Source organism: Tissierella pigra (assembly GCF_009695605.1).
Taxonomy (GTDB): domain Bacteria; phylum Bacillota; class Clostridia; order Tissierellales; family Tissierellaceae; genus Tissierella; species Tissierella pigra.
In genome coordinates this window covers 1-51,951 of record NZ_VUNQ01000025.1, presented here as the reverse complement: position 1 = coordinate 51,951, position 51,951 = coordinate 1, and the positions used below count along the sequence as shown (strand labels likewise).

At 27.9% G+C, this 51,951-nt stretch carries 60 protein-coding genes; 41 read left to right on the top strand and 19 right to left on the bottom strand.

Going from position 1 to position 51,951, the window contains the following annotated elements; translation table 11 throughout:
- A partial coding sequence (locus FYJ83_RS19690; protein ID WP_229768575.1) for a hypothetical protein occupies positions 1 to 630 on the top strand: 630 nt, incomplete at its 5' end.
- A gap of 108 nt (positions 631 to 738) precedes the next feature.
- Here FYJ83_RS19690 and FYJ83_RS11980 read toward each other — a convergent pair.
- The 16 genes from FYJ83_RS11980 to FYJ83_RS11905 form a co-directional block, all read right to left on the bottom strand.
- Positions 739 to 957, bottom strand: coding sequence for a transposon-transfer assisting family protein (locus tag FYJ83_RS11980; protein ID WP_154440816.1), 219 nt, complete (start codon positions 955 to 957; stop codon positions 739 to 741).
- Between the two features lie 78 nt (positions 958 to 1,035).
- Positions 1,036 to 1,608: a hypothetical protein gene (locus FYJ83_RS11975; RefSeq protein ID WP_154440815.1), complete on the bottom strand. Its 573-nt coding sequence runs from the start codon at positions 1,606 to 1,608 to the stop codon at positions 1,036 to 1,038.
- Positions 1,609 to 1,731: 123 nt separating this feature from the next.
- Complete coding sequence (locus FYJ83_RS11970) at positions 1,732 to 2,304, bottom strand: hypothetical protein (protein ID WP_154440814.1); 573 nt, start codon at positions 2,302 to 2,304, stop codon at positions 1,732 to 1,734.
- A 105-nt stretch (positions 2,305 to 2,409) separates the two neighbouring features.
- Entirely contained in the window at positions 2,410 to 3,831 is a 1,422-nt protein-coding gene (locus FYJ83_RS11965) for a hypothetical protein (protein WP_154440813.1), read from the bottom strand.
- A gap of 94 nt (positions 3,832 to 3,925) precedes the next feature.
- Positions 3,926 to 4,261: an SdpI family protein gene (locus FYJ83_RS20310; RefSeq protein ID WP_154440812.1), complete on the bottom strand. Its 336-nt coding sequence runs from the start codon at positions 4,259 to 4,261 to the stop codon at positions 3,926 to 3,928.
- A gap of 102 nt (positions 4,262 to 4,363) precedes the next feature.
- On the bottom strand, positions 4,364 to 5,416 hold the full coding sequence (locus tag FYJ83_RS11955) for an ArdC-like ssDNA-binding domain-containing protein (protein ID WP_154440811.1): 1,053 nt from the start codon (positions 5,414 to 5,416) through the stop codon (positions 4,364 to 4,366).
- Between the two features lie 25 nt (positions 5,417 to 5,441).
- Positions 5,442 to 6,002, bottom strand: coding sequence for a recombinase family protein (locus FYJ83_RS11950; RefSeq protein ID WP_154440810.1), 561 nt, complete (start codon positions 6,000 to 6,002; stop codon positions 5,442 to 5,444).
- A 19-nt stretch (positions 6,003 to 6,021) separates the two neighbouring features.
- Positions 6,022 to 6,366 carry a hypothetical protein gene (locus tag FYJ83_RS11945; RefSeq protein ID WP_154440809.1) on the bottom strand — a complete coding sequence of 115 codons (345 nt, stop codon included), beginning with the start codon at positions 6,364 to 6,366 and terminating at the stop codon, positions 6,022 to 6,024.
- A gap of 15 nt (positions 6,367 to 6,381) precedes the next feature.
- On the bottom strand, positions 6,382 to 6,576 hold the full coding sequence (locus FYJ83_RS11940; RefSeq protein WP_154440808.1) for a hypothetical protein: 195 nt from the start codon (positions 6,574 to 6,576) through the stop codon (positions 6,382 to 6,384).
- A 10-nt stretch (positions 6,577 to 6,586) separates the two neighbouring features.
- Positions 6,587 to 9,088, bottom strand: coding sequence for a M23 family metallopeptidase (locus FYJ83_RS11935; RefSeq protein WP_195837992.1), 2,502 nt, complete (start codon positions 9,086 to 9,088; stop codon positions 6,587 to 6,589).
- Positions 9,072 to 11,435, bottom strand: coding sequence for a VirB4-like conjugal transfer ATPase, CD1110 family (locus tag FYJ83_RS11930; protein ID WP_229768578.1), 2,364 nt, complete (start codon positions 11,433 to 11,435; stop codon positions 9,072 to 9,074). The genes FYJ83_RS11935 and FYJ83_RS11930 overlap by 17 nt, the downstream gene beginning before the upstream one ends.
- A complete protein-coding gene (locus FYJ83_RS11925; RefSeq protein WP_154440806.1) occupies positions 11,386 to 11,925 on the bottom strand; it encodes a PrgI family protein in 540 nt (179 codons plus the stop codon). The genes FYJ83_RS11930 and FYJ83_RS11925 overlap by 50 nt, the downstream gene beginning before the upstream one ends.
- Positions 11,926 to 11,928: 3 nt before the next feature.
- Positions 11,929 to 12,762, bottom strand: a complete 834-nt coding sequence (locus tag FYJ83_RS11920; RefSeq protein WP_154440805.1) for a VirB6/TrbL-like conjugal transfer protein, CD1112 family — start codon at positions 12,760 to 12,762, stop codon at positions 11,929 to 11,931.
- Positions 12,763 to 12,788: 26 nt separating this feature from the next.
- Positions 12,789 to 12,995, bottom strand: coding sequence for a hypothetical protein (locus FYJ83_RS11915; protein ID WP_154440804.1), 207 nt, complete (start codon positions 12,993 to 12,995; stop codon positions 12,789 to 12,791).
- A 24-nt stretch (positions 12,996 to 13,019) separates the two neighbouring features.
- Entirely contained in the window at positions 13,020 to 14,777 is a 1,758-nt protein-coding gene (locus FYJ83_RS11910) for a VirD4-like conjugal transfer protein, CD1115 family (protein ID WP_154440803.1), read from the bottom strand.
- A gap of 3 nt (positions 14,778 to 14,780) precedes the next feature.
- On the bottom strand, positions 14,781 to 15,245 hold the full coding sequence (locus FYJ83_RS11905) for a PcfB family protein (protein ID WP_154440802.1): 465 nt from the start codon (positions 15,243 to 15,245) through the stop codon (positions 14,781 to 14,783).
- 721 nt (positions 15,246 to 15,966) lie between these two features.
- Between FYJ83_RS11905 and FYJ83_RS11900 the strand changes: the two genes are divergently transcribed.
- Positions 15,967 to 17,436 carry a helix-turn-helix domain-containing protein gene (locus tag FYJ83_RS11900; protein ID WP_154440801.1) on the top strand — a complete coding sequence of 490 codons (1,470 nt, stop codon included), beginning with the start codon at positions 15,967 to 15,969 and terminating at the stop codon, positions 17,434 to 17,436.
- A 28-nt stretch (positions 17,437 to 17,464) separates the two neighbouring features.
- On the top strand, positions 17,465 to 17,845 hold the full coding sequence (locus FYJ83_RS11895; protein WP_154440800.1) for a hypothetical protein: 381 nt from the start codon (positions 17,465 to 17,467) through the stop codon (positions 17,843 to 17,845).
- Positions 17,846 to 18,232: 387 nt separating this feature from the next.
- Here FYJ83_RS11895 and FYJ83_RS11890 read toward each other — a convergent pair whose 3' ends face one another.
- Positions 18,233 to 18,712 (bottom strand): hypothetical protein, encoded by a 480-nt coding sequence (locus FYJ83_RS11890; RefSeq protein WP_154440799.1) that lies wholly within the window; start codon positions 18,710 to 18,712, stop codon positions 18,233 to 18,235.
- Positions 18,713 to 18,731: 19 nt separating this feature from the next.
- Positions 18,732 to 19,607 (bottom strand): helix-turn-helix domain-containing protein, encoded by an 876-nt coding sequence (locus FYJ83_RS11885; protein ID WP_154440798.1) that lies wholly within the window; start codon positions 19,605 to 19,607, stop codon positions 18,732 to 18,734.
- A 613-nt stretch (positions 19,608 to 20,220) separates the two neighbouring features.
- On the opposite strand from FYJ83_RS11885, the gene FYJ83_RS11880 reads away from it, so the two are divergent.
- The 26 genes from FYJ83_RS11880 to FYJ83_RS11760 all read left to right on the top strand — a co-directional run bounded on the left by FYJ83_RS11880 (position 20,221) and on the right by FYJ83_RS11760 (position 42,084).
- Positions 20,221 to 21,003, top strand: a complete 783-nt coding sequence (locus FYJ83_RS11880; protein ID WP_154440797.1) for a ParA family protein — start codon at positions 20,221 to 20,223, stop codon at positions 21,001 to 21,003.
- 15 nt (positions 21,004 to 21,018) lie between these two features.
- Positions 21,019 to 21,258, top strand: a complete 240-nt coding sequence (locus FYJ83_RS11875) for a hypothetical protein (RefSeq protein WP_154440796.1) — start codon at positions 21,019 to 21,021, stop codon at positions 21,256 to 21,258.
- Positions 21,259 to 21,314: 56 nt separating this feature from the next.
- A complete protein-coding gene (locus FYJ83_RS11870) occupies positions 21,315 to 21,557 on the top strand; it encodes a hypothetical protein (protein ID WP_154440795.1) in 243 nt (80 codons plus the stop codon).
- Positions 21,550 to 22,290, top strand: coding sequence for a JAB domain-containing protein (locus FYJ83_RS11865; protein WP_154440794.1), 741 nt, complete (start codon positions 21,550 to 21,552; stop codon positions 22,288 to 22,290). The genes FYJ83_RS11870 and FYJ83_RS11865 overlap by 8 nt, the downstream gene beginning before the upstream one ends.
- A gap of 86 nt (positions 22,291 to 22,376) precedes the next feature.
- Positions 22,377 to 23,168 (top strand): Shedu anti-phage system protein SduA domain-containing protein, encoded by a 792-nt coding sequence (locus FYJ83_RS11860; RefSeq protein WP_154440793.1) that lies wholly within the window; start codon positions 22,377 to 22,379, stop codon positions 23,166 to 23,168.
- Between the two features lie 507 nt (positions 23,169 to 23,675).
- Positions 23,676 to 24,677, top strand: coding sequence for an endonuclease/exonuclease/phosphatase family protein (locus FYJ83_RS11855; protein ID WP_154440792.1), 1,002 nt, complete (start codon positions 23,676 to 23,678; stop codon positions 24,675 to 24,677).
- On the top strand, positions 24,678 to 25,151 hold the full coding sequence (locus tag FYJ83_RS11850; RefSeq protein ID WP_154440791.1) for a hypothetical protein: 474 nt from the start codon (positions 24,678 to 24,680) through the stop codon (positions 25,149 to 25,151).
- Positions 25,152 to 25,576: 425 nt separating this feature from the next.
- The gene (locus FYJ83_RS11845) at positions 25,577 to 25,915 is read left to right on the top strand and encodes a plasmid mobilization protein (protein WP_154440790.1); all 339 of its coding nucleotides are present in this window, start codon (positions 25,577 to 25,579) and stop codon (positions 25,913 to 25,915) included.
- 20 nt (positions 25,916 to 25,935) lie between these two features.
- Positions 25,936 to 27,357, top strand: coding sequence for a relaxase/mobilization nuclease domain-containing protein (locus tag FYJ83_RS11840; RefSeq protein WP_154440789.1), 1,422 nt, complete (start codon positions 25,936 to 25,938; stop codon positions 27,355 to 27,357).
- A gap of 14 nt (positions 27,358 to 27,371) precedes the next feature.
- On the top strand, positions 27,372 to 27,767 hold the full coding sequence (locus FYJ83_RS11835; protein ID WP_154440788.1) for a DUF3267 domain-containing protein: 396 nt from the start codon (positions 27,372 to 27,374) through the stop codon (positions 27,765 to 27,767).
- Positions 27,767 to 27,892, top strand: a complete 126-nt coding sequence (locus FYJ83_RS20305) for a hypothetical protein (protein WP_268233522.1) — start codon at positions 27,767 to 27,769, stop codon at positions 27,890 to 27,892. The genes FYJ83_RS11835 and FYJ83_RS20305 overlap by 1 nt, the downstream gene beginning before the upstream one ends.
- Before the next feature lie 162 nt (positions 27,893 to 28,054).
- Positions 28,055 to 28,669: a winged helix-turn-helix transcriptional regulator gene (locus FYJ83_RS11830; protein WP_154440787.1), complete on the top strand. Its 615-nt coding sequence runs from the start codon at positions 28,055 to 28,057 to the stop codon at positions 28,667 to 28,669.
- Between the two features lie 43 nt (positions 28,670 to 28,712).
- Positions 28,713 to 28,901, top strand: a complete 189-nt coding sequence (locus tag FYJ83_RS11825; protein WP_154440786.1) for a hypothetical protein — start codon at positions 28,713 to 28,715, stop codon at positions 28,899 to 28,901.
- A gap of 5 nt (positions 28,902 to 28,906) precedes the next feature.
- Positions 28,907 to 29,521, top strand: coding sequence for a sugar transferase (locus FYJ83_RS11820; RefSeq protein WP_154440785.1), 615 nt, complete (start codon positions 28,907 to 28,909; stop codon positions 29,519 to 29,521).
- A gap of 35 nt (positions 29,522 to 29,556) precedes the next feature.
- Positions 29,557 to 30,576 (top strand): SH3 domain-containing protein, encoded by a 1,020-nt coding sequence (locus FYJ83_RS11815; RefSeq protein WP_154440784.1) that lies wholly within the window; start codon positions 29,557 to 29,559, stop codon positions 30,574 to 30,576.
- 37 nt (positions 30,577 to 30,613) lie between these two features.
- Positions 30,614 to 31,468: an NAD-dependent epimerase/dehydratase family protein gene (locus FYJ83_RS11810; protein ID WP_154440783.1), complete on the top strand. Its 855-nt coding sequence runs from the start codon at positions 30,614 to 30,616 to the stop codon at positions 31,466 to 31,468.
- Positions 31,465 to 32,592 carry a glycosyltransferase family 4 protein gene (locus tag FYJ83_RS11805; protein WP_154440782.1) on the top strand — a complete coding sequence of 376 codons (1,128 nt, stop codon included), beginning with the start codon at positions 31,465 to 31,467 and terminating at the stop codon, positions 32,590 to 32,592. Before FYJ83_RS11810 ends, FYJ83_RS11805 begins: the two co-directional genes overlap by 4 nt.
- A gap of 16 nt (positions 32,593 to 32,608) precedes the next feature.
- Complete coding sequence (locus FYJ83_RS11800; protein WP_154440781.1) at positions 32,609 to 33,970, top strand: nucleotide sugar dehydrogenase; 1,362 nt, start codon at positions 32,609 to 32,611, stop codon at positions 33,968 to 33,970.
- A gap of 2 nt (positions 33,971 to 33,972) precedes the next feature.
- Complete coding sequence (locus tag FYJ83_RS11795) at positions 33,973 to 34,947, top strand: SDR family oxidoreductase (protein WP_154440780.1); 975 nt, start codon at positions 33,973 to 33,975, stop codon at positions 34,945 to 34,947.
- An 18-nt stretch (positions 34,948 to 34,965) separates the two neighbouring features.
- Positions 34,966 to 36,075: a glycosyltransferase gene (locus FYJ83_RS11790; RefSeq protein ID WP_154440779.1), complete on the top strand. Its 1,110-nt coding sequence runs from the start codon at positions 34,966 to 34,968 to the stop codon at positions 36,073 to 36,075.
- Positions 36,076 to 36,092: 17 nt separating this feature from the next.
- Positions 36,093 to 37,058, top strand: a complete 966-nt coding sequence (locus tag FYJ83_RS11785) for an ATP-grasp fold amidoligase family protein (protein ID WP_154440778.1) — start codon at positions 36,093 to 36,095, stop codon at positions 37,056 to 37,058.
- Entirely contained in the window at positions 37,058 to 38,242 is a 1,185-nt protein-coding gene (locus FYJ83_RS11780; protein ID WP_154440777.1) for a glycosyltransferase, read from the top strand. Before FYJ83_RS11785 ends, FYJ83_RS11780 begins: the two co-directional genes overlap by 1 nt.
- A gap of 24 nt (positions 38,243 to 38,266) precedes the next feature.
- Entirely contained in the window at positions 38,267 to 38,779 is a 513-nt protein-coding gene (locus FYJ83_RS11775) for an acyltransferase (protein ID WP_154440776.1), read from the top strand.
- A gap of 263 nt (positions 38,780 to 39,042) precedes the next feature.
- Positions 39,043 to 40,029 (top strand): glycosyltransferase family 39 protein, encoded by a 987-nt coding sequence (locus tag FYJ83_RS11770; RefSeq protein ID WP_195837990.1) that lies wholly within the window; start codon positions 39,043 to 39,045, stop codon positions 40,027 to 40,029.
- Between the two features lie 38 nt (positions 40,030 to 40,067).
- Positions 40,068 to 41,618: a murein biosynthesis integral membrane protein MurJ gene (gene murJ / locus FYJ83_RS11765; RefSeq protein ID WP_154440774.1), complete on the top strand. Its 1,551-nt coding sequence runs from the start codon at positions 40,068 to 40,070 to the stop codon at positions 41,616 to 41,618.
- A 19-nt stretch (positions 41,619 to 41,637) separates the two neighbouring features.
- The gene (locus FYJ83_RS11760; protein WP_154440773.1) at positions 41,638 to 42,084 is read left to right on the top strand and encodes a VanZ family protein; all 447 of its coding nucleotides are present in this window, start codon (positions 41,638 to 41,640) and stop codon (positions 42,082 to 42,084) included.
- Here the strand turns inward: FYJ83_RS11760 and FYJ83_RS11755 are convergent.
- A complete protein-coding gene (locus FYJ83_RS11755; RefSeq protein ID WP_154440772.1) occupies positions 42,081 to 42,695 on the bottom strand; it encodes a recombinase family protein in 615 nt (204 codons plus the stop codon). The two genes, FYJ83_RS11760 and FYJ83_RS11755, sit on opposite strands and share 4 nt — an antisense overlap.
- A gap of 370 nt (positions 42,696 to 43,065) precedes the next feature.
- Here FYJ83_RS11755 and FYJ83_RS11750 point away from each other — a divergent pair, with 370 nt between their 5' ends.
- From FYJ83_RS11750 to FYJ83_RS11695, 12 genes are all read left to right on the top strand, one after another.
- Positions 43,066 to 43,539, top strand: a complete 474-nt coding sequence (locus FYJ83_RS11750; protein ID WP_154440771.1) for a helix-turn-helix domain-containing protein — start codon at positions 43,066 to 43,068, stop codon at positions 43,537 to 43,539.
- A gap of 245 nt (positions 43,540 to 43,784) precedes the next feature.
- On the top strand, positions 43,785 to 45,026 hold the full coding sequence (locus FYJ83_RS11745; protein WP_154440770.1) for a hypothetical protein: 1,242 nt from the start codon (positions 43,785 to 43,787) through the stop codon (positions 45,024 to 45,026).
- A 47-nt stretch (positions 45,027 to 45,073) separates the two neighbouring features.
- The gene (locus FYJ83_RS11740; RefSeq protein WP_154440769.1) at positions 45,074 to 45,262 is read left to right on the top strand and encodes a hypothetical protein; all 189 of its coding nucleotides are present in this window, start codon (positions 45,074 to 45,076) and stop codon (positions 45,260 to 45,262) included.
- On the top strand, positions 45,189 to 45,494 hold the full coding sequence (locus tag FYJ83_RS11735; protein WP_195837989.1) for a hypothetical protein: 306 nt from the start codon (positions 45,189 to 45,191) through the stop codon (positions 45,492 to 45,494). Before FYJ83_RS11740 ends, FYJ83_RS11735 begins: the two co-directional genes overlap by 74 nt.
- A 51-nt stretch (positions 45,495 to 45,545) precedes the next feature.
- A complete protein-coding gene (locus tag FYJ83_RS11730) occupies positions 45,546 to 45,806 on the top strand; it encodes a helix-turn-helix domain-containing protein (protein ID WP_154440767.1) in 261 nt (86 codons plus the stop codon).
- A gap of 28 nt (positions 45,807 to 45,834) precedes the next feature.
- Entirely contained in the window at positions 45,835 to 47,358 is a 1,524-nt protein-coding gene (locus tag FYJ83_RS11725; protein ID WP_154440766.1) for a Y-family DNA polymerase, read from the top strand.
- Complete coding sequence (locus tag FYJ83_RS11720; RefSeq protein WP_154440765.1) at positions 47,358 to 47,756, top strand: hypothetical protein; 399 nt, start codon at positions 47,358 to 47,360, stop codon at positions 47,754 to 47,756. The genes FYJ83_RS11725 and FYJ83_RS11720 overlap by 1 nt, the downstream gene beginning before the upstream one ends.
- Positions 47,757 to 47,884: 128 nt before the next feature.
- The gene (locus FYJ83_RS11715) at positions 47,885 to 48,478 is read left to right on the top strand and encodes a type IV toxin-antitoxin system AbiEi family antitoxin domain-containing protein (protein ID WP_154440764.1); all 594 of its coding nucleotides are present in this window, start codon (positions 47,885 to 47,887) and stop codon (positions 48,476 to 48,478) included.
- Between the two features lie 148 nt (positions 48,479 to 48,626).
- On the top strand, positions 48,627 to 49,382 hold the full coding sequence (locus FYJ83_RS11710) for a YecA family protein (RefSeq protein WP_154440763.1): 756 nt from the start codon (positions 48,627 to 48,629) through the stop codon (positions 49,380 to 49,382).
- Between the two features lie 245 nt (positions 49,383 to 49,627).
- Positions 49,628 to 50,236 carry a type IV toxin-antitoxin system AbiEi family antitoxin domain-containing protein gene (locus FYJ83_RS11705; RefSeq protein ID WP_154440762.1) on the top strand — a complete coding sequence of 203 codons (609 nt, stop codon included), beginning with the start codon at positions 49,628 to 49,630 and terminating at the stop codon, positions 50,234 to 50,236.
- Positions 50,236 to 51,129, top strand: a complete 894-nt coding sequence (locus FYJ83_RS11700; protein ID WP_154440761.1) for a nucleotidyl transferase AbiEii/AbiGii toxin family protein — start codon at positions 50,236 to 50,238, stop codon at positions 51,127 to 51,129. The genes FYJ83_RS11705 and FYJ83_RS11700 overlap by 1 nt, the downstream gene beginning before the upstream one ends.
- A gap of 404 nt (positions 51,130 to 51,533) precedes the next feature.
- On the top strand, positions 51,534 to 51,951 hold a 418-nt coding region (locus FYJ83_RS11695; protein ID WP_154440760.1), incomplete at its 3' end, for a hypothetical protein.

The following is a 51,951-nucleotide window of genomic DNA, read 5'->3' as shown; positions in this document are numbered from 1 at the left end:
ATAAAGGATCTAGAAGCTAATATCTTAGAATTAAAAACTACCCTTAAGGTAGAAACAGAAAGCTTTAAAACAGAAATAGATATTATTAATATTGAAAAAGAGAACTTGATAAAAGAGAATGAAGAAATATCCGAAAGAGCCAGAATGATAGAAAATAGCTTTTTAGATAAGGAAAGAACTATTAAAAGCCTGGAAGATAAAATAAAAGAACTGGAAGAAATAAGAATAGAGAATAGAGAACTTGCTAGAGAAAATAAGGAACTAATAGCCAAGAACAACGAAGTTATTAATGAGAAGATAAATATAGAAAACGAATTAAAGCATAGAGAAATCATTAATGATAGATTGGAAAAGGAAAGTTCAGAAAAGTCACTTGAAATAAAAGAATTAAATTCTAAGATTCAAGATATAATCAATGAAAAAGAGAAGGAAAAAGCACTTGAAATAAAGGCTATTAATAATGAGTATAAAAAGGAATTAGATTCTCTTAATAATGAACATAGAAAAGAAATAGATATAATAAAAGATGAATACAATACCAAAATTCAAGAATTAAATGAAAAACTTACTACATTACAAGTTGAATTACAAATAGTAAGAAGCAACACTGCAAAAAAAGAAGATGAGTAAATTCATCTTCTTTTTCTTTAAATAATGCCGATACAATAGCATTACCATACCTTCAAAAGTCTGTTAAAAGGCAAAATAGAGCCTCATTTTTTCCGTAAAAACTGAGAATTATTCAAAGTCAACCTCATCAAGTAAGGAAAGTGAAAAGTCAATATTCTCATAGTCATTTTCAGATATTCTTTTAAGTTTTAAAAGTAGACCGTCAATTAAATTTATAATTTCCTTATCATCCTGGTACTTATAATTAGACTTAATTTCTTCAATAGTTTCTTTTAGGCTTGTTTTTCTATAAGAATCTAATAAAGTTATTTCTTCAACGGTAAACATAATCACACTTCCTTTCAATTTTCAAGGGGGTATCAATTATGATATTATCATAATTGATATTAATGTAATTTAATCAATTTATTTTAATTTAAGTAAATATTTTTCACCATTAAATTTAAAATTGACTTCTTCTGCATCTCCAAATATTTTAAATACAAGAACACCTATAGGGTTTTCTACCTGAATATATTTATTATCCATGGAGTTATGTAATAGAATTACATTATCATCTTCATTATCTACTGCCTTAATATTCATTTTAGGAATAACTGAATCACGCTGTAATATTTCATTCTTATCAGGATTATAATCAAGTGTTAATAATAGATAACTATCTCTTTTACTAACCTCAGCTTTTGATCCCTGAAATCCAATATCGAATCCCAATTGGGTACTGTCAACTGTAGTATTATTGATTTTTTCATATATATTTACAGAATCTTTTATAGCATCATTTTCCGATTTGATTAAATAATATTCTAATACTTTAAAAGAGAAATCACCTGCTTCTACGACTGTATCTTTTAATAAAGGAATACTCTGATCTTCTTCTTTTTCATTACTAATATTATCATTGCCACCAGAACAAGCAGTTAATAAGAATAATAAAATTATCAATAATAAAGTAGATGCTTTAAATTTCTTAAACATTGAATTTATCACCCTCCTATTATAATAAGTTTTAATTTTATAATTACAAAACATTAAGATTATAAAATTATTGTATTATTTAGTTGCATAGTTTATTAAGAATATGCAGTATTCTATTTCCATCTATTTAGATGACACATCTAATATTATCCCTTCTACCGCATTTACGTTTTTAATATCACCCCTATTAATTCCAAATAGACATATTCGAGTTGCCATATCGTCAGTACCCTCTTCAGGAACTGTGCGTTCCATGAAGAGTTTTAATATATCTTCTTTAAGTTCGGCTCTATTCACAATAAGCTTAACTGAGCCACTCCCTTCGCTTTTAACATAACCATATACAACACTTTCCTTAAAAAAATCATCATCGTAATTCTGTTGTAATATATCTTGATCTGCTGATTGTGCAGGATGATTACTAAGGAACTCTTCTAAATCATTTAAGTTATTTAGCAATATTGGAGTGTCATATTTATAACCTTCCTTCCAAATTGCACGGTATTCTCCACTAACTAAGTCCAATTCAATAGGAAATTGTTCAGTAGGTACATTCTCAATATTTAGGCCGTTATTTGTTACTTCATTGTCATTTGGATTAATATGGTCTTCTAATTCAACATGAAAAATTGATTTACACCCTGAAATAGAAAATAGGATTAACATAATAATTAAAATTAAAGTTGCCTGTTTCATGTATTCCCTCCATAAAATTTGAAGTGATTTGCTATTTCGCATTAATATACTGATGTACATTAAATAACAAACTATAATTATAATATTATTCAATTATAATATTTATTAATTTCTTTCCATATCCTTACTTGTTCTTAAATCCTTACCTTGATTACTTTTATCAGCCTTACTCTTAGCAGCTTCAATTTTTCCTCTTAGAGATTTCTCTGTATTCCTTCCTTCCATTACCTTTTCTTTTAATGTTTCTTTAATAATATCTTCTATTTTTTCTGCTATCTTTATATCCTTATCATATTCTTTAATAAGCTTTTCAGCAATAGCTTCAATATTTTTAGCTAGATACTCTCCGTCACTTTCTTCAATTTTATCAAAATAAGTAGCCTCTTTAATCTGCATATTTATTATTGTCCTTATTTCCTTATCATCCAATATATCAATATAATTGGATTGATTATTTTTATATAATAATTCCCCTATTTTTTCTTTATCATTAATATCTACTGCGATAATATTTTTCTGCTTTAGTTGATCTGAAACTTCCTTCATATTTTTTAATACTATTTTATTTAAATCCTTATCTACTCCATATATCCTTATATCTTGAATAAATGCATTTTTTATTTCCTGATGGCTATCTAATAAATAAAGATCATTTCCCCTATATCCAAAATCTATTAATTTTTCTTTTTTCCTATTTCCATTTATTTTTTCTCTGATTATTTTATTTAATTCATTTCTATCAAAATTATCAAATCTTTTCTTATCCTCAATCCAGATACCATAAGTAATTTTTTCATAAGTATTTGCTAAAGTATCTATTTTTACTTTTTCATTTCCCTTTATCATATAGACATTAATATTAGTCTGATTAAGCATCTTATCTGCATCATCTTTACTTATATAAAAAATATCATTTTTCTTATAACCAATATCATTTAACCTTTCTTTATTTAATCCATATAGATAATCATCAAGTTTTATTATGCTTTTTACTTTTAATCTTTCAGCATTTAATTTATTTTGGTGAATTGTAAAATCAAAATAATCCTTTATAAGATCCTTTGTGTCCTTTATTTCTCCATAATCTCTAATAATATCATTTTTATTATTTTTAAAACTTTCTACATCAAAAATAATCTTATTATCATTAACAAAAGTTACTTCTATTTTTTCTATTTCCTTTTCGTTAACCTTAATATCTTCCAGGGTTTTTTGATAATCTATTTCATAAATATTTCCTAATATCTTTCCTTCTTCTTTATGAGTTATTTCTACTGCATAGGTGGATACATCACTATTTTCATAGGACTTCCATGTAATATTAGCCTGGGTATCTTTAATATAGACTTGTTTCTGTTCAAATAACCAGGTACCCGCTTCTCTGGCCATAAAACAAAAATAATCATTTTCTTTGGAACTAGCCAAATCTAAAATATCATAAGTAATATCTGATTGATAATGGTCTACCTTTAGTTTAACAATAGACCTTAATGCTTCCAATAAATCTACATTTATTAGGGCCTTCAAATAGTTCACCACCTTTGTAAAATTATAATTTATTAATTATAAGTAATCTTAATTATTTAGTTTTAAAATTATTTAATTCTTATTGTTCGATTAACTACATTTTCTTTAATTCCTTTTCGACTATTATAATTGGTGCCAGCATAAATATTAACCCTATATACATATTAATCTGAACAAAAGTTTCACTCTCTATAGGCAATAATAGCCTAGTTAATAATACTAAGATTAATAATACCCAGCCCCATTTAAACCAAAGTTGACCCATTCTTTTATTTGCAAAATTCCATTTTTCTTGTGATGACATTGATCTTCTAGTTCTATATCCTAATATATAATTAATAGTCTTTGGTGGATGTCTATAAAACAAATATCCTAAAATTATCATCATTAATGGTATTATAATATCAAATAACCAATATAAATCATTCATCTTGTTTCTCCCCTTTTATAAACCTAGGTTTATATTTTATATCTATTTGTATAGCTATTAGGTTAAATTCTTGATTCGTTGCCTTTTTAATTATATAATTACTTAATTTCTCTCAATCTCTACATTTATTTCAGGCTTAATATCTTTATTCACCTTATCAGCCTTTTCTTTGGCCTCTTTAATTTTTTTACTTAATGGAAGTTTTTCTATATTTTCTTCCTTAATTCTATCTAAATCAACTTCTCCATCATAAAGACTTATCTTTAAGTTGTTTTCCCTATTTCTTTGTAGTAGTAATAATTCCTTCTCTACATTTGATATTAAATCATGGGCTGTCTTTTGTATAGTATCTAAGGATGATTTAAGCTGAGTTAATTCTTTATCCTTGCTCCAACCTCCAACATATCCAAAGCTATAGCTTGATGTATCTATTCCTAAAACATTAGATACAACATAGGCTATACTTTCAGCTTCTACTTCCCTAGTAGAACTATCCTTTTCTTTGTTTTTAATATCAGAATGAAGAATTGAATGGGCTATTTCATGTATTGTAGTTTTAATTATTTGTGCTTCCCCTAAACCTTCTTTAATAGCTATTCTTTTATTGACTGGATCACAATATCCATTGGCACTAGATTTTATATCCTCATATTCAATAGGAAATTCAGATACATTTTTGAGAACTAAAAATAAATCATCAAAACCTTTAACTTCCTCAGTAAGTTTTGTTGCTAATTCTGGTAAAGGCTCTCCATTGGTTTGAGATATATCAAATACATAAACTACTCTGAAATAATTTTGAGTTATTTCCTTTTGTTCTTTTTCCTTTGTACCATCATTATTTAATATAGGTTTTTTAGTTATAGAATCTATTTTATCAACTTCTACTATTTTTTTATAAGGAGCAGGAGCTAAAATAGCAATTCCTTTTTCCCCCTTACTTACAAATCTCTTAAAGTTATTTTTCCAAGAATTAAATCCAGCCACCTTTGTAGCATCTGGTTTTTGTAACAAAATCAGCCCTATATTATTAGAACTATAATTATGAAATTTACTCATAACATTTAAATAGTCTTTATATTTATCACTATTATATAAGTCTTTAATTCCTTCTTCTAATTGTTTAGTGAGTTCTTGAACCTTATCTTCTTTCATCCTAATCACCTCTATTAATTAGAAATCATGGCTTCTTCTTATCTTCTCTTATGTATTTATAAATAGTTGAAGTAGCCCATCCAGTTTTTTCACTTATTTCCCCAATAGAATATCTTCCTTTTTTATATAGTTTTAAGACTTCTTTAACTTCATTATCAGGCTTTCCAGGCCTTCCCCCTGCTCTACCTTCTGATTTAGCAGTTTCTATTCCTATCTTAGTTATTTCCTGTAATACACTTCTTTCCATATCACCTAAAATACACATAAGATAAAGAAAATATCTGCCTATATTTGTGGTAGTGTCTATATTATCTTTTATAACTATCAGATTTATTTTTTTAAGAGAAAAATATTCTGCCAGTTCTTGTAGTCCCTTTATTGTTTTTCCAAGCCTGTCTAACTCATAAACTACTAATGTATCCCCTGTTCTTAGTTTTTCAATTAGTTCATCTAATTTTGTATTTTTAGGATTCTTATTATATGAGTATTCTATATAGATTTCATCAACACCATAGCTTTCAAGTGCATCTATTTGAAAATCCATGTCATTTTCATCCATACTTTCCCTTACATATCCAAATTTCAAAATAGCACCACCTTTAATTTCACTTTATTTCCTTTACAAATTTTGTTTCCTTATCCCCACCAAAGATTAAGTCCTTCTCAATAAATATTAAATATATCTTTTTTTCTTTTTCTTCTATTTTATATTTTATTTCCTTCTCTTTATCAAATAAGGTTTTAAATATTAAAACATCTTCTTCAACTTTCCATGTACCTTCCTTATCATAATAGTGAGTAGACTCATATTCTCCATTTTCTTTTAAGGTAAGAGTATCTCTATCTTTATCAATCCAAGTTCCTACAAGTATATTATCTTCTTTTTTACTACAAGCCATTACAGTAAATAGCTGAAGTATTATGAGTAAAAAAATTAATAGCTTTTTCATGGTTTTCCCCCCAATTTAACTTTTCATTTCTCTTAATAAAGCCAATACCTCTGATATAGGCATATCTATTTCCTTTATTACACCTTTAATTTCTAAAACTTTGATTTCTTCAATTTCTTCCTCTAATTTTTTTATCTTCTCTTCATCTTTTTTAATTCGAGTCCTTAATTTTTCTATCTGTTCTTGTTTTGCTAATATCTTCTTCTCCATCTTTATCCTCCTATAAAAAGTTTATTGGATTTATTAACTTTCCGTTTATTCTCACTTCTAAGTGCAAATGAGGACCTGTTGATCTTCCAGTATTACCCACCCTTCCTATATAATCTCCGCCTAATATAGGTTGCCCCTTTGAAACTTCAAGGGAGCTACAATGTGCGTATAGAGTAATCATTCCACCACCATGATCTATAATGATACAATTTCCATAGCCACCATTTACACCTGCAAAAATAACTACTCCATCTTGAACAGCATATATAGGACTTCTATCATTTCCTGCTATATCTAAACCACTATGAAACTTTCTTTCATTTGTTATAGGATCTGTCCGATAACCGAAATTTGAACTAATATATCCCACTCCATTTGTAGGATGTATAAATTTACCACCATATTCTTCTATTTCTTCTTGTGTTAAGCTAGGCATACTTGGATAATAAAGTTCATTTGTTACTATTAAATCAGGATACATTTCTGTTAAGTCAGCCAAAGATAATGTTATAGCCCACTCCTTATTAGTTTCATCATAGTTTAAAGTATCAACAACATCTTCAATAGAAAAATTTATTAAATCTACTATTATTCTCTTTTTTTCTACTACAAAATCTACATACTCTTCAAGTTCTGAATCATAGTAAGATTCAACTTCTTCATAAATTTGAACTTCTGTATCTAAAGAATAAAACATTTCATATATATCTTTTGCAAGGGGCATATCCTTAAATCCAATATCCTGTTGAGTTTCCACAGCTAATATTGCTAACACATCCTTTAGCTCAACAAGTACCATATCATCATTTAAAATTAATACATCATCATAATAACTGTAATATCCTTGAATAGTATTATTTATTTCTTCACTCCAGGTATTAATATTATCTTGAAGCTCTTCAATAAATTCCACTTCTGCTATTGGATATGAGGCTATGGCTGTTGAAGTGGGGAAAATAGCAGTCACAGTAGATATAATTATTAATATTAAGGCCAAAGGAATCATTATGCTTATAATTCCCTTTAATACCATTGGGTTAGATAGAATTTTAAAAAACTTATTAAATTCATAAGCTACCTTTTGTGTAGCCTTTTTTCCTATTTGATAAGTTCTTTTAGCTGTTTTTGCAGTAGCCTTTGTAGTACCATAAACACCTTTTACAACTCTAGTTCCTAGAACTGTAGCATCCTTAGTTTGAATAGCAGCTCTTATTCCTAAATCTTGATTTCCTTGTAATTCAAAATTAGTCACACTGGTTTTTATAAAGCCTTTTCTATCTATTAATACTCTTCCTGCTTGAATAGCTTTATCCTTGGTATTTACTACAGTTTGAATACCAAAATCATCACTATTTCCACCTTTAAAATTAATAATGGCATCTTTAGTTGACCTAGTTAGTGTAGATTTTAAATTAATATTATCTATTTTTTCTTTTTTTAATAAATTAATAGCTTTTACACTTGTATATCTTCCTAGATTTCCACCTAGTTTTAAAGTTTTTTCACCAGATATAATTCCTGACTTTGATAAATTAATTGAAAAGTTTTCATCACCATCACCCATGTTTTCAGCAAATCTACTTCTTATATATCTATTTTCTAGGGTTCTTGTAGTAAGATTTTTTTCAATAATTCCATCAGGTCTTATGGTTCTTTCTTCATTCCTTCCTTCAAAATTACCTCTTCTTTTTTCTTTCTTTCCTCTATCCTTTAGAAGATTAGTACCATCTCTATCAATAAGTTTGGATATATTGTTATCTTCATGTCTATTCTCATAATAAATCATATCCTTTGACTTTAATTTTCTTAATATAAAGGAACCGGCCTTTCCTGTAGATATAAAATCTGTGTCATGTTTTCCGTGATTTTTCCCATAATTTGCTATATTTTCAGGAGTTGGTTGTGTATTTTCTTCATGTATTTTATAAGAGGGAATTTTACTATCTTTATTTCTATAGGAAGTTACCCTATCTATATTTGATTTTTCATTATTTAATAATGATTTGATTTTTTGCTCAGTAAAATTAATACTTTCAGAGGAATCAATAGTATTTTTATTGCTATATCTACTTTCTCTATATCTTATATTTTCTGTATTACTTTTATCTTCAGAAATATTTAGTCTTATTTCTTCATTCAATGTATATTTTTTGGTATCTGATTCTCCATAAGACTTAACCCTATCTATTTCTTCTTTATTATAGTCTGGTTTTTGGCTTTTCTTTTCCTTATAATTATTTCTATAAGAAATTTCTTCGTTTTTATTGTATTTTATTTCATCATATTTTCCACTATGAATTTCTCTACTTTTATAGTTATTACTTTTTAATTCTCTACTAATATTTTCAGGTGTTTTTATAGTAACTTCTTTTCTATAATCATATCCTTCTTTAATATAGGTTTTCTCAATACCCTTTTTATCTTCTTTTATGACACTATCAATATTACCACCATAATTAGTGGTACTATTTTTAATTATATTATCCTTAGAAGAATTATAGGGCTTTTTCATAACTCTCATCCTTATCTAATCTTATTTCATCAGGTTTCGTAGTCATCATCCTATAAAGGTTCGTATTAGTTGGGAACTTGTCTATAAAAGGTATAATAGAATTCCCACTAAATAATAGTCCCTGCCCTTCATTTGCATTGGTAACATATCCTAGCTGTTCATTTGATATGTTTAAGAGTTGTGCTAATTCTAATCTATCAGTAGTTGCTTGATTCATCATTATTATAAAATCTGAGTTAGATAGCATTCTTCTTGCTAAATCTGAAATAAGAAGATCCTCAACATTTTGGGTAATTCCTGTTGGTATTGCACCCCATTTTCTTGCCCTTTTATATAGCTCAAATAAAAAATTCGCTGAATATTCATTTTGGAATAATAGATAAATCTCATCCATATAAATCCAAGTTCTTTTACCTATGGCTCTATTTTGAGTTATCCTATTCCAAATCTGGTCCAAAACAATTAACATACCCATGGTTCTTAGCTGTTTTCCAAGGTCTCTTATATCAAAACATACTAACCTATTATTTATGTCGATATTTGTCGGCTTAGCAAAAACTCCCAGACTTCCCTTTACATATAATTCTAGAGATAGGGCTATGGCTTCTGCTTCCTGTTCAGGTTGCTTTTTTAATACCTCGTAAAAATCCACCAAAGTTGGTACTGGATATTTCTTAGGATTTGAAAAATGTGGTGCATACGTTAATCTTACAGCTCTATCTATTATGGTTTTTTCAGATGCAGTAATTCCATTTCTCCCACCTATTAATAATTCACAAAGAGATAGTATAAACTCAGCCTTAAGAGATAAGGGGTCTTCATCATCAGCATAATTCATTGTTATATCCAAAGGATTGATATTTACATTACTTGCCGAAGATACATTTATTACTTCTCCACCAAAACCTTCTACCAGATAGGAATATTCAGATTCTGGATCTATAATCATAACTTCATCATCCGTATTAAGTAAAACATTTACCATTTCTCTTTTCGCAGTAAAAGACTTACCACTTCCCGGGGTTCCTAAAATGAATCCATTGGCATTTTTTAAAGTCTTTCTATCAAAGAAGATTAAATTTCTTGATAAAGCATTAAGTCCATAGTACATTCCACCTTTTTGAAATAATTCCTGGGTAGTAAAAGGAATGAATATAGCTGTACTTGCAGTTGTTAATGTTCTTTGAATTTCTACAAAATTATGGCCTAAAAGAAGAGTTGAGTTTAATCCTTCTTCCTGTAAATAATCAAGATAACCTATTTTACAATTATTCTTCCTTGCAGTAGAAAGAATTTGATATACATTTTCATCTAATTCTTCATCTGAATTAGCCGAAGTAAATATTAAAATAGTTGCCTTAAACATCCTTTGATTTTTATTTTGTAAATCATCCAAAAGTTCCTCTGCTTCTGCAAGGGAATATTTTAATTCATAGGGAATCATATCAGAATCATAACCTGATTTTTGAGCTTTCTTTTGTTCATCTATTTTTTGCTGTTCCATAAAAGAAATCTTTTGCTTAACCAGATCAAAGGCCTTGTCCTGTTCCACACTATTAATATGAAGGGTTATAGTCATATTTACAGGAATATCTGATAGTTCAGAAAGTAGCTTGTCTGATAATTCAGGAGGTAAATCCTTTAAATACATAACTCTTCCTATCTTTTCCCCAAATTCAAAGGTAGATTTATTCCTAAAATCAAAACTATCTGGTGCTATAAAGTCCTTAGTTTTTAAATCTGATCTTACAAGATAATCATATTCAAAATTTAATTTATCCGTATCTTTATTTAAAATCCCATGGAGTATTTCAAGTCTTTGGATCCCTGATAATTCTTCTGTATCACATCCAAGAGATTTAAAATTATTTAATATATCCATTGAAAGTCTACTTAGCAAAGGTTTAGAGGCTTCATAATCTTTTGCCATAGTACCAAATGTTATATATTTTTCCCTAATTACACTATTGTGGCCTTCCCTACTTTTTTCATAAAGCATTACATTATATTCATCTCGAAAATCCTTTAAATTATCTTCCTTATTTTTAAGTAGCATCTGATCTCTAAAATCATCTCTGTTTATAACCCTATTATTTATAGTAATCTGGAAAGGAATACTGGCGTCAAAATAATTAAGGAACTGACAATACTTAGAAAAAATATTCTCTTTTTCATCTCTTCTTGCTATTTGATAGTTTATATCTGAAAATTTAATTGTCTTAGTATAATATCCTTCTACAACTTCACAGATACCATCTTCAAACATTCTCTCAAATCTAATACTATCCTGAACAGATTTAGGAGACTTTCTTTTCTTTAGCTTCTTTTTTAATTCTTTGTTTTGCAACTTTGTATTGTTTTCTAGCTGTCTTAATCTTTCGCTTGATTTCTTTGCCCTTTCTTTTTGTGTCTTTTTTTCTGATTTCAAAGACTTTAGCTTCTCTTGTCTTTCCTTTTCTTCTTTTCCTTTTCCAAGTTTTTTTAGCACCAATTATTTCACCTTCCTTTCCTTCTATTTTTAATATACTTAACCCTGTTTTATAAATTCTCTTATTATTTCCAAGCTTTTGTCTTAAGATTATTACCATATATTTTTCAAAAGTAAAACCATCCTTTTTAAAAAATCCAAAGGCAAAAACAGGCATAGTAATTAAAATCACCACATAGCTGGCAACATCCTTTCCAAAAAACTTAAAGGACAGATAGTAGGATAAAAAACCTATGAGAGTTGCAAATATAAATGAAAATAGTTGCCTTATAGATAAACCAAAAAGTATCTTTTCCTTATATTCCGTTATTTCTTTAGGTACTCTAACTTCAAGGGAAATTTTAATCACCTCCTACATAGCATTGGTAATTGATTTAGACCATCTGCCTGTCATAAATAAAGATGCAACTAAAACTAAAGAATAGAGCATAGCTTCTAATAAAAGTGGTGTTAATTCTGTCCCTCCGACTGAAACAGTATTAGTTATAATAACATTGTACATTCCTAATACTATAAATATTATTACACCTTGAATTGATACAGCTGCAAAGGATTTTAAAAAGTTTTTTGCTACTACTGATAGTTCAGTATTTGGTAATGTAGCCAAAGGTAAAGGAGCTATGGCCAAGTGAATATATATTTCAAACATCCTTCCTATCATAATCACTTGAACAATAATTATGGAAAATTTATATATTATCCATATTATTAATACCTGTGCAGCTACTAATGTTTGTTGAAGAATTTTTAACTCATCTATCTCATTTCTTATTGTTTGAAAATCTGGTGAACCTAATGAACCACTTCCACTAAAAATGCTACTAATACTACCTATTATTTCTGTGGATATAGCATATATTGCACTCATTATTAGAGGAGTTGAATCTATTACTAATTTTATCAACACAATTTTAAACATAGTTCTAAATACTATTTCAAATCCAAAATGATTCATTCCCTCTGTTCTAATAGTAATATTATAAATTTCAAGCATAAATAACAAACCTAAAAGAATATAGGCAATAGGCATTACAGCATTATCCATAATAGACATTACTCCATTATATAGAGCTGAATTATATGTTTCAGGAGTTGCTAATAAATCCATCTTATTTATACCAGTAGATCCTACACCTGATAATATACTTTCTATCATATCCATTATAAAATCAGTAATAATAATCACCTCTTTTCTACATGGTCATGGGATAATTATGGAGCAACTACACTACTGAATAATGCAGCTGCTGCAATTATTAATCCCCCACCTACTATTTGCCATATACCAGATTGTAAGGCAGGTCCATTTTTATCCTTTAATCCTCCTGCTAAAACAACAGCACCCCAAACTAGCCATAGGCCACCACCAATAATAGCAAATCTAGTTATTAAAGTTAAAACTTGATTTAATAAATCCATGAATATTCCCCTTTCTTTTTTAAGTTAAATTTCTCCTATTATTTCTACTTCTTTTACATCTCTAAAAAAGTTTTCAGACTTTCTAATTAATGGATCCTTAATTCTATAAATATTTTTTTCATCATAATCTGATAATTCTTTATAGTTTTTGTGTTTTGTTATATCGTATTTTTTTGATAAGAATGGCTCTACCCCCCTTATACTTAAAATACATTCATCTGTTTTTAGCAAACCTACCTCTGATGATGTTATCAACTCCCTTCCAAGTACCTGTTCATTAATAGAAAAACTTCCAGTTTGACCCTTACTTTGATTGGTTGTCCTTAAATCTATGGTAGTCTTACCAATCATCTTAGATATATATTCTAAAGTGGATTGCTCTTTTCCACCTAAAAATAACAAGGTATCACAGTTACCAGTTATGGTTTCCCAGGTGTCCTTATATAAAGATTTAAGCTGAGCAATATTTTGCAAAATTACACTTACAGATACTTCTCTACTTCTCATGGTAGCTATATAGGTTTCAAAATTAGGAATCTGCCCTATATTTGCAAATTCATCTAGTAAAAATCTTACATGAAAAGGTAATCTTCCACCGTATTCCTTCTCTGCTTTTAAAAACAAGGTATCAAATAACTGCTGATACATTATTGCTGATATAAAATTAAAGGTTTTATCAGTATCTGGAAGAATTACAAATAAAGCTGTTTTCTCATCTCCTAAAGTATCCATTTCTAAGGTATCTTCTGATAAAAGTTCTGTAACTGCTGGAATATTAAAAGCTGATAGCCTAACTCCTACTGATACTAAAATACTCTTTGATGTTTTTCCTGCCCCTAATTTAAATAAATCGTATTGTTTAGAAGCAAAGTTATTTGGATTTTCTTCTTTTAGATCTTCAAACAATAAATCAAGTGGAGATTTAAAATCCTCATTATCTTCCCTTACTTCTGCCAGTCTTAAGAGTTCCATTACTGAACCAATATGCTTGTCCTCTTCTCTAGTTTCAAAAAGAATATATGAAAAAAGGGCTTGTAGAAGTGCTGTTTCGGCTTTCTCCCAGAAGTCCCCAGATGTCTTTGAATATGGTGAATTAGTATTAGTAATAAGATTATTTACTAATTTTAAAACATCCTTTTCATCCCTTAAGTATGAAAAGAAATTATATTTATCACTTTTATCCATATCTATTAAATTAAAAATCTTAATCTTATACCCTGCATCCTCTAGCATTTTTCCTGTTTCTTTAATCAGTGAACCTTTAGGATCCGTAATTACATAAGAAGTATGTTTTTGCATTAAATTAGGTTTAACAAAAAACCTTGTTTTCCCAGAACCAGACCCTCCAATAACCAATACATTATTATTTCTTAAGGTATTCCTAGTATCTAAAGATAGGCCTTCAGTCTTTGTAAGGATGATATTTTTCTCTTCTATTTTATCAATAAAAGGTTTTATATCCTTTTCTGTTCCCCACTTAGCTGAACCATGTTCCGTTCCAACTAAATAATTATTCCTTCCAAAGGTATTATAAAGATAAATTAAAGATATTATCATAATTCCTATAATCCCTGAAATAATAGAATACTTATCTAAATAAATTTTAAAAAAGTTAATTTTAATTTCATTAGGTAATTTGTCTATTGTTAGAAGTATCTTTGATAGAAAGTTTTCGTCAAGGTTTAAAAAACTCTGATAAAGACCTGCTGATCTATTGAAAATATAAAAGGCGAAAAAAGATATAATTAAACTGAAAATAAGTTTACTCCTATTACTTTTCATAATCTATCTCCCTTCAATATCACGAGTTAGATTCTTTTCTTTAATATCCTTATTTATCTCTTTTGATTTTTCCTTATATTTTAATATTATGTCTTTAATATTCATTTTTTTGTTTTGCGAAAATTCTTTTGATGTGTAATTCTTTAGGGCAAGTTCTATGGATGAAATGTCTTTGGCTTTGAAAAAAACCTTATAAGTGTCTTTTTGTGATACGTCTTTTTTTATAGCATAATCTACCCCATACCTTTTTAATTCCTTCTCCATTCCCTTAAGATCTTTAGAATATAAAGGAATATCCTTAAGCTGTAGATTTTGTTTATTTAATTCTCTTAAACTCATTCTTCCTCTTAAAGAATTACTGGTAGAATTTAAATAATATTTCATAGCAGCTTCAATAATATTTAAAGTTCCCTGGACTCCAGTAACAGATATGTAAATAGTTTTTTTGCTCAACTCATCAGAAAACATAACAGATCCCTCCTTGTATTTAACCTACAATTTATATATTTGTAAGATAATACTTCAATTTAAAATTTATCTAAATGATTTTTAGGCATCAACTTTTGATGAAATTAGCAATAATTTATTTTTTTTAAAAATATTTTTATTTATTTTATTTACATAAATATACCCATTAATATAAAATTTATTGACATAATTAAAAAATATTATATACTTATAATTAATAAATTAAATAATTTTATAATTAAATAATGTTAGTGTTTTAAAATTATTTTTTAAATCACAGATTTCCAACATTTATTACCAATTACTTGAAATCAATAAATTAATACAGTATATAATATATAAATTAAATAATATTAATTATAATAAATTAAATAACTATAATTATTAGGCAAAAATTAAAAAAAGAATAGCCTTCCAAAAAGGAAGACTACTCTAAAATTAGCATATTGCTTATAAAATGTATAAGTGATACACTTTATTTAATAAAAAAAGTCCCCCGAGGATTTAAAAATATTGGCGTATTTTTAAATTCTTATAAAGGTAACCATTAGCCCCGATACCTAAATAAGTGAGAACTTATCTTTTATTATAGTTTTATTTAGTTATATAACTATAATATCATATTAAGATAAAATTTCAAGCCTATTTAGTATCTTTATATATACTAAATAGGCTATTTTTGTATATAGGCTAAGACAAAGGAAAAGGAGTGATCTTAGTAATGGAAAAATTCGTAAATTTATTAAAAGTTGAAGGAGTAAATTTTAAAGGTTTTGGAATTATACCAAAACTGATAATGTTTGATAGAAATATTTCTCTAGAGGCTAAAGCAATATATGCTTTCTTCGCCTCTCATGCTGGAAATGGGACAAGTTCCTTTCCAGGCAGGGATTATATCCTTGAAAGCTTAAAAATCTCAAAAAACGCCTATTATGTCCATTACAATCAATTATTAGAGCATGGATATATTAAAGTCGAAAAAAATAAAACAGAAGATGGATACTTTGCTAAAAATGTTTATATTTTAGTTTCAAATCCACCTAATATTAGTGATGTTATTGATAATTTTAATATAACTAATGAAAGAGTACGATTTTCAGGAATTAAATCACTGGGCTATGGGATGATTCCAAAAGCTGTGCTTATGGATCAAAGGCTTAGCGTTAAGGCAAAAGGTATATATGCTTACTTTGCTTCTTATACAGGAAGTGGTAATTCATCATTTCCAAAGAAACAAAATATATTATTTCATTTAGGAATAAATGAAAGTACTTATTATGTTCACTATAGACAATTAATTGACTGTAATTATTTAACAACAAAACAAAGAAAAGTTAATGGAAGCTTTTCTGTAAATGATTACTTTTTAGTAGATAACCCAGATGAATTACTTGTAGAGGATAAAAAAAATAAAGAAACAGTTAAAGATGAAAATATAAAAGAAAACAGTAATCATAACTTAGAAACACCGAACCCTAAAAATAAGGACATGGATGGAATTGTTGCAAATACTGACTTGTTGTCGAACCCTAAAAATTGCGACATGGATAAAAATATAGAAATAAAAATACCGAACCCTAAATTCTGTGACATGGATGAAGAAGACACGGAAAATAAGCACATGGAGAATACGGACGCTAATAGTAACAGTTTTAATAGTAACAGTTTTAATATAATCATTCCTTCCTTCAATAAAAACAAGGATGAAGAAAATGAAGGAAAGAACGAAATAGAAATAACTACAGAAGAAATTGAAAAAGATATTAAAGAAAGTAATGGTATACCCTATAAATATGCTAAAGATGAAAATCTTATGAGAAAAACATTAAGACATTTAACTCAATATGAATATTACAAAAATATTTATACAGAAGATACTCAGCAAAATATTTATAATACATCTATTGAATGTTTAGTTGATATGCTTACAAATAGGGATTATACATATTACAAAGGTAGCAAATTAAGCTATTCAAAGATTCTTGATATGCTTAATAATATAATAGAGCCAGAAAATATACTTTCTTTAACTTATTTTATGGAATCTTTTGTCGAAAAATATATTCAGATATCAGAAGGGTATGAAATTTTATCTTATGAAAATCATTTAAAGTCTTGTATGATTCAGTATCTTAAAGATTATAAGATTGAGTTTGCAGTAAATCTAAATAGGATGATAAAAGATATTTAAAAGATAGTATTTAAAGGGGATGATAGGGTTGGAAAATAGTATAGAGTGTAGGTTGTCTTTTAGTGATGAAAGACTAGCAAAAGAAACAATAGAATATTTAATGAATACAGGTATTGGCCATGATAAATATAAAGATGATAATATTAACTATTATAAATTAGATGATATATATATTATTGAATTCAAAGAAAAACCCTTTATTTTCAAAATGCTAGAATATAATAATTTTACTGATAATAAAGGATCTATCGATATATCACACATAGGTGATATAGGAATATCTTTTTATATAGCAGGTCCAGATATGGGAGATGGGTGTATTTTAGTACCTATGAGCAATATAAATTGTATTCATACAATAAAAAATGAACAAATTGATGAATATACAAGATGGAGGAACAAAGAATAAATTTATATTTAATTAAAAAGATAATTATTAAAAAGATTATAATTTAATAATATTATAATTAATAAATTGAACAACTAATGAATATTATAATTTTAATTATAGCTAAGTGAGAATATGACTCGTACTTCTGAAATTAGTAGTTTATTTGTTCCGTAGCTAAAAAAGTTGCAAGCACATATTTCGTCTCGTTGAAACTTTATTATAATAAAAAAGTATAACTCCATCTTTATAGATACAAAGTTATACTCAGAGTAATATTTTATAGAAAATAAAAGCCTTGGCTCACACGGAACACAAGGTCAATCTGCTAATTATATTATATATTAGATTATTTTCTTTAACAAGAAGATTTATAATTCCAGAATAAAAGTACTATAGGGAATGAAATCATACTAATTCTAATTCCTTATGGTAATTACAAAGGGAAGAAAATTTATATTTCTTATCTTTTGTGGTACGATTTTTTAAAAATGACTTCTCATAACCTTTAATATAGTCAATAACTTGTGATTGTATGGTATTAATACTTTGAATTATTAACTTTTCCTGTGAGCGTGGAATTATGTTATGAGGAGGAAATTCTATATAACTTATGTCATTTATTATTAATATTTTCCTATAATCTAAGCCTGCATTAGGTCTTTTTTCACCTGGTATAGGAAAGCCTATTGTTCCTATAGAGCGAGTTAAGTCAATTTCACTTCTTAATGGAATAAAGATATTGTTATTTTTATATTGAATATTTAAGAAAAAATAAATTCTGTTAGATTCATCTTTTTTATGAGACTTTAATATTTCTTTTAATTCAGGATAATCTTCAAAATATTCGTTTTTAATGAAAACAAGTTTATAATTGGATATAGACAAGCTGCCACCTCCTTGATTTTTACTCAGTAGATATGATGTTTTTACTATTCATTATTGCTTTAGGATAATATGTGAAATCTGTTGTTTCATCTAATTCATTTAGGATAGAGAATAATTTCTTCTTATCAAATAAATCAAACTTTGTATTTACAACAATTCCTTTTATTGAAAAGTTATCTAGTAAATCATTATTGTATACATTATCAAAAATAAATATAGGGGTAGATTCACTCATATATTTTTCTTCTATTGAACCTTCAAATTGATTATAATTTTCAAGATTGAAAATCATATATGTCTTTTTTACATATTTTTCAGAGCTATTGAAATCATATTCCTTAGATAGTTCAATTGAAAGTAAATTTAGAGGTTTATTATATTTATCTGTATCAGATGAATCTAGGTTTTTTCTCCATTGAAAAAAATGGTATATTTGATTTATTTCACCCATAAATTTCTTTATATTTTCATTTTTAAGATAATCTGTCATAAAATTGCTAACACTTAAATCAGAAAATATAATTTGATCTGTATAGGGAATTAAAAAAGTAGTTTTACTGCTCTTATTTTCAGATGATCTATAAATTAAGCCTAACTTTTCTAATTCTGAATTCCAAGTATTAATACTTCTTGGGGTAGTAGCTAGTTTTTCTGATATTGTATCTATGGAATACCAGGATTCACCTGTTTCATTTTTAGCATTAAAACCATAAAATAAGTAAAGTTTTAAGGCACCTGTACTTAATTCAGGTAGAAAGTTAGAGAAATCTTTATATAGCATAAAGAAATTTTCATTTCTTTCCTTTAAATCTTTTCTCCATAGGTCGTGATAATCTTTTAAAAAATCAGACTCATTATTAGGAATATCTATTTTTTTCTTTAAATTAAATAGCATATATACCTCCTGAACTTATTTAATAAAATTATAATATCATAATGGAAGAGAAATTTAAAGTAATAATAAGATTATAATCATTCTTCTATAAGAAATTATATGTTAACATATATCAATAATTAATGAACACATGCTTGCAAATATATCATAAAGTAACGAAGAATATTTCATACTAACTATACTATAAAGAAACTATAAAAGAAACGATAACAATATTTAAAAGAGACTATAACATATACATAAAACATATGAATACTAACCATAAGGAAAAGTAAAAGAAAATTTTGGTATAGTAACAAAATATCTTCTATGGTATAATATATATGAAGTATATGTTTGAGGCGTTTATTGGAAGTGCCTGGCTAATAAAAAACCAAATATGTTTGAGGCGTTTATCAGAAGTGCCTGGCTAATAAAAAACTGAAGAAAGTGTTTGTAAACCCAGCTATTTCAAAATAGCTGGGTTTTTTTGAGTTTATAATGAATTACATAGAAATATAATAACTTTAATGATATAATTATAATAAATTAATAAATATTATTTTTTTATAATCCAATAATTAAATAATATTGAAATATAAAAATTAATAAATTAAACAAGGAGGGGGATAATATGAGTAAAATAATTGCAATATGTAACCAGAAGGGTGGAGTAGCAAAGACAACAACCACCTATAATATTGCTACTTTAAGTGCTATGAAAGGTTACAAAACACTAATGATTGATTTAGATAGCCAGGGGAGTTTAACTATTTCCACAGGTGCAGAGCCACTTGATTTTGAAATAAACATAGCTACTTTATTTGAAGAAATGATAAATAAGAAAAGTAAAAACATGGATGTTAGGAATGCTATTTATCCAGTAGAAGGAATTGAAAATCTTTACCTTATACCTTCAATAATAGATTTAGCAACTAAAGAAGCACTTTTAAATACAGTTACAGCTAAAGAATTAACCTTAAAGAGGATATTAGAAAAGGTAGTAGATGATTATGACTATATATTTATAGATTGTTCTCCATCGCTAGGTAATTTAACTATAAATGCCTTATCTGCATCAGATTATCTTATTATACCAACGGAAGCAGATTACTTATCTTACAGAGGATTAGGGGATCTTTTATCTGTAGTAGATGATATTAAGGAACTTATAAATAGTAAGTTAGAATTTCTAGGGGTAATAATTACAAAATATGAATCAAGACTTAAGGATGCTAATGAAGTTTTAGAACATTTACAAAGCAAGTATAATCTACTTGGAATTGTTAAGAAGAGTGTATCTATTAAGGATGGAATATACGCAGGATTACCTTTAGTAGTAAGTCCTAAAAATGAAATAGCAAAAGAAATAAAAGAAGAATATGAAAAAGTATTTAATTATATAGAAAATTATTAGAAGGAGTGAAATTTAATGAGTAAGTTAGCAGATAGAGAAAACAAAAGAAAAAGTGTTGTAAGTGATATAGTAAGTGTCCAGGCAGAGGAAAAGAAAGAAGATAAAAAAGATATAATTCCAAGAACATTTTATATAGGAACAGACCATGTAAAAGCCCTTGCATTTGAAAAAGCTGAAACAGGAAAAGATCTTTCAGAAATAGTAAGAGAAGCCTTAGATGCTTATTTTGGTGAAAAAATGGAGAAATATAAATAGTTAATGTATATGGATTAAGTTAACCTTAAGTATTTAAAGTCTAAAGGAGTGGTGACATGAAATACGAAGAAGATTTAAATAAAACGAATTTTGTTATTGATGAAAGAAATTTTATAAATGCCATGACCCTTATAAAAGACATAATAGGTGAAGATTTTAATATTGAATTTAAAAATGATAATGACTTTGTAAGATTTATGAATTCTCCTGGTGATTTTATTGATAATGAAGATATGGTTAATAAAATAAAAGATTTAAAGGAGTTACTAGATATTATGGAGGATATTTATCATGTATAAACAAGATGAAAGTAAATTCATAGAATTATTTAGTAAATTAACAGGAGTATCTAAAGCTACACTTAAAAATTACTTGAAAGAATATAGTATCAATTCTATATTTGAGCATCCAGCATCCCTTACAACAAATGAAAGTCAGTTAAATAAGATTAAATCTATAAATGAAATGAATAATTTATATAATAATCTTTCTCAACATAAAGACATTTATAAAATAACAAGTCCACAGGATATAGGCAGTTATTTTCAAAATAGGTTTAATAATATTATGGATAGAGAATATTTATCAGTTGCCTTTTTAGATACTAAAAATCAAGTTATAGAGGCAAAGATAATATTTACAGGAACATTAAGTGCTTCATTGGTCCATCCAAGGGATATTATGAAGGAAGCCTTAATGTTAGATAGTAATAGTATCATAATATCTCACAATCACCCATCAGGGAATCCTCATCCATCAGTAGAGGATAGAGGTATTACAGCTAGACTGGTGGAAGCAGGGAGTGCCTTAGGGATTAAGGTACTAGATCATATAATAACAGGAAGAAATAGTTATTATTCTTTTAAAGAACATAATGAATCTGCATTGGTAAGTGAATTTGAAACATCCTATGGAAGCCTGGCTAAAGAAAGGACAAGCCTATCGGATAAGATAGATAGAGCTAAGGAAAAATCTAAAGAAGTAAATAAGGATAAAAAGCCTCAAGTAAAAATAGAATTAGAAAGAAATTAATAAATATTATAATTAAGTAATTTTAGAATTAATAAATACTGAGATTGATTTAAAGATAGAATGAATATGTTTCTTAGGGGGAAAAGATGAGATTACAAGAAAGGGATTATGAAGTAATATTAACAGAAGAGGAATATGAGGCATATGAAAGTGAATTAGCATATGAATTAAGGAAGGGAATTAAAAATAATCGAAATTTTCCAAGGTATTCCCACCCAGACAAAGAAATAAGAAAGTTTATTTGGCATAAGAGCTCTCTTTTTCCTAATAACTTTTTATACTTAGGAGAATATAAGGATTTAGACTTCGGGTTAGAGTCTAATAAATTTCATAACATAATATATACAGCGGAGAATGAATTAGATATTCAGAAATATATTAAACAAAATAAAAAGTGGTTTATACCAGGATCAATATTTTTGGATTATAATTTTGGACATCATGATGCATATCTCTTCCCAGAACAGCAACTGGGAAATAAGTATGCTGTTGATTATATGCTACTAGGAAAGAATTCAGATGGTTATAGTATTGTCTTGGTTGAATTTGAAAAGGCAAACACAGAGTATCTTATTACTACAGCTAATACAGAAAGTGAAAGTGTAAGAAAGGGCTTAACTCAAATACAAGATTGGAAAAGATGGATTGATAGTAATAGGGATTATTTCTTAAGAAACATAGGCCTTTTACAACAAGGGATTGATATTCCAGTATACAGAATATATTATTATTTAGTTGTTAGTAGAAGGGAATTTATGAATCAAACAGCATTAGATGTTCGGAGTCAAAGTATGTATGAAAAAATAAATACCAAAATTGTTACATTTGATAGATTAGTTGATAATATAAAAAAACTGGGAGAAAGACCTGCTTGGTAATTAAATAAATGGTATTAATAAAGGAATGATATGCCAAGGTGTAATGATACTTATAGTTAGAAAAAGGTTATACAAAACAAAAGTCAAAGGTAATTAATTATAAAAAGATTTTAAATAATTTATGCTAGTAATATTTTGAATTTTTAGGTTTTATAGCAAATAAATAAATAGACTTTGCTTGTAGAAAGAAAGTATTGGGAAACTTAAGCCAAGACTATAAATAATTAGACCATTACCCCTTAAAAGGCAGAGAACAGACTTTATGTTCCAATCTTTTTATCTGGAAAAACACCAGATAAAAAGGATTTCCACTGCAATCCTTAATGCAAAGTAATATAAATAGCACAATTAAATAAAAGAACATTTGATAGAACTTTTTATACAAATATAGAAGATAATAACATTAGAAAACAAAAAGAATGTTTTCTGATTTTATAAAGTATAAAAAGATATAAAGATTTAAAAAGTTAGATAGTAAATTTAAAATATATATAAAGAGTTGATGATATGAATTATTTATTTTGGAATACAAATAGAAATGATAATAATCATATATTGGAAGAATTGATAATAGATGGAGATTGTGATTTTGTAGGTTTAGCTGAATATAATAATGATTCAGGAGAATTAATAGAATTAAGAAAACGACTTTATGATAAAGGATTAATATATTATATAGTGCCAGATATAAATGATAATCGAATAAACATACTAAGTAGGTACGAAATATTACCAAACTACATATTTACAGATAGTAAATATTTTAGAATAGTTTCTATAAGTAATTCTAAAGGTGAAAAGATACTAATAGCTGTCGTTCATTTTCCAAGTAAGTTACATATAAAAGAATCTACTATGAATTCAATTTTGAGAAGTTTTAGAATGAAATTAGAAGATGCAGAACAAATTCTACAATTTGAGAGATTAAAGGAGCTTTTAGATAACATTATAAATATGGCAACTGACAAAGATATAAAAGATAAATTGAAAATATATAATAAATCAGATTTGAATATAGGAGATATAATAATTAAAATAGGAGATGTTTTAATTAAAGAAAAGAAACTATATCAATATTTTGAAATAAATAAAGCATATGTTTTGAACAGATATACATTAGTAATGGGAGACTTTAATATAAATCCTTTTGAAGATTCAATGGTAAATGCAGATACATTACATGCTTTGTCATCCAAAAATATAGCAAAAAAAATTCGTAGAATTGTTTATGAAGAATCTTATGATATGTTTTATAATCCAATGTGGAATAAGCTAGGGGATGAGAATGGAGATGGAACTTATTATTATAATTCATCGCAAATAACCAATTATTACTGGAATATTTTAGATCAGTTCATAGTAAGGCCAGAAATAGCAGATATAGTAAATGTAAATGATATAAAGATAATAACACAAGTAGGCAAATATATTTTAAAGAAAGACTCTGGTATACCAGATAAAGGGATAAGTGATCATTTTCCTTTATATTTTAAATTAGGAGGTGTATAGATGGGAAGTCTATGGGGAGATATCAAAAAAGAGGATAAGATTATAGTTCCAAATACTATCATAAAAGAACAAGATAAAATTTTAGGTGAAATAACTTCTGGATTAGTCAATGTAGAAATAAAAGAAATAAAGAATAAAAGATTAAAGGATGCTGAGTTTGCCTATGATGTAAGTTTAATAAGTTATAGAATGGAAAATTATAATTATCCAATTTTCAGAATTGAATATAATGTAAGTATATATCCTGTTAGAGTAATTTTAAATGTTAATATTCAAGATATAGATTTAGATCCTCTTTATCAGATAGGTAATAATGAACATGGTGAATATGTATTAGAAGCAACGGATAAAGAAAACTTCATAAGATTATTAGAAAATATATTAGCATCAAAACAAATGACTAATATTATAAGATCTATTATGGCATTGTCAGAACAAATTGGAAAAGAACCAGATTTTGAAATACCATTTTAAAACTTAATGATAAAAACAATGGAATTAAGATACATTTACTTAAAAGAGAGAAATGTTTTTCTTATAAAAAAGTTTTTCTCTCTTTTAAGTATTATAAAAACAAAACTCGCTTAAAAGATTTTTCAGGGGTATAATCTAAGTAAGATATTACAGAATTGCAAGCAGGGTATGTGTTCCCTCAACACATACAATTTTATAAAATCACCTCATGGTAATTTATAAAATTTAGCTTGTTGGGCTTCCACCCAAACCCGATTGGGGAGTATCCCCAAACCCCTGAAGAAAATTAAGGAACACAATAGCATAATCAAATAAAAATCAGATTTGATAGAGCTATTATGATTTTAAAATAACATTAAAGATAGAAAAAAGTTACTCAATTTTTCTATTCTTTAATGTTATCTAAAGACAAGGAGTGAAAGATTATGGCTAATAGAGCAAGGAAAAATGAATTAAAAGTCTATCTTTCAGATGAAGAGCAGGAGATAATAAATAAGAAAATTGAAGAAGCAGGAATAAAAAATAAGAGTGCATATGTAAGAAAAATGCTTTGTGATGGCCTAATAATAAATGTAGACTTATCAATAATTAAAGATCATAATAGTCAAATTAGTAAAATTGGAAACAACTTAAACCAAATAACAAAACAACTAAATGCACTTAATTATATTTCCCCAGAAGATGTAAAAAGAGTAGAGGAAATCACTAAAGAAATAAAAAAGATGCAAAGGGAAATTCTACTAAACTTTCAAGAAATAATATAGATTGAAAGGAGCTGAGATAAGTGGCAGTAACAAGATTATCTAAAATAAAATCCAGCACATCAAGTTCAACTAATAATACCTTAAAAGGTAGACTAGATTATATTATAAATAAAGATAAAACAAATAATGAAGAACTTGTTTCAGCTTTTGAATGTGAAGTAGACACTGCCTATTTAGAATTTGCCTTAAATAAAAATCTTTATGAAAATATTACAGGAAATGAAACCAAAAGAAATGGGGATGTTCTAGCCTATCATTTAAGACAGGCTTTTAAACCAGGTGAAGTAGAACCAGAATTGGCCCACGAAATAGGAATAAAACTTGCCAAAGAATTTACCAAAGAGAACCATCAATTTGTAATAGCCACCCATGTAGATAAGGCACATATACATAATCATATAATTTTTAATTCTACTAATTTAAATTCAGAAGGTAAATTTAAAGATGAGTGGAGATCTGCCAAGGATGTAAGAAAAATAAGTGATAGGCTATGTTTAGAAAATGATTTATCAGTAGTAGAACCTAAAAATGAAAGAGGACAACACTACAAAGAATGGGAAGAAAATCAAAAAGGCAAGAGCTGGAAACAGCAGATAAAAGATATACTGGATGAATCAATAGAAAAATCAAAGGATTATGATGAATTTTTAATGATAATTAAATCTAAAGGAATAGAAGTAAAGACAGGAAAACATATAGCTTTTAAATTAGAAAACTTAGGGCAACAAAGATTTACAAGGGGCAAGACTTTAGGATCTGATTATACTGAAGAACAACTTAAGCTTAGGATAGAAGAAAGAAGTAAAAACAAGTCCAGATTTAGAAGGACAAGCATAATGCCACAGAAAATCAAAGGAAATTTATCAGGTGTAAATAAGAAAGTTTATACCATAGAACAACAATTATATTTTAAAGCAAGGAATGAAAAATACAGGGATGTAAAAGACTTAGCAGAAACAATTCTTTTACTTAGAAATGAGAAGATAGACAGAAGAAGTGATATTGATTTAAGGATCAAAGAATTAAATACTATGGCTAGTAAGATCAATAAGGATATAAAGGAACTAGAAGATAATTCTAGATTCTTTAATGAAGTAGCCAAATATCTAAGCACCTATAATAAATATAAAGATTTATATGAAAAATATGAAGCTACAGTATTTAATAAAAAAAACTTCTATAGAAAAAATGAAGGAGAAATACTTTCCTTTGAACACGCAAAATCTCAGTTAGAAAAACTTAATATAGATTTAAACACTGATATAGAAAAGGTATTATTAACTTCAAAGGACTTTAATAGTGAAATAGAAAATATTAATAAAGACTTTAAAAACCTTCAAGACAGAGTAAATAAAATAAGAAATGCAGAAAGAAAGATAGATGAGATTTTAGGTAATAATAGTATAGTTAAAAAGGAAATAGAAAAGGATAGGGTAAGATAAAGAGGGGGATTTCTTTGGGTAAGACCATATATTTAGATATTAAAAAATCTAATATTTTAGCAATTTTTTTATTTGCTTTTACTTTAGTAATATTAATATACTTTAAAATAAGGCACCAAACAATGCTACTATATCACAAGATAGGAGTTAATATTATAGTCTATATTATTTTATCCATATTTGTTCATGAATTTCTGCATGGGTTAGGGTTTATAGTGTTTTGTAAAGCACCTTGGAAAAACATCAGGTTTGGATTTCATAAAAAATATAAAGTACCATATTGTTCCTGTAAGGATTTAAGGCATGGAAGAAATCAATTTATAGGGGTTATATTATTACCTACTATTATTAATGGAATTATTACTTTATTATTGCCTATTATAGCAACAATTTATTTTGGGCTTATGTAATGGCATTTGTTATTTCAGGAGGTGCAGGAGATATTTATATGGCATATGGGGTTTTAAAAGACCCTATAGGCTATAAATATATGGACCATCCAACAGAACCAGGATATATAGTATATGAAAATTAAGATATATAAACATAATTACTCGTAGGATTAAATCTTGCGGGTTTTTTATTTTAGGAAGTAAACAACAATAATCAGTAAACAACAATAATCATTTACATAATGAATGAAGTGTGATAAAATAGTATCGTTCGCATAATGAATAAATAAAAAGGAGAATTATATATGAAGTTTTTTAGCCCTACATCTGATTTAAAAGAATTGCTATTACTACAACATATTGAAAAAAATCCAAAAACATCACAACATGAAATAGCTAGAGAAATAGGTAGTGCGGCTTCAATGGTAAATGTCTATGTAAACAGGTTAGAAGAACAAGGATATTTAATTAGGGATTATCAGTCTTTAAAGATAGTTTATTATAATATCACTCCTGAAGGTATAAAAAGAAAGAACTACCTATCAATAACCTATTTTCATGAATTACTAGATTTATATCGTTTAGCAGAAAAAAACATAGAGAATTTTTTAGAAAAATTGGAAGGTAAAGGCTATAAAAATATTTTATTCTATGGTGCAGGAGAAGTAGCTGAAACGATTCTTTCCATAGTAAAAGGAAGAACTGACAAACCATTAAAGGTAATAGCACTAATAGATGATAATAAGGATAGAGAAAACAAGGAACTTTTAGGATATAAAATTATATCTAGAGAAGAAATAAAAGAATATAACCATGATGGCATTGTGATTACATCATATACATTTGAAAATGATATAAAAAATAAATTAGCAGAAATAGACTATCCAAAGGAACAAGTTGAATTGTTTTTTAGTGAGTAGAACAGTGTTTAGATAAAATATAATATTTTAAGGAGTAAAATTCGTGAAATTAAAAGAACTAATAGAAAAATTAGATGAGAACAAAATTATATATATAAATGGACAACAATATAAAGATAATATAGATCAAGCAATATTAGAAAAAGAAATAATAAAAATTGATATTAAGATAAAAGAAGAGTCAAAGAAAGACTTGGAAAGTCTAGGATATAGTTTTGAAGTAGGGATGTGATAAATATGTATATAAAAATTAAAAGAATAATGGACTTTATACTTTCTTTTATTGGGTTAATAGTCTTATCGCCTATATTTTTAATATTGATTATAGCCATAAAACTTGACTCGAAGGGACCAATTTTTTTCAAACAAAAAAGGGTTGGGATACATAAAACACATTTTAATATATTAAAATTCAGAACCATGAGAATAGATACTCCGAAAGATACACCAACACACCTACTGGAAAATCCAGAACAATGGATAACAAAGGTAGGCAATTTTTTGAGGAAGACAAGTCTAGATGAATTGCCACAGATAATAAACATCTTAAAGGGAGAGATGGCCATAGTAGGACCAAGACCAGCCCTATGGAATCAATATGACCTTTTAGATGAAAGAGATAAATATGGAGCAAATGATATATTACCAGGTTTAACAGGATGGGCACAAATAAATGGCAGGGACACCATAGAAATAGAGGACAAGGCTAGGTATGATGGCTATTATACAGAAAATATAGGACTAGCTTTAGATATAAAATGTTTCTTTGGAACAATAACATCAGTACTAAAGAGGGATGGCGTAATAGAAGGTGGAACTGGGAATAAATCTACAAAAGAAAATATAAAATAAAATTATTTTAAATAAGAATAAATGGTAGGGATAATATGAGTAGAAAAGATGAATTTGATTATTTGGGAACACAAAGGATGATAGAATTTACATCTCCAGCAGTTAAAATTGCTGAAAGATATAATGCTATATTAAAACCTATATCGGAAAATTTTATAAACAGACAATTAATTGATATAACTCAACCCATATTAGAAGTCCATAACCAATGGTGTAAAACATATGATTCTTTAGGAATTGGTACAATATTAGAATCTAAAAATAGAATAAATGAACTAATAAACTCATCTGCTACGCTTGGATTAAATAGTGCAATGCAAGAGATATTAAAACCTACTACATTATTACAAGGAACCATGAAGAGTATGTTAGAAGGGCTGAGCATTGGCTTTGATTATACCACAATAAAAACGCTACAAAATCTTTCTATTGATGTATCTAAAGTGCAAGAGGAAATACAAAAAAATCTAAATGTATTTAGAGGTATTGATTGGTCTGTAATTATAGAATTACAAGATTTGGAAGAATTTGATATAGATAACTCTATAGATGAAATAATTGTTGATATAGCTAATGGTATTAGTTTTCAGCAAAAAGTAGTTGAATTTGCTAATAAATTCAGGATTAAATATCCTATAATATTCTATTTTATATTAGTCTTTGTTTGGTCTCCTATTCAATCAGCAATTAATGATGAGGTTTTAAATGTAATAAAGGGAACAACAGAACCGATAGTTCAAGAAGTAAAAACAAGTAATTACAATAACATTGAAAAGAATATAAAAATTGAAGTAAATAATATAATTAATAAAAATATTGAATCTAATGAAGTTAAAGATGATATTTTAAAAATATTTAAATATGTTTCAACTGATAAGTTAGTTATTAGACAGAGAAATAGTATTAAATCAAAAGTAATTTATACTTTGGAGTTTGGACAAGTAGTTAAAGTTTTACATAAAAATAGGAATTGGACTTTGATTGAATATAAAAAAGATGAAAGTGAAAGTATAATTCAGGGTTGGGTGTTTACAAGATATCTTTCTAAATTTTAAAAATAGACTGTGATGCAAATTAAGGAGAGTATGTAGGATGAAGAAGGTTCTTATTACAGGATCCAATAGTTACATAGGGACAAGATTTAAGGAGTGGTTAACTAAGTATCCAGATGATTATAAAGTAGACTCTTTAAGTTTAAGAGATGATAGCTGGAACAATCAAGATTTGGGACAATATGACGTAGTTTATCATACTGTTGGAATAGCTCATATAAAAGAAACAAAAGAAAATAAAGACTTATATTTTAAGGTTAATAGAGATCTCACATATAAAATAGCAAAAAAAGCGAAAGAAGATGGAATAAAACAATTTATATTCTTAAGTACCATGAGTGTTTATGGATTAGAAACTGAAGTAATTGACGAAAATACACCACTTAAGCCCAATAATGCCTATGGTAAATCAAAACTAGAAGCAGAAGAATTAATCAAAACATTAGAAGATGGTAGCTTTAAGATAGCTATAATAAGGCCCCCAATGGTCTATGGAGAAGACTGTAAGGGAAACTATCAAAGGCTATCTAAACTTGCTAAGATAACACCAATTTTTCCTGAAATAGATAATAAAAGAAGTATGATTTACATAGATAATCTATCAGAATTTGTAAAGCTGCTTATAGATAATAGTAGTAACGGCTTATTCTGTCCGCAAAACAGCGAATATGTGAATACAAGTGAAATGGTTAGATTGATTGCTGAGGTGCATGGAAAGAAGATTGTAATGACTAAAATATTTAATCCAATATTAAAATTAGTGAAACTAAGTACTATAAATAAAGTGTTTGGTGATTTGATTTATGAAAAAGAAAATTCGAAGTATATTAGCAATTATAATACTTGTAATTTTAGACAATCTATAAATTATACTGAGATGGAGATTAAGGAATGAAAAAGGTATTATTTACAGCTACAATTGATGAACATATTTTAAGCTTTCATATTCCTTTTATTCAATTGTTTAAAAGTAAGGGATATGAGGTCCATGTTGCAAGTAAAGGAAACAAAATTATTCCTTTAATAGATAAAAAGTACAATGTAGATTTTGAACGTTCACCTTTTAAAATATCAAATATTACTGCATATACTCAACTTAAGAAGATCATTAATGAAAATAATTATGATTTAATACATTGTCATACTCCTATGGGGGCAACTTTAACAAGGATAGCTGCTAGAAAATCTAGATTAAGAGGTGCAAAAGTAATTTATACAGCTCATGGTTTTCATTTTTTAAAAGGAGCATCCCTTAAAAACTGGGTCATTTATTACCCTGTAGAAAAATGGTTATCCAGATATACAGATTGCTTAATTACAATTAATGAAGAAGATTATAATATCGCAATTAGCAAGAAATTTAAAGCTGAAAAAATTAAGCTCGTTAATGGTGTGGGTGTTGATTTAAATGAATTTCAAGCACAAACTATAGAAAAAAAATTACAAATGCGTAAAGAATATGGATACAAAGAAGAAGATATTATATTGTTCTATGCAGCTGAATTAAACCATAATAAACATCAAGATTTACTGATTAATGTAATTAAAGATTTAAAACAAAAGATACCAAATATAAAATTACTATTAGCGGGTAACGGAATATTAGAAAATCATTATAGGGAGCAGGCTAAAGAATTAGAGTTAAATTCTAATATAGAGTTTCTAGGTTTTCGTAGTGATATACCAAATTTATTAATGCTATCTGATATTGCAGTAGCATCATCAAGAAGAGAAGGGTTGCCAATTAATGTAATGGAAGCTATGGCAACAGGTCTTCCACTTGTAGTTACAAATGTAAGAGGGCATAGAGATTTAGTAATAGATGGGAAAAATGGATATGTAATTGAACAGGATAATGTAAAAGAATTTGCTAATTCTATAGATAAGATTTTTAGGGATAAAGCATTGAGAGATGAATTTTCAAGGAAAGGTGTTGAGTTAGTTCAAGATTATTCATTAGAGAATGTTCTTAAAGAGATGGTAGAAATATATAACGAAACATTAAATTATAATCAATAGCTTGGAGGATAAAATTATGAATTTATACGAAGAAATAAAAAATAAACAACGAAAAATATCAGTTATAGGCCTCGGTTATGTAGGTTTACCCTTAGCAGTATCTTTTTCCAAGGTTGTGGATGTAATAGGATTTGATATTTCTGCTGATAAGATAGAAAGCTATATACAAGGCAATGATGTAACAAAAGAGGTAGGGAATAAAGCTCTAAAAGAGACTACTGTTTATTTTACTTCTAAAGAGGAAGATTTAAAAGAAGCTAAATTCCATATAGTTGCAGTACCTACGCCAATAAATAATGATAAAACACCTAACTTAAACCCTGTAATAGGAGCTAGTAAGACATTAGGTAGGAATTTAACTCAGGGATCAATTGTAGTATATGAATCTACAGTATATCCAGGTGTAACAGAAGATATATGTATACCAATATTAGAAAAAGAGTCAGGCCTAAAATGTGGAGTAGATTTTAAAGTTGGTTATTCTCCAGAAAGAATAAACCCAGGTGATAAGGTAAATAGACTAGAAACTATTGTAAAAGTGGTATCTGGAATGGATGAAGAATCTCTTGATGTTATAGCGAAGGTATATGAATTAGTAGTACAAGCAGGAGTTCATAGAGCTGAAAGTATAAAAGTTGCAGAAGCTGCAAAAGTAATAGAAAATGCACAAAGAGATATTAATATAGCCTTTATGAATGAACTATCAATTATATTTAACAAATTAGATATAGACACTAAATCAATACTTGATGCAGCAAGAACAAAGTGGAATTTCTTAAACTTTACACCAGGACTTGTAGGGGGACATTGTATAGGGGTTGATCCATATTATTTGACCTACAAGGCTGAGGAAATAGGCTATCATTCCCAGATAATCTTAGCAGGAAGAAAAATTAATGACAACATGGGAAAATATGTAGCTGAAAATACAGTAAAACTAATGATAAAAGCTGATAAGCAAATAAAAGGTGCAAAAGTAGCCATACTGGGATTAACATTCAAAGAAAATTGCCCAGATGTTAGAAATACCAAGGTTATAGATATAATAAATGAACTCAGAGAATATGGGGTTGAAGCATTAGTACATGATCCACAAGCAGACAGGAAAGAAGTTATGGAACAATATAATATAGAATTAAAAAATGAAGCAGATATAAAAGATGTAGATGCTGTAATACTAGCAGTTCCACATGAGGAATATAAAACACTAAACTATACTAAAATTAAGGAACTTTATAATGGTAGATATGCTCATATAAATGGAAACACATTAACTTTAGATAAAGAATTTATCCATAAGGATGTACTTGTAGATATAAAGGGGCTTCTTGATAGGAAAGAAGCAGAAGAAAATGATTTGTTATATTGGAGGTTGTAATAATGGGATATGAAAACTTGAAGTTTCCAAAAGGGACTAAATTCTTGGTTACTGGTTCAGCAGGATTTATTGGTTCTAACCTTGTTGATGCAATATTAAAAATGGGATATAAAGTAAGAGGTCTTGATAACTATTCAACTGGTCTGAAAAGCAATGTAGATGAGTTTATAGGTAATTCTAACTATGAATTTATCGAGGGTGATATTAGAGACTTTGAGACATGCTTGAGGGCTTGTGACGGTATTGATTATGTTCTACATCAAGCAGCACTGGGATCTGTTCCTAGATCAATGCGAGAACCTTTAATATATGAAGATAACAATATCAAAGGAACTTCAAACATGATGGAAGCATCCAGATTAAAAGGTATAAAAAGGTTTGTATATGCATCTTCATCATCAATTTATGGGGATTCTCCAACTTTACCTAAAGTGGAAGGAGAAGAAGGTAATCTACTTTCACCATATGCTTTAACTAAAAGAGTAAATGAACAATATGGCAAATTATATACAGACATATATGGGCTTGGATGTATTGGTCTTAGATATTTTAATGTATTTGGAAGAAGACAAGATCCAGATTCACAATATGCGGCAGTTATACCTAAATTTATTAAATCTTTGAAAGCTAATGAGCAAGTAGAAATATATGGTGATGGGGAACAATCCAGAGATTTTACATATATTGAGAATGTAATAGAAGTAAATCTTAAAGCTTGTTTAGCATCAAAAGAAGCATGTGGACAAGGATATAATGTTGCCTATGGAGAGAGATTTACATTAAACCAGATGTATGATTTAATGTGTGAACAGTTAGAAATTAATCTTAAACCAAAATATGTGGCACCACGTGCTGGAGATATAAAACATAGTTTAGCTAATATATCCAAAGCAAAAACCCAACTATCATATGATCCAGATTGGAGTTTTAAGGATGGTTTTAATGAGGCAATAAATTGGTATAAAAAGAATTTATAAGACAAATGGGGATTAGATATGAAAAGAATCGTTCATATAATAACTGGCTTAGGTAGTGGTGGAGCAGAACATATGCTATATAAGCTACTGAAGTATTCAGATAACGAAAGATATTATCATGAGGTAATATCATTAATGGATGAAGGTGTCTATGGTAGTAAAATAGAAGGTTTAGGTATTAAATTACACTGTCTTAATTTAAATAGTTCAAATATAATTTCTTCTATATTGCGATCAAGAAAGATTGCCAAAAATTTTGACATTGTAGATACTTGGCTCTATCATGCAGATATACTTGGATTTATAATTGCGAAGATATTATTAAGAAAAAAGCTTATATGGAATGTAAGACATAGTAATTTAGACAAAGATGCAAATAAGTCAACTACTTTAAAAATTGTAAAAATTAACTCCATATTATCTAAGTATGTAAATTTAATTACATACAATTCAAATAAAGCATTAGAGAATCATATAAAATTTGGATATGTGGATAAAAACTCAGAAATAATACCTAATGGATTTGAATTAGATAAATTTAATTTTAGTTTAGAGGATAGATTAAGAGTTAGACAAGAATTAGGTTTAAAAGAAGATGGAAAACCAATTATTACTGTAGGTAGATGGGATATACAAAAGGATTACTATACATTATTGAGAGCATTAAATGAATTAAATAATCATAATACAAAATTTAAAATGATTATGGTTGGAAGTGATTTAGACTATTCAAATGTTGAACTAGTGGAATTGATAGATAAATATAATTTGAAAGATAATATGATATTGTTAGGAAGACGTGATGATGTACCAGCATTGTTATCAGCTGCGGATATATATGTTTCATCTTCTTTGGGCGAAAGCTTTTCTAATGCAATTGGAGAAGCAATGGCGTGTGAGATGCCATGTGTGGTTACTGATGTAGGTGATTCAAAATTAATGGTTGGAGATACAGGAAAAGTAGTTCAAGCAGGTGATTATATGGAGATGTCGAAAGAATTATTTTATTATATTAATAACACTGTTTTAGAAAGAAATATAGATGCTAGAAATAGAGTTATAGAAAATTATGGTATAGAGAAAATTACTAAATTATTTGAAGATATTTGGTGTGATTTGGTATACTAGAAAGGAATTAAGAATATATGCTAAAAATAAAAAGCAATATTAAAAAAACATTTGAAAAAAGTAATTTTACGCATGGTTTATATTTAAGCTTAAAGAGGATATACCGTCAATGCTTGTTAATTATTCCAGATGAGATATTTGCAAAATATCGATATTATAAAAGAACTGGAAAGAAGTTAAACTTGACTAATCCAAAGACATTTAATGAAAAATTATGGTGGTTAAAGTTAAATAATAAAGATCCTTTACTTACCAATTGTTCAGATAAGGTAAAAGTTAGGAAATATGTAGAAGAATGTGGTTTAGGACATATATTGAATGAAATTTATGGTGTATATGATAATGCTAACGATATTGATTTTGATAATTTAGAAAATGCATTTATCAAAACCAATCATGGATCTGGAACGAATATTATTTGGGATAAAAACAGACAATTTGACAAACAAAAGTTTAGAAATATTTTCAATAAAGCCCTAGAACATAATTATTATTTAGAATCAAGGGAATGGAATTATAAAAATATCGAACCTAAAATCATAGTAGAAAGAATCTTAGAAGACAAAGAAAATAAATCGTTAATTGATTATAGATTTTTATGTTTTAATGGTGTTGTTAAAATAATTTTTGTAGATATTGAAACAGCGGCTGAAGATGGCTCACATAGTCCTCATGCTAAAAGGAATGTATATGATCGTAGTTTTAATTATTTAAATATCAAAGTAAAGAGAGAACCATTTGAAAAATCTCTAGTTTCTAAACCAGATAATTTTAATAAAATGGTTGAATATGCTGAAATATTATCTAAACCTTTTCCATTTTGTAGAGTTGATTTATATAATATTAATGAAGAGATTTATTTTGGAGAGATAACATTTTATCCAGGAGGTGCAACCCAGATAGTAGAACCAGAAGAGTGGGAATTAAAAATGGGGGAATGGATAGATTTAAAAAATGAAAAAATTATATTGGAGAACGAATAATGAAAAATATTGCAATAATTATATCAAGCCTAAAAGGTGGCGGTGCAGAAAGAGTAGCTTCTAATATAACTATAAATTTATCAAAAGAAAAGTACAAAGTGTATTTGATTTTATTTGATAGTACCTCAATGGAATATTCTTATGGTGGAGAACTAATTGATATTAATATTAAGGCTAACAATAATCCAATTAGTAAGGTTTTAAATTTTATTAGAAGATATTTTAAAATAAAAGAAATAAAAACTCAATACAAAATTGATATAAGTATTAGTTTTTTGGGGGGACCCAATCTTTTAAACATTTTAACCAAAGGTAAAGATAAGGTAGTAGTTTCGGTAAGGGGATATACATCTAGAAAATCTAAAGGGATTTATCCAAAACTAGGTAAATACCTTATTAAAAAAACATATAATGATGCTGATGCAATAGTAGGAGTATCCAATTTAATAAAACATGATTTAGTAACAAATTATAATATTGAGGAAAAAAGAGTATTAACAATTTATAATCCATATGATTTAAAAAAAATTGAAATGCTTTCTAAAGAAAAGATTGATGATGTATATGAGAATATATATAAAGAGAAAGTTGTTATAACCGTAGGAAGACTTAATCATTTAAAAGGGCATTGGCATTTAATAAGAGCATTTAAGAAAATTAATGACAGTAACAAGGATATTAAGTTAGTTATACTTGGAGAAGGAGAATTAAGAGAATATTTACAAAGTTTAATTGATGATTTGAATTTAAGTAATAATGTTTTTTTATTAGGATTCAAATCAAATCCTTACAAATACATAAACAAATCCTCTATATTTATATTACCTTCTTTATCAGAAGGTTTTCCGAATGCATTAGCAGAATCTATGGCATGTGGTATTCCAGTAATATCGAGTGATTGCAAATCAGGTCCTAGAGAAATTTTAGCACCAGAAACAGATATAAACTTACAGTCCATGAAAATTGAATATGCTCAACATGGAATTCTTGTTCCAGTTTGTGATGGCAATCAATATAATCATGAAGAACCACTTACAAAAGAAGAGGACATAATGGCGGATGCAATTTTAGAATTACTAGATGATAAAGAACTATATGAGAGATATACTAATGAAGCATTGAAGAGAGTAAGAGATTTTGAAATTAATACTGTAATAAAAGAATGGGAAAATGTTATTGATTAATTTTATATTGGATGTGATGAAAACATGAAAAAAATAATGAATTATATTTCATTAATAATATATTATGCTATTGGAAACAAAATCCCTAATAAATTTGGCGGAGTAAAGTTTAGAAGAATTTTGGTTAAAAACATATTCAAAGAATGTGGTAAAAATGTAAATATATCTGAAAATGTTTATTTTGGTACTGGTAAGAATATTGTTCTATATAACAATGCTGGTATTGGATCGGGAACAAAAATATTTGGGAATGGTAATGTGACTATTGGATCACATGTTACTATGGGACCTGAAGTAATGATTATCACTGGAGATCACAAAATCGAATGGTGTGAGAACGGTGAGAAGATTAATAGCATAATTATTTCCAATGTAAAAATTGGGAGTCATTCATACATAGGAGCAAGAGTGACAATATTGCAGGGAGTAACAATAGGTGAAAAATCAATAGTTGGTGCATGTTCATTAGTAAATAAAAATGTTGACGTTAGCAGTTTGTTTGCTGGCGTACCTGCCAAGAAAATAAAGGATATTTAAGAGAAAACACTTTTCAAGAATCAATAATGGAGGACTAATTAATGGAATATTACATTAAAAAAAATAAATATTTATTAGGCATATTATGTATTTTTATGATAATTATAACTCACCTATTTGGTGAGTTGGGTCATTCAGATATAAGCTCTATAATTTTCTTTATTACTTTGTTTGGCTTAATATTATATTTAAGTGATATGAAACTTTTATTAAAAAGTCTAATAACTATTAACTTTATATCTTGTATTCTTTATGCTTATTACATGTATAGCAATAATATTATTAATTTTCCTGATACTTTAGGTTATCTTAGTGTTTTAAACAAAATGATAATTTCTAATTCAATATCTTTTAAACATGTATCAAATTATGCAGGAAGTTTACAGGTAGGTTATCATTATTTAAATTATTTTACTTATAAAATTTTCAATTCTGGGTTTTCATTATATTTAATAAATATTTTCATGTACATTTTATCAATATTATTTTATCATACTCATTTGCGAAAGAGATTTAATAACAGTATAGCGACTATATCTACAGTAGTGTTAACTGTAAGTATGTATTTAACAATATTTACATCAGATATATTGAAGGATTCATTAGTGCTTTTTTTGTCTATGTTATCTTTGCATATATATGATAAATTTATTGATGTAAAAAAACGCAGGCTAATATTTTTTTTAATAATAGTTTTAGGTTCGTTAACAACGACAAGAATATACTCAGGAGTAGGATTTGCTGTAGGAATTCTAGTAGATTTTTTTATTCTACAAAATAAAAAGCTTAGTATAAAAAAGTTGTTCTTTTTTATAACTTTAATAATTGGCTTAGTATTAATTAGTCCATTAAAGGCTCATTTTGACATGGGATTAAGATTTATAAGTCGTATTAATATGTCGTCCAGTTTTGTTATAAATATAATTAGCTCAACGATTACATTTTTTTTATCGCCACTTTTTTGGAATATGACAACAGAAATTAGCGTATACACACCGATTATTTTAGACTCAATGTTTTTTTTAATATTTAGCCCATTGTTATTAATTTATTTATACAAATTTTTTAGATATAAAGAATATAGGGAAAGAATGTATTTATATCTAATACCAATTTTAATTCATATTATTGCTCTTGGTGTTGAATATGGGAAAACAGCAATTAGACAAAAAATTGCTGTCTATCCATTCTTAGTACTTTTATATGTTTTTGAACTATATAAAATTTTCAAAAAGGTTAATACATATTAACGGGTAAGAATTAATAGTAACAGGAAAGGATTAGAAATATGTCAACTTCAAGTGAAACAACAAAATCAATTTTTATAATAATAATTTTTTCCCTAGGAAGTAAATTTCTTGGGTTCCTTAGAGAAATCCTAATAGCTGCAAAATTTGGTTCAGGTATAGAAACAGATACTTATTTTGTTTCTTATGGATTAATAGCATTAATAATGGCGATTTTTACTAACACTATTACAACAACATTCATACCTGTGTTATCAGAAATAGAAACTAGAGAAGGCAAACAAGGAAAAATTAAACATACTAATAATATGATCACTATTTTATCTTTCGTTTCAATAATTTTAGTTATAATTTCTTGGTTTCTATCACCAAATCTTATAAAATTGACAGCTAAAGGCTTTTATGGAGAACAATATAATCTTGCAATTGAATTGTTAAGGATTGGCCTACCAGTAGTTATTTTTAGTAGTATAATAGGAACACTAACGGGGTTTTTACAAAGTGAAAAAAGACACTTTTCTTCTGCAGCAATTGGGATTCCTTTAAATATTGTGTATATATTTTTCCTCGTGTTTTTATCATCAAATTTTGGAATTAAAGGGTTTATGATAACTACGGTAATTGCAGTTATATCACAGCTACTTATTCAAATTCCTGAGGCTAGGAAGACTGGTTATAGATATAAATTTGTATTTGATCTAAAGGATGAATATATAAAGAAAGTACTATATCTAAGCATACCAGTTTTAATAGGTGTAGCTATTAATGACTTAAATGTTATTGTCGATCGAACGTTAGCTTCCGATTTAGTAGAGGGAAGTATATCAGCATTAAATTATGCAAATAAGTTAAATGGTCTGATTCTTGGTGTATTTGTTACAGCTGTTACTACTGTTATTTTCCCATTATTATCAAAAGAGTCAAACAATAATAATATTAATGGGTTGAAGAAGATAATGAGTGATGGCGTTAATCTTATTTTACTAATAACTATACCTGCGACAGTTGGACTTGTTGTTTTAGCACAACCAATTGTGGAGATCGCATTTCAAAGAGGAGAGTTCACTATCAATGATACTATAATGACATCTCATGCATTGATATTTTATTCGCTAGGTCTTGTTTCTATGTCATTGAGATTATTGTTAAACAGGGTATTCTATTCATTACAAGATACTAAGACTCCCATGATAAATGGAGCTATATCTGTAGGGCTTAATATTATACTAAACTTAATACTTGTAAAATTTATGGCTCATGCTGGGTTAGCATTTGCTACTAGTATAGCTAATTCAGTTGCAACGTTATTAATGTTTTATGGACTTAAAAAGAAGATTGGATCACTAGGTACCAAAGGATACATAATTATTTTTATTAAATTGGGGCTAGCTTCTACTGTAATGGGTCTAATCGCATATTTTACTTATAACGGATTATATGGAATGTTAGGAGCATCAAAGCTATATAATTTGATTTCATTGTTAGCAGCTGTTGGATTAGGTGTAATTGTATATGGAGTATTGTGTTATGTATTCAAGGTGGAGGAAGTTAGAGATGTAATTAATAAAGTGAAAAATAGACTATTTAAATAGTTTAGAGGGTGCTTAGTATATGAAAAGAAAATTAATTTCTTGGGTTTTAGTAGTATTATGGATGATATTGATATTTTATTTATCTCATCAACCATCCACTGAGTCTAATAAATTAAGTATAGGAATAACTGAAAAAATAACTATAATAGTAGAAAAAGCTGCTCCTATTATAGATACAAATATTAGAAATTTTAATCGTATAATAAGAAAGAATGCACATTTCTTTGCCTATTTAATTCTAGGATTTCTGACTTTCAACGTCTTAAAAGATAGTGAGATAACCGGTGGAAGGGGCTTTATATTAGCATTAATAATATGTATACTATATGCCATATCTGATGAAATCCACCAATTATTCATTCCTGGTAGAAGTGGGCAAGTCATGGATGTAGTTATTGATGGCATGGGATCATTAGCTGGAATTACACTACAGCATCAAATTAGTAGTAAAATAAAAGGGAATTAGGATTTAATCTCTTCCTCATATTGCCTAATCTTCTTATAGGTAGTATTTCTACTTTTATAGCCTAATAATTTAGTAAATTCAACTGCTGTAATATTTCCTTCTTTCCATCTATTATAAAGACTAGGAAAATTCTTAGGTAATTCTTGGGGCTTCCTTCCCTTATATTTCCCTTCTTTTTTAGCTATGGCTATTCCTTCCTTCTGCCTTTGTCTTATTTTAACTCTTTCCTCTTCAGCAATAGATCCTAATACTTCAATAAGAATATTATTTACCATTTTAATAACCCATGAATTCTCGTCGGGGAGATCCATTAAGGTAGTAGGTATATCTAAAATTTTTGTTCTGACTCCTTTATCATTCATCCAGGATAATTCATCTTTAATCATTTCCTTATTTCTACCAAATCTATCTAGTTCTTTAACTATTAAAGTATCTCCTTCTCGGAGAATCCTTTTTAATTCTAAATAGTTATCTCTATTAAAATCCTTACCAGGCTGTTTATCAATAAAGATATTTTCATCTTTTAATTCTTTTTCATATTCTTTTAAAGCTTCAATCTGTCTCTGGGGATTTTGATCTTTACTAGAAACTCTTATATATCCAAATATCATTTTAATACCTCCTTGTGTCCTTTTTGAGTGGTTAAGATTAAGAGTACACTTTTAATAAGATTATAACTTAAAAAGGCATAGAAAACCATATATTTTTATAAAAAAGAGGTGTACTCAATAGAGTACACCCTAAGGGGACATGATATACGAAACAATATGATCACATGAAAAATTACAAAATAAATATTAACAAGTATAATCATATAGCTTATAATTAAACTGGAAATAAATAAAAGAAATGAAAACATATTTATAGAAAATATATGACATATGATAGAATATAACAAACATAATTTAAAAATACTATTGACAAACAAAATCATATTCCTTACAATAATATTAAAAATAGGTAAAGGATATAGGTGAATTTATGAAAATCTTAGGAGAAAAATTGGCTAAAGAGAGAAAGAAAAAAGGTATGACACAAGATGAACTTGCCAAAAAAGCTTATTTGAGTAAACAAACAATTTCAAATATAGAAAGAGGCATAACTAAAAATATTAATGAAACAGTATTAAACTTACTTTCTTTTGCATTATTTGTTACACCAGATTATTTAGTAGGAAAATCTGAATATCCGGATAAAAATAGCAAGGGGTTAATTGTACCTTATAGTATGCTACCTCCTTGGGATTATGATTTTGAAATCAAAGAACTGATGAAGGCACATTCAAATAATAGGATAGTTGAAACTCTTATTAGAAATATAATTCACTATTTAACATATGTAGATCACAGTGACTGTGGAGTAAAAATACTAGAAAATACAATAAGTATATTAAAAAAAGAAGATAAAAAGACTATAGATATACTATTAAAAATTACAAAAGGACTTAATGAGTAGTTAATTTATCATTCAATAACAAAGATAAGTTTTTAAATTAGAAAGGGAGTGATAATGTGGGTATTAGAGATTTTTAGAGGATGTAGTTTATTGTGTAGATATTACACGAATTTTTGATGAATTGAAATTTGACATACAAAAACAATTGTTGAATAGGTAGCTGAATTTAGAAAAATTATACTTGCCAAATCATTAAATAGCAAAAAATTAATTATCCAAAAAATAAATTATAGGGAGGTATTGTAATGAATACGGCATTAAGTCAAGAAAAAGTAACTTTAATTAATTGGTCGCCTACAAATTTTGTTGACAAAGATTCGTATCAAACTTCTAAGTATATAAAATGGAATATACATGATGCAATAGAACCTTGGAATTCCTTTGTTTTAGATATAGAGGAAAATGAAAAAATAGAAGAAAAACCGTATGCAGACTTAACTATATTAAGAAATAGGTTTGAACAAACAGTCTTTGATAATGTGATAGGAATTATTGAACCAAATGAAACAATGAATAATCTAGGTTGTAGTATGTTTGGATTGCCTTATGCTTCAGAAGCTATTGTTAATGGGGTTCAAAATATTAATAGTTATAAAGAACTCTCTAGCAATCTAAGCAACTTAAATACTATGAGAGGTGGCACTAAAGGCTTTAAAGGATTTGTCTTCGAAGAACTACATGCTACAGAAGCTACTTTAAATGGAAATATAACAGAAGTTATTAATAATAATGGAGTGGCTGATTTTATAATTCATAATTCAGATGGCTCTATATCATTTGGCCAATCAAAAATTGGATATGATAGACAAAATGTTGATTTTTCACAATATAAGGGACAAACAATAATTGTTGATAAAGGTAATAATTATCTTATTGATAAAGCTCATGAATCAGGATTAAATGTTATAGAATCAGAAGTATCACTAAAAGAAGCAGAAAGACTAGCTAGGGGAATGCAATTAGAAACAAGATTTACAGGCTCAAAATATTCTGTAGTAGCTCCAAAACTTAATTCAGCTATTAATATAGCGAAAGAGATGCACGATGTAGGATTAAAAACTGCGTTTAAAGGGTTACAATTTGGTGGAAGTTATAGTTTAGGTGGAAATATTATGGATGTCATCAATCAAGATAAAAATCTTGATGATGCAGTGTTTGATGTTATAAAAGATACTACCATTTCAGGTGGAGTGGGGTATTTGTCTGGTGCAGGTCTTTCTGCTCTTGGAAATACAGCAATTGGATCAGCTACTTTTGGGATGTTAAATACTGCTGGAGCAACGATTGCAAATACAGCTGTTGGAAGTGCATTTCTAGCAACAAATACTGCGATTAGTGGAATGGCTGCATCTGCCTCTTCAGTACTCCTTGGAGGGTTAGGTAGTGCTGCTCTTATAAGTACAATCTCTGCAGCAGCACCTGTTGTAGTATTTGGTACAGCATTAGGAGCAGGAATAAAAGTCTTTAAAAAATTATTTGGTAATTAAAATACTCTTTAAAATAATTAATCAAATTGATAAGGAGGAGTTTTGTTATGACAGATAAAAAAGAGACATTGGTTAAAAGATATGAATCAACTGCTGACCATTTCGAGAGAAAGGGAAAACGAGAATGGGCATATGCAAAAAATGATATGGGGGATCACCATTATGGAAGAGCAAAAGAGGCATTTGACAGAGCAAAAAGAAATAGAGAAAAAGTTGAAAAACTTAGGAATGAATAGTTCTGGTTCAGTAGAAGTACGAGAGCTACAAGAAAATAAGACTATAAAATGCACTGCATACTTCAAATGGGGCAAAGAAATATGGTATGAGGATGAAGCGGAAAATATAATAAGTGAAAAAGTCAGAGTAAAAAATCCTAGGAAGAGTTTAATAGATAGAATAAAATCATTACCTGGAGATTTAAAAAAAGCAAAGGAGATTTTTTTCTATCTTATAGATATATCTGAATAAATAATTGGATTGATTATGTTCCTAAAAATTTAAGCAAGGGAGGATATTAATATGCAAGGTATAACTATAACAAATGAGGAAAGGTTAAAGGCTATAAAATTAATTGAAGAAGGGAAAAGTATGGAAGAAATAATAAGTGAAGTAGGTCTTTCAAAACCATCAATTTATAAAATAATAAATCTAAAGGAAAATAACAGGATTGATGCAATGGGGAATATAACTGGTAAGCGTGCTAGATTTATTAAGGGTTATCCTACTATTATTATAAATCCAATTATATGTCTTATAAATCCTATTATATCTCTAGAGTAAGATTTAAAAGATCTAAGGAGAAAGACCTATGGAAAATAAAATATATTTAGCTATAGATTTAAAATCCTTCTATGCTTCTGTAGAATGTATAGAAAGAGGCCTAGATCCTCTAAAAACTAATTTAGTTGTTGCCGATAATTCTAGGACAGAAAAGACCATATGCTTGGCAGTATCCCCTAGTTTAAAGTCCTATGGAATAAAGGGTAGGCCTAGACTTTTTGAAGTAATTCAAAAGGTCAGGGAAGTTAATGCTTCAAGATTAAATAGACTAAAAACTAGGAAGTTTTCTGGTAAATCCTATGATTATGAAGAATTAAACAGCCAGCTAGACTTAGCCCTTGATTATATAGTGGCCATACCTAGGATGGCTTATTACATAGATTATAGTGCAAAAATATATAATATTTATTTGAAATATATAGCAGCTGAAGATATTCATGTTTATTCCATAGATGAAGTTTTTATAGATCTAACCTGCTACTTAAAAACCTACGGACTTGGACCTAAAGAATTAACGGAAGTAATATTGAAGGATATACTTTATACCACAGGTATTACGGCTACAGCAGGTCTGGGAACTAATCTTTACCTGGCCAAGGTAGCCATGGATATACTGGCCAAAAAGATGCCCTTAGAAGATAATTATATGCAGATAGCTTACCTGGATGAGATGTCCTATAGGAAACTTCTTTGGAGTCATAGACCTATCACTGATTTTTGGAGAGTAGGCTCAGGCTATGCTAAAAGATTGGAAAAGCAAGGCCTTTATACCATGGGGGATATTGCAAAGTGTTCCCTAGGGACGGAAAGTGATTACCTAAATGAAGACCTTCTATATAAGATATTCGGGGTAAATGCTGAACTTTTAATTGACCATGCCTGGGGTTGGGAGCCATGTACTATTGAAGATATTAAAAGGTATAAACCTGCTTCAAAAAGTTTAGGTTCAGGACAGGTCTTGCAATCCCCCCACAATTTTCATAAGGCTAGGCTAATTGTATGGGAAATGGCAGACCTATTAGCATTAGATTTAGTGGCCAAGGCTTATAAAACTACACAGATAGTTTTGAGAATAAGTTATGATAGGGAAAGTCTTCTTGATCCAAAGATTAAGCAGGGCTACAAGGGTGAAATTATTAAAGATGCCTATGGAAGATATAAACCTAAATCTGTCCAGGCTACTAAAAACTTTCCTACATACACATCTTCCAGTAAGGAAATTATAGAGGGAACTATGGAACTTTATGAGGAAATAGCAGATAAAAATCTTTTGATTAGAAAGTTAAATATTTCAGCAAATAAGCTTTTAAGAGAAGATTCTATAGAAAAAGAGGAAGGGCCAAGTCAATTAGACTTTTTTACAAACTATGATGAGGAAAAGTTAGACCAAGTTAAAAAGGAAGAATTTTTAAACAAGGAAAGGAAGGTCCAAGAAACTATCTTGTCTATAAAGGATAAGTATGGGAGAAATGCCATACTTAAAGGAGTAAATTTGGTTGAAGGGGCGACAACCCTAGATAGGAATAAACAGATAGGAGGTCACAAGGCCTAATGGAAAAATACAGGGATATAATCAATTTACCTAGGCCAGTATCTAAAAAGAGAAGGCCTATGGCCATTGGAGATAGGGCAGCACAATTTGCACCCTTTGCAGCCCTAACAGGCCATGAAAAAGCAGTGGAAGAAGTAGCCAGACTAACGGAAGATAGAATAGAATTGGACCAATATATGAAGGATGATATAAACAGAAAGCTTCAGTTATTACTAGATAGGGTTAAGGAAAGGCCTGAAGTAGAAATCTTATATTTTCAAGCAGACCATAGAAAAGAAGATGGAAGATATCTTCAGCTAAAAGCTAAACTTAAGAAAATAGATATATATGAAAAGTTACTTATTATGGATAATTTAACAGAGATTACCATAGATAATATTATTAAGTTAGATTTTTAATATATATCCTGGGAGTCTTTATTTATAGTATATTTATGGAATAACATATATTGGTTTAATATAATCTTGTTTGACATTCATACTATAACTAACTATAATTATAGTATGAATGTCAAGGGGTGGTATAAATGCTTCCAACAAATAAATTAAGGAATATTATTAAAGAATATGATGGAATTATAACTACAAATTTAGTTGAGCAAAAAGGTATTCATCGTGAATACCTAAATAGCTTGGTTAAATCAGGAGAAATAGAAAGAGTTAGCCATGGTGTATATATAAGTCCTGATGTATGGGAAGATATGCTCTATATCAATCAACTAAAAAGAGAAAAAATGATTTATTCTCATGAAACAGCCCTCTATCTTCATGATTTAACAGATAGAGATCCTTTGAATTATGTGGTTACAGTTCCACAAGGATATAATTTATCAAAATTAAAAGAAGAAGATTTTAGGGTCTATAGTATAAAAAAGGAATGGTTTGATTTAGGCATAATTACTAAAGAAACTGTATTTGGAAATGAAGTTAGGACTTATGATATAGAAAGAACAATTTGCGATATTTTAAGGGCTAGAAATAAAATAGATACAACTACTATAAGTGATTCACTTAAAAGGTATTTTTCCAGAAAAGATAAAGATTTGAATAAACTAATGAAATATGCCAAAGAATTAAAAATCGAAAATATTATTCAGACTTATACGGAGGTTCTACTATGAGTGTAGTTACAAAAAGGAAAATAAATTATTTGGAATGAAAAATTTAAAAAATAAAACATTACATATTTTATATGAGATGCAGGAGAAGTTTTATAATGAAATCATTGGAATATTTTAGTTTAGGGAAATAAATGAACGGAGTGATGAAATGAGCCAATTAACACAGTATATAATCGCCTTATCAAACCTTTATGGAATGGTCTATAAGGATAAGGTTTTAGAAGTTTATAATAGCCAGAATAAGGTCCAAGTTAATCTATCTGATATAGAGGAACTTTTAACCAGCCCACCAGAAGAGTTAGAAACTGCATTTATTTACCCTCATCAAGACTATTTTGTACATGAAACGATTCTAGAAAGTGATGACTTTGATTTGTTGTTGATTAAAAAAGGTGATAAACCATATTATGTTCCAAATAAAAATGAACTTCTAAATTATCTTGATGAAGCTTATTTTGAAAGAACTAATGAATACACCGCTCTTTTAAATTATGTAAAGAAAAACTTTTTTAGAAATGATGATGAGAAGGCTGAATGGCTATGTGAGGACATTCAGGGTAGATGTCAATTTGGAGCAGGCATACAGACTATTTTAGAAACCTTCAATGATAGAGGTATTAGTTTCTGTGATTTAGAACAGGTTAATGAAGTTACGCAACTTATAATAGATCTCTCCAATAACATTAGGATATGGGAAAATAATGGATTCACACCTCATGAAATATTTGAAAGGTTTGAGAAAATTCACTTAAGACCACTTCCAGATAAGCCATTTGATTTTAATACTAGCAATGCTAGAGATATAAATACCAGGCAGAAAATTGGTAGGAACGACCCTTGCCCTTGTGGTAGCGGTAAAAAATATAAGAAGTGCTGTTTAGGGAAAGACTATAATCAATTATAATTGATTATAATCATAAGAGGGCTCGCTTATAAATTTATCTAAAAATAAGTGATTAAATAGCATTAGGGATAAAAACCTTAGTGCTATTTTTTACCCAATTTAGATATTAATGAATATACTTTCTAAAAATGAGAATAGTAAAATTAGCTATTAAAATAATAAGAATTATGGTATACTAATTTTAATTAATGGTACACAAACACAACTATGTGTGTACCGTTAATTAAAAAAGGAGATGATGAATCATGGATATATTAAAAGATATATTTAATAATAGTGTAGTTTTGACAACTGCTAAATTAAATGAATATGGCATTTCCAATTATATGATTGATAGACTTCTTTCAGAAAATAAAATAAGCAGGGTAAGTAGAGGAAATTATATTTATAATGAGATCCATATATATGATTATGAAATAATATCATCATCTTTTCCTGAAGCTATTATATATTTAGAAAGTGCACTGTTACTTCATGAATATACTGAAAGAATCCCTAATGAATGGAAGATAGCTGTTGGTAGAAATATGAATAGAAATAAATATAATCTTGAATATCCTAAGATAAAGGCACATTTTATAGATGAGAGCATTTTAGATATAGGAGTTATGGAAATAGAGACTTATCTAGATGAAGAAAACCATAAAAATAAGGTGATTACTAAAATATATGATAAAGATAAAACTATATGTGATATTATAAAACATAGGAATAAAATAGATAAAGAAGTATTTAATTCTGCTATAAGAAAATACATTCAAGATAATGATAAAAATCTTAATAATCTATATAAATATGCTAGGGAACTAAATGTATTAGGGTTAGTGGAGACTTATATAGGAGTGTGGTTTTAGTGAATAATAATCCAGCAAGTATACTGGCAAAGTTAAAAAATGAATCGATAAAAAGAGATATACCAAGTCAACAAATGATTACCCTTTTCCTGCAAGAAGAATTTTCCAGGAGACTTGGTAAATCAGAATATAGGGACAAGTTTATATTAAAAGGTGGATTTCTATTATTTTCTTTAGGGGCAGGAGATACAAGAGCTACAATGGATTCTGATTATTTAATGAAACATCTATCCAACGAAGAAGAAAGTGTCAAAAATACAATTAAAGAAATTCTAGAAATAGATAATAATAATTCTATTATATTTGAATTTATGGGTATGGAAAGGATTACAGAACAAAATGATTATCATGGATTAAGAATAAAATTAATTGGGTCAATAGGACGCTCCAAAACTCCGATTTTTGTAGATTTAGGTGTAGGGGATGTAATAATTCCAGGGTCAAAAATTATTAAATTAGAAACTATTATAGAAGGTTTTGAAGAACCAGAAATAAGAGCTTATTCTATGGAAACAATAGTAGCAGAAAAGTTAGATGCAATACTATATTTGATGGAAGCATCAAGTAGAATGAAGGACTATTATGATATATATTATTTGGCTATTTCTAAAAATTTTGATGGTAATATCTTAAGAGAAGCCATACATAATACTTTTAAAAACAGAAGACACTTAGATTTTATAAAAAACATCCATGAAGTAAATAAGTTTAAGGAACGTGAAAATCTAAATAATATGTGGAATAGATTTATAGAAAAAGAAATAAAAATATCTATAGAATTTAATAAGGTAATAGATATTATACTTGAGCTTACACTTCCAATTTGCAGGTCAATAGAAGATAAAGAACAATATAATAAAACTTGGGACTTTAAGGAATTAAGGTACATTTAAATTTTATTATTTGCATAATAAAAGATAATAGGCAACCATTGTGTGTCTATTAAGCGTAGAAATATATTGCTGTTTCAAATAACAGTATTCTATGTAGTTTACGATGGATTTAAATGAAAACCACAATTTGGATAGAATATTTATATCTGAAATAAATCATTGGGATAGCATTAAGGATAAAACCTTAGTGCTATTTTTTTGCCGTTTTTAAAGAAAGAAAGACTATTTTATTAGAATTCCTTCTTGAAAAATCAATAAATTTTTCAAATTTCTATTGCTTATGCTAATATAATAGATTATAATATATGTATACAATAGTAAACCGTTGTAATATCAATGTAAACTATAATATACTATAGTAAACTATTACTAATATAGTAAACCTTAAAAAAGGAGGGCTAAAAATGTTTGAAAATCAAGCAAAAACTCTATCTTTTAAGACAAACGAAGAAGTATCTAACGCATTTGATAAATTAGAAGCTAGAATAAGGGAAACGGATAACACCTTAACAAGGGGAGACATCTTAGCAACAGTTATAGATGCAGCTGAAAAGGTACTTGTTACAGAGGACAATATAAAATTAGCTACAAGGGAAGAACTTAAACTTATAGACCAACATACTCAAAGACTAAAGGATATTTACCTATCTATATTTAAAAGGTCCGAAGATCATCAGGCCATGGCCACTAAAAAAATAAAGGATCTAGAAGCTAATATCTTAGAATTAAAAACTACCCTTAAGGTAGAAACAGAAAGCTTTAAAACAGAAATAGATATTATTAATATTGAAAAAGAGAACTTGATAAAAGAGAATGAAGAAA

Excerpts from the sequence above, each read along its gene's own strand:
- FYJ83_RS11880 (WP_154440797.1), top strand. The coding sequence starts at position 20,221 with ATGAGTAAAATAATTGCAATATGTAACCAGAAGGGTGGAGTAGCAAAG.
- FYJ83_RS11715 (WP_154440764.1), top strand. The coding sequence starts at position 47,885 with ATGCTTCCAACAAATAAATTAAGGAATATTATTAAAGAATATGATGGA.
- FYJ83_RS11940 (WP_154440808.1), bottom strand. The coding sequence starts at position 6,576 with ATGGAGAAGAAGATATTAGCAAAACAAGAACAGATAGAAAAATTAAGG.
- FYJ83_RS11730 (WP_154440767.1), top strand. The coding sequence starts at position 45,546 with ATGCAAGGTATAACTATAACAAATGAGGAAAGGTTAAAGGCTATAAAA.
- FYJ83_RS11710 (WP_154440763.1), top strand. The coding sequence starts at position 48,627 with ATGAGCCAATTAACACAGTATATAATCGCCTTATCAAACCTTTATGGA.
- FYJ83_RS11820 (WP_154440785.1), top strand. The coding sequence starts at position 28,907 with ATGTATATAAAAATTAAAAGAATAATGGACTTTATACTTTCTTTTATT.
- FYJ83_RS11755 (WP_154440772.1), bottom strand. The coding sequence starts at position 42,695 with ATGATATTTGGATATATAAGAGTTTCTAGTAAAGATCAAAATCCCCAG.
- FYJ83_RS11910 (WP_154440803.1), bottom strand. The coding sequence starts at position 14,777 with ATGAAAAGTAATAGGAGTAAACTTATTTTCAGTTTAATTATATCTTTT.
- FYJ83_RS20310 (WP_154440812.1), bottom strand. The coding sequence starts at position 4,261 with ATGAATGATTTATATTGGTTATTTGATATTATAATACCATTAATGATG.
- FYJ83_RS11795 (WP_154440780.1), top strand. The coding sequence starts at position 33,973 with ATGGGATATGAAAACTTGAAGTTTCCAAAAGGGACTAAATTCTTGGTT.
- FYJ83_RS11810 (WP_154440783.1), top strand. The coding sequence starts at position 30,614 with ATGAAGAAGGTTCTTATTACAGGATCCAATAGTTACATAGGGACAAGA.
- FYJ83_RS11830 (WP_154440787.1), top strand. The coding sequence starts at position 28,055 with ATGAAGTTTTTTAGCCCTACATCTGATTTAAAAGAATTGCTATTACTA.
- FYJ83_RS11725 (WP_154440766.1), top strand. The coding sequence starts at position 45,835 with ATGGAAAATAAAATATATTTAGCTATAGATTTAAAATCCTTCTATGCT.
- FYJ83_RS11740 (WP_154440769.1), top strand. The coding sequence starts at position 45,074 with ATGACAGATAAAAAAGAGACATTGGTTAAAAGATATGAATCAACTGCT.
- FYJ83_RS11955 (WP_154440811.1), bottom strand. The coding sequence starts at position 5,416 with ATGAAAGAAGATAAGGTTCAAGAACTCACTAAACAATTAGAAGAAGGA.
- FYJ83_RS11775 (WP_154440776.1), top strand. The coding sequence starts at position 38,267 with ATGAAAAAAATAATGAATTATATTTCATTAATAATATATTATGCTATT.
- FYJ83_RS11870 (WP_154440795.1), top strand. The coding sequence starts at position 21,315 with ATGAAATACGAAGAAGATTTAAATAAAACGAATTTTGTTATTGATGAA.
- FYJ83_RS11915 (WP_154440804.1), bottom strand. The coding sequence starts at position 12,995 with ATGGATTTATTAAATCAAGTTTTAACTTTAATAACTAGATTTGCTATT.
- FYJ83_RS20305 (WP_268233522.1), top strand. The coding sequence starts at position 27,767 with ATGGCATTTGTTATTTCAGGAGGTGCAGGAGATATTTATATGGCATAT.
- FYJ83_RS11805 (WP_154440782.1), top strand. The coding sequence starts at position 31,465 with ATGAAAAAGGTATTATTTACAGCTACAATTGATGAACATATTTTAAGC.
- FYJ83_RS11865 (WP_154440794.1), top strand. The coding sequence starts at position 21,550 with ATGTATAAACAAGATGAAAGTAAATTCATAGAATTATTTAGTAAATTA.
- FYJ83_RS11980 (WP_154440816.1), bottom strand. The coding sequence starts at position 957 with ATGTTTACCGTTGAAGAAATAACTTTATTAGATTCTTATAGAAAAACA.
- FYJ83_RS11935 (WP_195837992.1), bottom strand. The coding sequence starts at position 9,088 with ATGAAAAAGCCCTATAATTCTTCTAAGGATAATATAATTAAAAATAGT.
- FYJ83_RS11845 (WP_154440790.1), top strand. The coding sequence starts at position 25,577 with ATGGCTAATAGAGCAAGGAAAAATGAATTAAAAGTCTATCTTTCAGAT.
- FYJ83_RS11760 (WP_154440773.1), top strand. The coding sequence starts at position 41,638 with ATGAAAAGAAAATTAATTTCTTGGGTTTTAGTAGTATTATGGATGATA.
- FYJ83_RS11900 (WP_154440801.1), top strand. The coding sequence starts at position 15,967 with ATGGAAAAATTCGTAAATTTATTAAAAGTTGAAGGAGTAAATTTTAAA.
- FYJ83_RS11800 (WP_154440781.1), top strand. The coding sequence starts at position 32,609 with ATGAATTTATACGAAGAAATAAAAAATAAACAACGAAAAATATCAGTT.
- FYJ83_RS11790 (WP_154440779.1), top strand. The coding sequence starts at position 34,966 with ATGAAAAGAATCGTTCATATAATAACTGGCTTAGGTAGTGGTGGAGCA.
- FYJ83_RS11905 (WP_154440802.1), bottom strand. The coding sequence starts at position 15,245 with ATGTTTTCTGATGAGTTGAGCAAAAAAACTATTTACATATCTGTTACT.
- FYJ83_RS11975 (WP_154440815.1), bottom strand. The coding sequence starts at position 1,608 with ATGTTTAAGAAATTTAAAGCATCTACTTTATTATTGATAATTTTATTA.
- FYJ83_RS11780 (WP_154440777.1), top strand. The coding sequence starts at position 37,058 with ATGAAAAATATTGCAATAATTATATCAAGCCTAAAAGGTGGCGGTGCA.
- FYJ83_RS11860 (WP_154440793.1), top strand. The coding sequence starts at position 22,377 with ATGAGATTACAAGAAAGGGATTATGAAGTAATATTAACAGAAGAGGAA.
- FYJ83_RS11815 (WP_154440784.1), top strand. The coding sequence starts at position 29,557 with ATGAGTAGAAAAGATGAATTTGATTATTTGGGAACACAAAGGATGATA.
- FYJ83_RS11970 (WP_154440814.1), bottom strand. The coding sequence starts at position 2,304 with ATGAAACAGGCAACTTTAATTTTAATTATTATGTTAATCCTATTTTCT.
- FYJ83_RS11945 (WP_154440809.1), bottom strand. The coding sequence starts at position 6,366 with ATGAAAAAGCTATTAATTTTTTTACTCATAATACTTCAGCTATTTACT.
- FYJ83_RS11735 (WP_195837989.1), top strand. The coding sequence starts at position 45,189 with ATGGAAGAGCAAAAGAGGCATTTGACAGAGCAAAAAGAAATAGAGAAA.
- FYJ83_RS11720 (WP_154440765.1), top strand. The coding sequence starts at position 47,358 with ATGGAAAAATACAGGGATATAATCAATTTACCTAGGCCAGTATCTAAA.
- FYJ83_RS11705 (WP_154440762.1), top strand. The coding sequence starts at position 49,628 with ATGGATATATTAAAAGATATATTTAATAATAGTGTAGTTTTGACAACT.
- FYJ83_RS11885 (WP_154440798.1), bottom strand. The coding sequence starts at position 19,607 with ATGCTATTTAATTTAAAGAAAAAAATAGATATTCCTAATAATGAGTCT.
- FYJ83_RS11745 (WP_154440770.1), top strand. The coding sequence starts at position 43,785 with ATGAATACGGCATTAAGTCAAGAAAAAGTAACTTTAATTAATTGGTCG.
- FYJ83_RS11750 (WP_154440771.1), top strand. The coding sequence starts at position 43,066 with ATGAAAATCTTAGGAGAAAAATTGGCTAAAGAGAGAAAGAAAAAAGGT.
- FYJ83_RS11850 (WP_154440791.1), top strand. The coding sequence starts at position 24,678 with ATGGGAAGTCTATGGGGAGATATCAAAAAAGAGGATAAGATTATAGTT.
- FYJ83_RS11855 (WP_154440792.1), top strand. The coding sequence starts at position 23,676 with ATGAATTATTTATTTTGGAATACAAATAGAAATGATAATAATCATATA.
- murJ (WP_154440774.1), top strand. The coding sequence starts at position 40,068 with ATGTCAACTTCAAGTGAAACAACAAAATCAATTTTTATAATAATAATT.
- FYJ83_RS11770 (WP_195837990.1), top strand. The coding sequence starts at position 39,043 with ATGTATAGCAATAATATTATTAATTTTCCTGATACTTTAGGTTATCTT.
- FYJ83_RS11875 (WP_154440796.1), top strand. The coding sequence starts at position 21,019 with ATGAGTAAGTTAGCAGATAGAGAAAACAAAAGAAAAAGTGTTGTAAGT.
- FYJ83_RS11785 (WP_154440778.1), top strand. The coding sequence starts at position 36,093 with ATGCTAAAAATAAAAAGCAATATTAAAAAAACATTTGAAAAAAGTAAT.